The sequence below is a fragment of the Flavobacterium sp. genome (assembly GCF_040402955.1).
GTDB lineage: Bacteria > Bacteroidota > Bacteroidia > Flavobacteriales > Flavobacteriaceae > Flavobacterium.
This window is the reverse complement of sequence record NZ_JBBALQ010000003.1, coordinates 57672-115342: the sequence shown is the minus strand read 5'-3', so window position 1 is coordinate 115342 and position 57671 is coordinate 57672. Positions and strand designations below refer to the sequence as shown.

Annotated in this window: 55 protein-coding genes (2 of these 55 cut by a window edge); 21 read left to right on the top strand and 34 right to left on the bottom strand. The window is 30.8% G+C overall.

All coding sequences use genetic code 11. The annotated features are described in order from the left end of the window. From ABWP78_RS02810 to ABWP78_RS02785, 6 genes are all read right to left on the bottom strand, one after another. Positions 1-134, bottom strand: partial view of an ABC transporter ATP-binding protein gene (locus ABWP78_RS02810; protein WP_353168806.1) — the 5' portion only. Its footprint begins 1696 nt before the window's first position; 134 of the gene's 1830 nt are visible here — the first part of the coding sequence; the start codon lies at positions 132-134; its stop codon lies beyond the left edge, outside the window. Further along, the gene (locus ABWP78_RS02805; RefSeq protein WP_353168804.1) at positions 134-1861 is read right to left on the bottom strand and encodes a phospho-sugar mutase; all 1728 of its coding nucleotides are present in this window, start codon (positions 1859-1861) and stop codon (positions 134-136) included. The genes ABWP78_RS02810 and ABWP78_RS02805 overlap by 1 nt, the downstream gene beginning before the upstream one ends. Before the next feature lie 296 nt (positions 1862-2157). Continuing rightward, positions 2158-2652, bottom strand: a complete 495-nt coding sequence (locus ABWP78_RS02800; RefSeq protein ID WP_353168801.1) for an ORF6N domain-containing protein — start codon at positions 2650-2652, stop codon at positions 2158-2160. 164 nt (positions 2653-2816) lie between these two features. Continuing rightward, complete coding sequence (locus ABWP78_RS02795) at positions 2817-3758, bottom strand: glycosyltransferase family 2 protein (protein ID WP_353168798.1); 942 nt, start codon at positions 3756-3758, stop codon at positions 2817-2819. Next, positions 3759-4283: a DUF4199 family protein gene (locus ABWP78_RS02790; protein ID WP_353168796.1), complete on the bottom strand. Its 525-nt coding sequence runs from the start codon at positions 4281-4283 to the stop codon at positions 3759-3761. It abuts the gene before it with no gap. 53 nt (positions 4284-4336) lie between these two features. Beyond that, positions 4337-5020, bottom strand: coding sequence for a cell division ATP-binding protein FtsE (locus ABWP78_RS02785; protein ID WP_353168793.1), 684 nt, complete (start codon positions 5018-5020; stop codon positions 4337-4339). 149 nt (positions 5021-5169) lie between these two features. Between ABWP78_RS02785 and ABWP78_RS02780 the strand changes: the two genes are divergently transcribed. The 6 genes from ABWP78_RS02780 to ABWP78_RS02755 all read left to right on the top strand — a co-directional run bounded on the left by ABWP78_RS02780 (position 5170) and on the right by ABWP78_RS02755 (position 15148). Then, on the top strand, positions 5170-8181 hold the full coding sequence (locus ABWP78_RS02780) for a tetratricopeptide repeat protein (RefSeq protein ID WP_353168790.1): 3012 nt from the start codon (positions 5170-5172) through the stop codon (positions 8179-8181). Between the two features lie 173 nt (positions 8182-8354). After that, positions 8355-10145: a TonB-dependent receptor gene (locus ABWP78_RS02775; RefSeq protein ID WP_353168787.1), complete on the top strand. Its 1791-nt coding sequence runs from the start codon at positions 8355-8357 to the stop codon at positions 10143-10145. 117 nt (positions 10146-10262) lie between these two features. Next, a complete protein-coding gene (locus ABWP78_RS02770) occupies positions 10263-11315 on the top strand; it encodes a carboxypeptidase-like regulatory domain-containing protein (protein ID WP_353168785.1) in 1053 nt (350 codons plus the stop codon). 139 nt (positions 11316-11454) lie between these two features. After that, the gene (locus ABWP78_RS02765) at positions 11455-11907 is read left to right on the top strand and encodes a hypothetical protein (RefSeq protein WP_353168783.1); all 453 of its coding nucleotides are present in this window, start codon (positions 11455-11457) and stop codon (positions 11905-11907) included. 286 nt (positions 11908-12193) lie between these two features. After that, the gene (gene gyrB, locus ABWP78_RS02760; protein WP_353168781.1) at positions 12194-14137 is read left to right on the top strand and encodes a DNA topoisomerase (ATP-hydrolyzing) subunit B; all 1944 of its coding nucleotides are present in this window, start codon (positions 12194-12196) and stop codon (positions 14135-14137) included. Beyond that, positions 14138-15148 (top strand): DUF6588 family protein, encoded by a 1011-nt coding sequence (locus ABWP78_RS02755; protein WP_353168778.1) that lies wholly within the window; start codon positions 14138-14140, stop codon positions 15146-15148. A gap of 90 nt (positions 15149-15238) precedes the next feature. Here the strand turns inward: ABWP78_RS02755 and ABWP78_RS02750 are convergent, their stop codons facing one another. From ABWP78_RS02750 to ABWP78_RS02720, 7 genes are all read right to left on the bottom strand, one after another. After that, the gene (locus tag ABWP78_RS02750; protein ID WP_353168776.1) at positions 15239-15961 is read right to left on the bottom strand and encodes an LOG family protein; all 723 of its coding nucleotides are present in this window, start codon (positions 15959-15961) and stop codon (positions 15239-15241) included. A gap of 29 nt (positions 15962-15990) precedes the next feature. Continuing rightward, positions 15991-18822 (bottom strand): excinuclease ABC subunit UvrA, encoded by a 2832-nt coding sequence (uvrA, locus tag ABWP78_RS02745; RefSeq protein WP_353168774.1) that lies wholly within the window; start codon positions 18820-18822, stop codon positions 15991-15993. A gap of 79 nt (positions 18823-18901) precedes the next feature. Further along, entirely contained in the window at positions 18902-19231 is a 330-nt protein-coding gene (locus ABWP78_RS02740) for a DUF6787 family protein (protein WP_353168772.1), read from the bottom strand. A gap of 90 nt (positions 19232-19321) precedes the next feature. Beyond that, complete coding sequence (locus ABWP78_RS02735; RefSeq protein WP_353168770.1) at positions 19322-20278, bottom strand: D-2-hydroxyacid dehydrogenase; 957 nt, start codon at positions 20276-20278, stop codon at positions 19322-19324. Positions 20279-20367: 89 nt separating this feature from the next. Continuing rightward, positions 20368-21441 carry a 3-phosphoserine/phosphohydroxythreonine transaminase gene (serC, locus tag ABWP78_RS02730; RefSeq protein ID WP_353168768.1) on the bottom strand — a complete coding sequence of 358 codons (1074 nt, stop codon included), beginning with the start codon at positions 21439-21441 and terminating at the stop codon, positions 20368-20370. 106 nt (positions 21442-21547) lie between these two features. Then, positions 21548-21676: a hypothetical protein gene (locus ABWP78_RS02725; RefSeq protein ID WP_353077461.1), complete on the bottom strand. Its 129-nt coding sequence runs from the start codon at positions 21674-21676 to the stop codon at positions 21548-21550. Between the two features lies 1 nt (position 21677). Next, positions 21678-22736 (bottom strand): acyl-CoA reductase, encoded by a 1059-nt coding sequence (locus ABWP78_RS02720; RefSeq protein WP_353168765.1) that lies wholly within the window; start codon positions 22734-22736, stop codon positions 21678-21680. Between the two features lie 135 nt (positions 22737-22871). On the opposite strand from ABWP78_RS02720, the gene ABWP78_RS02715 reads away from it, so the two are divergent. Beyond that, positions 22872-23222 (top strand): 4Fe-4S binding protein, encoded by a 351-nt coding sequence (locus ABWP78_RS02715; protein WP_353077466.1) that lies wholly within the window; start codon positions 22872-22874, stop codon positions 23220-23222. Between the two features lie 40 nt (positions 23223-23262). Here the strand turns inward: ABWP78_RS02715 and ABWP78_RS02710 are convergent, their stop codons facing one another. After that, positions 23263-25755 carry a TonB-dependent receptor plug domain-containing protein gene (locus ABWP78_RS02710; RefSeq protein WP_353168763.1) on the bottom strand — a complete coding sequence of 831 codons (2493 nt, stop codon included), beginning with the start codon at positions 25753-25755 and terminating at the stop codon, positions 23263-23265. 144 nt (positions 25756-25899) lie between these two features. On the opposite strand from ABWP78_RS02710, the gene ychF reads away from it, so the two are divergent. The 6 genes from ychF (at position 25900) to ABWP78_RS02680 (ending at position 33682) form a co-directional block, all read left to right on the top strand. Beyond that, entirely contained in the window at positions 25900-26994 is a 1095-nt protein-coding gene (ychF, locus tag ABWP78_RS02705) for a redox-regulated ATPase YchF (RefSeq protein ID WP_353168761.1), read from the top strand. A gap of 237 nt (positions 26995-27231) precedes the next feature. Next, positions 27232-29088, top strand: coding sequence for a DNA topoisomerase IV subunit B (locus ABWP78_RS02700; protein WP_353168758.1), 1857 nt, complete (start codon positions 27232-27234; stop codon positions 29086-29088). A gap of 17 nt (positions 29089-29105) precedes the next feature. Further along, positions 29106-29291: a hypothetical protein gene (locus tag ABWP78_RS02695; RefSeq protein ID WP_353168756.1), complete on the top strand. Its 186-nt coding sequence runs from the start codon at positions 29106-29108 to the stop codon at positions 29289-29291. Positions 29292-29297: 6 nt separating this feature from the next. Further along, entirely contained in the window at positions 29298-30434 is a 1137-nt protein-coding gene (locus ABWP78_RS02690) for a PDDEXK nuclease domain-containing protein (protein ID WP_353168753.1), read from the top strand. A gap of 2 nt (positions 30435-30436) precedes the next feature. After that, positions 30437-30925 (top strand): hypothetical protein, encoded by a 489-nt coding sequence (locus ABWP78_RS02685; RefSeq protein WP_353168751.1) that lies wholly within the window; start codon positions 30437-30439, stop codon positions 30923-30925. A 24-nt stretch (positions 30926-30949) separates the two neighbouring features. Further along, positions 30950-33682 (top strand): DNA gyrase/topoisomerase IV subunit A, encoded by a 2733-nt coding sequence (locus tag ABWP78_RS02680; RefSeq protein ID WP_353168749.1) that lies wholly within the window; start codon positions 30950-30952, stop codon positions 33680-33682. A 53-nt stretch (positions 33683-33735) separates the two neighbouring features. On the opposite strand, the gene ABWP78_RS02675 is transcribed toward ABWP78_RS02680, so the two are convergent. From ABWP78_RS02675 to murQ, 4 genes are all read right to left on the bottom strand, one after another. Next, on the bottom strand, positions 33736-34593 hold the full coding sequence (locus ABWP78_RS02675) for a TerC family protein (RefSeq protein ID WP_353168747.1): 858 nt from the start codon (positions 34591-34593) through the stop codon (positions 33736-33738). Positions 34594-34659: 66 nt separating this feature from the next. Beyond that, positions 34660-35025, bottom strand: coding sequence for a DNA topoisomerase IV (locus ABWP78_RS02670; protein WP_353168745.1), 366 nt, complete (start codon positions 35023-35025; stop codon positions 34660-34662). A gap of 146 nt (positions 35026-35171) precedes the next feature. Continuing rightward, the gene (locus ABWP78_RS02665) at positions 35172-35393 is read right to left on the bottom strand and encodes a DUF6095 family protein (protein WP_353168743.1); all 222 of its coding nucleotides are present in this window, start codon (positions 35391-35393) and stop codon (positions 35172-35174) included. A gap of 7 nt (positions 35394-35400) precedes the next feature. Beyond that, positions 35401-36219 carry an N-acetylmuramic acid 6-phosphate etherase gene (murQ, locus tag ABWP78_RS02660; protein WP_353168740.1) on the bottom strand — a complete coding sequence of 273 codons (819 nt, stop codon included), beginning with the start codon at positions 36217-36219 and terminating at the stop codon, positions 35401-35403. A 107-nt stretch (positions 36220-36326) separates the two neighbouring features. Here murQ and ABWP78_RS02655 point away from each other — a divergent pair, with 107 nt between their 5' ends. Both ABWP78_RS02655 and ABWP78_RS02650 read left to right on the top strand, forming a co-directional pair. Continuing rightward, on the top strand, positions 36327-37421 hold the full coding sequence (locus ABWP78_RS02655; protein ID WP_353168738.1) for a glycosyltransferase: 1095 nt from the start codon (positions 36327-36329) through the stop codon (positions 37419-37421). Positions 37422-37427: 6 nt separating this feature from the next. Beyond that, the gene (locus ABWP78_RS02650) at positions 37428-37823 is read left to right on the top strand and encodes a sugar 3,4-ketoisomerase (protein ID WP_353168735.1); all 396 of its coding nucleotides are present in this window, start codon (positions 37428-37430) and stop codon (positions 37821-37823) included. A gap of 27 nt (positions 37824-37850) precedes the next feature. On the opposite strand, the gene ABWP78_RS02645 is transcribed toward ABWP78_RS02650, so the two are convergent. The 5 genes from ABWP78_RS02645 to ABWP78_RS02625 are packed head-to-tail and all read right to left on the bottom strand — an operon-like array spanning position 37851 to position 41868. Continuing rightward, positions 37851-38783, bottom strand: coding sequence for a glycosyltransferase family 2 protein (locus ABWP78_RS02645; RefSeq protein WP_353168733.1), 933 nt, complete (start codon positions 38781-38783; stop codon positions 37851-37853). A gap of 1 nt (position 38784) precedes the next feature. Next, entirely contained in the window at positions 38785-39885 is a 1101-nt protein-coding gene (locus tag ABWP78_RS02640) for a glycosyltransferase (protein ID WP_353168730.1), read from the bottom strand. Positions 39886-39895: 10 nt separating this feature from the next. Further along, positions 39896-40264 carry a sulfite exporter TauE/SafE family protein gene (locus ABWP78_RS02635; RefSeq protein ID WP_353168728.1) on the bottom strand — a complete coding sequence of 123 codons (369 nt, stop codon included), beginning with the start codon at positions 40262-40264 and terminating at the stop codon, positions 39896-39898. Positions 40265-40277: 13 nt separating this feature from the next. Beyond that, a complete protein-coding gene (locus ABWP78_RS02630) occupies positions 40278-41165 on the bottom strand; it encodes a lytic transglycosylase domain-containing protein (RefSeq protein WP_353168726.1) in 888 nt (295 codons plus the stop codon). 43 nt (positions 41166-41208) lie between these two features. Beyond that, positions 41209-41868, bottom strand: coding sequence for an alpha/beta hydrolase (locus ABWP78_RS02625; RefSeq protein ID WP_353168724.1), 660 nt, complete (start codon positions 41866-41868; stop codon positions 41209-41211). Between the two features lie 203 nt (positions 41869-42071). Between ABWP78_RS02625 and ABWP78_RS02620 the strand changes: the two genes are divergently transcribed. From ABWP78_RS02620 to ABWP78_RS02610, 3 genes are all read left to right on the top strand, one after another. Beyond that, on the top strand, positions 42072-42362 hold the full coding sequence (locus ABWP78_RS02620) for an N-acetyltransferase (protein ID WP_291241876.1): 291 nt from the start codon (positions 42072-42074) through the stop codon (positions 42360-42362). 248 nt (positions 42363-42610) lie between these two features. Further along, on the top strand, positions 42611-44710 hold the full coding sequence (ppk1, locus tag ABWP78_RS02615) for a polyphosphate kinase 1 (protein WP_353168721.1): 2100 nt from the start codon (positions 42611-42613) through the stop codon (positions 44708-44710). An 8-nt stretch (positions 44711-44718) separates the two neighbouring features. Next, entirely contained in the window at positions 44719-45609 is an 891-nt protein-coding gene (locus ABWP78_RS02610; RefSeq protein WP_353168719.1) for a Ppx/GppA phosphatase family protein, read from the top strand. 30 nt (positions 45610-45639) lie between these two features. Here the strand turns inward: ABWP78_RS02610 and ABWP78_RS02605 are convergent, their stop codons facing one another. The 3 genes from ABWP78_RS02605 to ABWP78_RS02595 form a co-directional block, all read right to left on the bottom strand. After that, the gene (locus ABWP78_RS02605) at positions 45640-45897 is read right to left on the bottom strand and encodes a DUF6952 family protein (RefSeq protein ID WP_353168716.1); all 258 of its coding nucleotides are present in this window, start codon (positions 45895-45897) and stop codon (positions 45640-45642) included. A gap of 85 nt (positions 45898-45982) precedes the next feature. Beyond that, on the bottom strand, positions 45983-46291 hold the full coding sequence (locus ABWP78_RS02600) for a thioredoxin family protein (protein ID WP_353168714.1): 309 nt from the start codon (positions 46289-46291) through the stop codon (positions 45983-45985). A 79-nt stretch (positions 46292-46370) separates the two neighbouring features. After that, positions 46371-47006, bottom strand: coding sequence for a peroxiredoxin (locus ABWP78_RS02595; RefSeq protein ID WP_353168711.1), 636 nt, complete (start codon positions 47004-47006; stop codon positions 46371-46373). Positions 47007-47189: 183 nt separating this feature from the next. Between ABWP78_RS02595 and ABWP78_RS02590 the strand changes: the two genes are divergently transcribed. Both ABWP78_RS02590 and ABWP78_RS02585 read left to right on the top strand, forming a co-directional pair. Beyond that, a complete protein-coding gene (locus ABWP78_RS02590) occupies positions 47190-48857 on the top strand; it encodes an amino acid permease (protein ID WP_353168709.1) in 1668 nt (555 codons plus the stop codon). Between the two features lie 16 nt (positions 48858-48873). After that, positions 48874-49539 carry a DUF2461 domain-containing protein gene (locus ABWP78_RS02585; protein ID WP_353168707.1) on the top strand — a complete coding sequence of 222 codons (666 nt, stop codon included), beginning with the start codon at positions 48874-48876 and terminating at the stop codon, positions 49537-49539. Positions 49540-49599: 60 nt separating this feature from the next. Here the strand turns inward: ABWP78_RS02585 and ABWP78_RS02580 are convergent, their stop codons facing one another. Next, a complete protein-coding gene (locus ABWP78_RS02580; RefSeq protein ID WP_353168704.1) occupies positions 49600-51765 on the bottom strand; it encodes an endonuclease MutS2 in 2166 nt (721 codons plus the stop codon). Between the two features lie 66 nt (positions 51766-51831). Here ABWP78_RS02580 and ung point away from each other — a divergent pair, with 66 nt between their 5' ends. Next, on the top strand, positions 51832-52503 hold the full coding sequence (ung, locus tag ABWP78_RS02575; RefSeq protein ID WP_353168702.1) for a uracil-DNA glycosylase: 672 nt from the start codon (positions 51832-51834) through the stop codon (positions 52501-52503). Here the strand turns inward: ung and ABWP78_RS02570 are convergent. The 7 genes from ABWP78_RS02570 to ABWP78_RS02540 all read right to left on the bottom strand — a co-directional run. Next, on the bottom strand, positions 52475-53443 hold the full coding sequence (locus ABWP78_RS02570) for a transglutaminase (RefSeq protein WP_353168700.1): 969 nt from the start codon (positions 53441-53443) through the stop codon (positions 52475-52477). The two genes, ung and ABWP78_RS02570, sit on opposite strands and share 29 nt — an antisense overlap. Positions 53444-53524: 81 nt before the next feature. After that, positions 53525-54376, bottom strand: a complete 852-nt coding sequence (locus tag ABWP78_RS02565) for a substrate-binding domain-containing protein (RefSeq protein ID WP_353168698.1) — start codon at positions 54374-54376, stop codon at positions 53525-53527. 57 nt (positions 54377-54433) lie between these two features. Further along, entirely contained in the window at positions 54434-55300 is an 867-nt protein-coding gene (locus ABWP78_RS02560) for a nucleoside phosphorylase (RefSeq protein ID WP_353168696.1), read from the bottom strand. Between the two features lie 27 nt (positions 55301-55327). Then, the gene (locus ABWP78_RS02555) at positions 55328-55660 is read right to left on the bottom strand and encodes a translation initiation factor (RefSeq protein WP_353168694.1); all 333 of its coding nucleotides are present in this window, start codon (positions 55658-55660) and stop codon (positions 55328-55330) included. A gap of 61 nt (positions 55661-55721) precedes the next feature. Next, positions 55722-56675, bottom strand: a complete 954-nt coding sequence (locus ABWP78_RS02550; protein ID WP_353168691.1) for an isopenicillin N synthase family dioxygenase — start codon at positions 56673-56675, stop codon at positions 55722-55724. 70 nt (positions 56676-56745) lie between these two features. Beyond that, positions 56746-57387, bottom strand: coding sequence for a DUF4159 domain-containing protein (locus ABWP78_RS02545; protein ID WP_353168689.1), 642 nt, complete (start codon positions 57385-57387; stop codon positions 56746-56748). After that, positions 57380-57671, bottom strand: the 3' end of a protein-coding gene (locus tag ABWP78_RS02540; RefSeq protein ID WP_353168687.1) for a 16S rRNA (uracil(1498)-N(3))-methyltransferase. 413 nt of this gene lie beyond the right edge of the window; 292 of the gene's 705 nt are visible here — the last part of the coding sequence; its start codon lies off the right edge, out of view; its stop codon occupies positions 57380-57382. Before ABWP78_RS02540 ends, ABWP78_RS02545 begins: the two co-directional genes overlap by 8 nt.

The following is a 57671-nucleotide window of genomic DNA, read 5'->3' as shown; positions in this document are numbered from 1 at the left end:
TTTAATATGGGAATTAAAGTTATCATTAACATAGATGAGAAAAACGCATAAAAAACGTTGAATACAACATTTAAAATGGCATTTCTTTTATACTTTAATGCAAAAGGTATTATTTTTTTTAAATTTTGATCCATTAGTTTAATTTCATTTCAGTGATTATATTCTGAATTTTGTTGTCTAAAAATGTATTGGCTTCTTGGAAATCAGTAGCATCTTCTAAAATGGCGTTGACGCTAAAATAGAATTTAATTTTCGGTTCGGTTCCACTTGGTCTGGCGCAAATTTTGGTGCCATCTTCTAAATAATAAATCAACACATTCGATTTTGGAATGTCTAAATTAAACGTTTCATTATTTATTAAATCACGAGCCGTTGTGTTTTGGTAATCTTCAATACAAACTACGCGTTGTCCGTTGATGGTTTCCATTGGATTGTCTCGTAAATTTATCATCATTTGGTTGATTTCTACCAAACCTTCTTTGCCTTTTTTGGTTAAAGATATTAAATGTTCTTTATAAAAACCGAAATCTAAGTATAAGTTAATCAGTTCTTTAAACAAACTACTTCCTGAAGCTTTGGCTTGTGCGGCAATTTCACAAACTAATAAACTCGCTGCAACGGCATCTTTATCTCTAACGGCATCACCCACCATATATCCGAAACTTTCTTCGCCACCACCAATAAATTTTTGATTTGGAAAGTCTTTAATAAATTTTGCAATCCATTTAAAGCCTGTTAATCCTACTTTACATTCAATTCCGTAAGCACTTGCTAAATCTAACATCATTGGTGTAGAAACAATTGTAGAACCAATAAATTCTGTTCCAGTAATTTTATCGGCACGTTTCCATTGTTCAAGTAAAAATGCTGTCATAACCACCATAGTTTGATTTCCGTTTAACAACATCATTTTACCATTTGTGTCTCTTACCGCTACGCCCAATCTATCCGAATCAGGATCCGTACCAATAACGATATCCGCATTTACTTCGTCTGCTAACGCTAAAGCCATAGCTAACGCTTCTGGTTCTTCTGGATTTGGCGATTTTACAGTTGGAAAGTTTCCATCTGGAATTTCTTGTGCTGCAACAATGTTTACATTCGTATAACCTGCTTTTGCTAAAACAGCAGGAATTGATTTTACAGATGTTCCGTGTAACGGTGTAAAAACAATATTTAAATTTTCTTTAGCTAATTTTGGGGTATTAAAACTGGCATTTTCAATGGTCGAATTAATAAAGGCTTCATCAACAGCTTCATCAATATATTCAATTAAACTTTCATTTGCTGAAAACAGAATATCACTATATTTTAATGCTTCAATTTCTGCGATAATTTCGCCATCTTGCGGAGGTACAATTTGTCCGCCATCTTGCCAATATACTTTGTATCCGTTGTATTCTGGTGGATTATGTGAAGCCGTTAATACAATTCCAGCGTGACAATTTAGGTGTTTTAAGGCAAATGATAATTCTGGAGTAGGGCGTAATTCAGAAAATAAATACACTTTTATATTATTTGCTGAAAAAATATCCGCTACTATTTTCGCTAATGTATCGCTATTTTTTCTACAGTCATAGGCTATTGCGACTTTTAAATCTTCATTTGGAAAGCATTTTTTTAAATAATTAGACAAGCCTTGTGTGTTTTTCCCCAAAGTATATTTGTTTATACGATTGTTTCCAACACCCATAACGCCGCGCATTCCACCTGTTCCAAATTCTAAATTTTTATAAAAAGCATCTTCTAAACCTTTTGGATCGGATGTCATTAATGCTTCAATTTCAGTTTGTGTATTTTGGTCGAAAGTAGGCGTAAGCCATTCGTTTACTTGATTTAATATGTTTTGGTCCATGTGCATTATTTTATTTTTTTTAAACCGCAGATTCGCAGATTTTTGTTTAAATTTTAATTCATTTTATTATTCACAATCTAAACCCAAACTTTTCATGCTGAAAGCATCTCTTATAAACATCGTTGAGACGCTTTCAGCGTGACAAATGTTGTGGGTAATTTATTTTTTAATACCGCAGATTCGCAGATTTTTGTTTATATTTTAATTTATTATTCACAATCTAAACCCAAACTTGTCATGCTGAAAGCATTTTTCGAAAACTATGTTTAGACGCTTTCAGCGTGACAAACGTTTTGGGTAATTTATTTTTTGTAACCAATTTTTGGTCGGTCTTCTTGTTCAATTTTTAATTCTTGTTTATCCATTAAATAATTCAAAATCTTATAAATTTCAGGAAATTGATTTTCAATTTCCTTTACTTTTGAAGTTATTTCTTCTAAATTTAGTAATGAATTTCTCAAAATTACAAAAGTTCGCATAATGGCAATATTTATTTTTATTGCTTTATCTGATTTTAAAACCCCTGAAAGCATTGCTACTCCTTGCTCTGTGAAAGCGAAAGGCAAATATCTCATTCCTCCATAACTTGAGGTCACAATTTGTGACCTCAAGTCGTCAAATTCAACTTTTGTCAATTCAAACATAAAATCTTCTGGGAATCTTTCAATGTTTCTTTTAACAGATTGTTTTAAAACTTTAGTTTCAATTTCATAAAGTGTTGCTAAATCATAATCTAACATCACTTTTTGATTTCGAATAATGTGAATCTTATTCGTAATAATCTCTAAATTGTTCATTTTGGCGTATATTTGAGTTATTCATTAATCTTGAGGTCACAAATTGTAATCTTTATTATTTTTTAAAACCGCAGATTCGCAGATTTTTATTTGAATTACTTAATTAATCTGTGAATCTGTGGTAATTTTTAATTGTTGGTATCACATTTTGTGATTCCATAGAATTATAATGTTTCCGAAATTTTATATCGTTCTTCGTTGCTTTTGGTGCGTAAAATAATTTCGCCTAAAAAACCGGCTAAAAATAATTGTGTTCCAATAATCATAGTGGTTAAGGCGATATAAAATTCGGGTCTGTTTGTAATTAAACGTGCTGTTTTGTTAATAAAAAGCTTGTCGATTCCTAAATATATTGCTAAAACAAATCCTATGAAAAACATCAAACTACCAAGTAATCCAAAGAAATGCATAGGACGTTTTCCAAATTTTGAAATAAACCAAATAGTAATTAAATCTAAAAACCCGTTGACAAATCTATCGATACCAAATTTCGAAGTTCCGTATTTTCTGGCTTGATGAATAACTACTTTTTCTCCAATTTTTGAAAATCCAGCATTTTTGGCTAAAACAGGAATGTATCGGTGCATTTCACCAGAAACTTCTATGTTTTTAATTACTACATTTTTGTAAGCTTTTAATCCGCAATTGAAATCGTTAAGTTGTACACCCGAAATTCTTCTTGCTGCCCAATTGAATAGTTTTGAGGGAATGTTTTTAAAAACTACAGAATCGTAGCGTTTTTTCTTCCAACCAGAAATTAAATCAAATCCTTGGTTCTGAACTAAATCGTATAATTCTGAAATTTCATCTGGACTATCTTGTAGATCCGCATCCATAGTAATAACAACATCACCTAACGCTTTTGCAAAACCAGCATGTAGGGCTTGACTTTTACCATAATTCCGTAAAAATTTAATTCCTTTTATGTTAGAATTGGTTTTTTGTAAGTCTAAAATAGTTTGCCAAGACGCGTCAGTACTACCATCATCTATAAACAATACTTCATAAGAAAAGTTATGACTCGTCATAACTTTCTCAATCCATTTTGATAATTCGTGTAACGATTCTTGTTCGTTTAATAAGGGAATTACTAATGATATATTCATTTATTCGTTTAATGGGTTTGTTTTTGATTTAAAAATGGCTGCTAGTATAAGGTTGAAGATCGAGCTAACAATTATAGAAAATATTGATGCAAAACCAATTTCTGCAATTGAAAAGTTATCTGTTGTTGCAACTTCTTTTAATTCACTTGATGATTTCCCCATTGCTTTATATAATTCTAACTTTGATAAATTTAAAAAAGTATTAAATTCATCCTTGTAACTAGATTCAACAATAAAATTTAAAAAGACATAATTAAATATTGAAGAAATTGAAATACCAATTAAAATACAAATAAACAGAGTTGTAAAACTCTCTTTGAAAGTAATTATTCCGTTCATTTGTTTTTTTGTATCGATAGATTGAAAAATTCTAACAATCCAATAAATTATTGAAATAACTACCCCAATTATCGGACTTTTATAACTTTCATTTCCTATAATATACAATAAAACTTGGGCTAACACTGCAATTATTCCAATAATCACTCCAAATTTAATTCCGTTTTTTTTAATAGCTTCGTTCATAATTTATAAGATTTAGGTTTTTTTATTTATTAGTATCTATTTTTAAAAATTTGTTACACTGCTTTTTGAACGACTTCATATACTTTTCCGTCTTCAAATTTTAAAGTTTTTGATGGATACTTCAATAATAAGGCATAGTCGTGTGTAGCAATTACTACTGTTTTTCCGTTGGCATTAATATTTCTTAAAACTTCCATAATTTCTATACTCGTTTGAGGATCTAAATTCCCTGAAGGTTCGTCGGCTAATATTAATTCAGGATCATTTAGTAAGGCTCTTGCAATGGCAACACGCTGTTGTTCGCCACCAGATAATTGGTGTGGCATTTTTGAAGCAAAATTTGCCATTCCAACCTTTTCCAAAACTTCATTAATTTGTGCATCCATTTCAGATTTGTCTTTCCAGCCAGTAGCTTTTAAAACAAACAATAAATTTTCTTTTATGCTTCGGTCAGATAATAATTTGAAATCCTGAAACACAATTCCTATTTTTCTTCTTAAAAACGGAATGTCTTTTTCTTTTAAAGTATTTAAATTATAATCAACAATGGTTCCTTCGCCTTCTTTTAATGGTAAATCGGCGTAAAGCACTTTCATTAAACTACTTTTTCCAGAACCCGTTTTTCCAATAAAATATAAAAATTCACCTTTTTGAACTTCTAAATTTATATCGGACAGTATTAAATTGTTTTCTTGGTATATAGAAACGTTTTTTAAAGATAAAATCGTTTGACTCATAATGATATAATTTATTCTGTAAAAATATAAACATTTCATCGCTAAACAAAATTATTCAACTAAATTATTATGATTGCAATATTTAAGATAATATTTGCGTTTATAATCATATCCTTTTGATATATTTGGAACTTAAAATGAATTCAATTATGAACGGTATTAAAACGCTTTTTTTAGCATTACTTTTTATTTCGCAAAGCAGTACAGCTCAGCAATCTGCCATATATTTAAATCAAAATCCAGAATATCATAAAGCTATTCAATTGTATAAAGAAAAGCAATTTCAAGCGGCTCAAATTTTATTTGAAAGAGTAAAAAATGTAGTTCAATCTGAAGAAATTATTTCTGATTGCGATTATTTTATTGCCAATTGTGCTATTAAAACCAATCAACAAGATGCGGATGCTTTAATGGAATCATTTATAGAAAATCATCCAACAAGTACGAAAAGAAATTTGGCTTATTTTGAAGTCGCACAATATTATTTTACTGAAGGAAATTATAAGCAATCATTAAAATGGTATGAAAATAGTTATGAACCTGAGTTAACGGATTCCGATGTAGATAAAGCTAATTTTCAAAGAGGTTATGCCAATTTTTCAATTAAAAAAAACAAAGATGCTTCAAATTATTTAAATAAAGTAATTCAGTCGACAGAATATGGAAATCAGGCCAAATATTATTTAGGATATTTAGCTTATCAAGGCGATAATTATAAAGAAGCTAACGAATTATTCGGACAAGTTGAAAATCAGGATAAGTACAAAGAAAAAATGGGGTACTTTCAAGCGGATATGAATTTTAAATTAGGAAACTTTCAGAAAGCAATTGATTTAGGCGAACCGCAATTGAAAAAATCATCGGCAATTGAAAAAAGTGAATTGTCTAAAATTATAGGAGAAAGTTATTTTAATTTAAAACAATATGATAAAGCAATTCCATATTTACAAGCCTATAAAGGAAAAAACGGCAAATGGAATCACACCGATTTTTACCAATTAGGATATGCTTTTTACCAACAGAAAAATTATGAAAGCGCCATTTTACAATTCAATAAAATTATTGAAGGCAATGATTTTTTAGCACAAAACGCCTATTATCATTTAGCAGAAAGTTATCTGAATACCAATAAAAAACAACAAGCGTTAAATGCTTTTAAAACCGCTTCGGAAATGGATTTTGATGCTAAAATTCAAGAAGATGCCGCATTAAATTATACTAAGTTGAGTTACGAAATTGGAAATCCATACGTCTCAACTCCTGAAGTTTTAAAATTTTTTTTAGAAAAATATCCGGCGAATCCTAATAATCAAGAGTTAAAAAATTTACTAATAAATTCATTCATCACTTCTAAAAATTATACAGAAGCTTTAATTTTATTAGAAAAAAATAAAACGCCTGAAAATAAATTGGCATACCAAAAAGTTACTTTTTACAGGGGGCTAGAAGTCTATACAGATGGAAAGTATCAAGAAGCTTACATTTTATTTAAAAAATCATTAACCGAAAATAAAGAGGCAAAAATTACTGCTCGTGCTACTTTTTGGAAAGCAGAATGTGAGTATAGTTTAGACCAATTTTCAGAAGCGGTTTTAACCTATAAACAATTTTTAAATGATGCGGCAGCTTCTGAAACTCCAGAAAGTAAAACTGCGGAATATAATTTGGCATACGCTTATTTTAAAATTAAAGAATATAAAAATGCCATTTCGTACTTTAATGCCTTTATTTTAAAAGGGAAAGACGATAAAGTTCGATTAACAAACGCTTATTTAAGAATGGCAGATTGCAATTATATTTCCTCAAAATATTGGCCAGCTATGGATGCTTATAACAAAGCAATTGAGTTAAAGTGTGTAGATTCTGATTATGCCGCATTTCAAAAAGGAATGAGTTACGGATTTGTAAATAAAAACGAAAAGAAAATTGAAGATTTAAACAAATTTGTTTCTACTTACAAAACCTCACAATTTATGGATGATGCGTTATATGAATTGGCCAATACCTATACAGTTGAAGAGCAAAATGATAAAGCAATTGCCACGTTTGATAATTTAATTAATCAACATAAAAACAGTGCTTATATAGCAAAATCGATTTTAAAGCAAGGCTTAATTTTTTATAATACAGATAAAGACGACGCCGCAATTACTAAGTTTAAAAAAGTAGTTGCAGAATTTCCAAATTCGCCAGAATCATTAGAAGCAGTTTCTACGGCAAAAAATATTTACAAAGCCAACGGAAATATTCCTGAATATGCAGCTTGGGTAAAAACACTTTCTTTTGTGGAAGTTTCCGATGCAGAATTGGATAACGACATGTACGAATCGGCAGAAAAAAAATATTTGACAAATAATGCCAAACAAGCCATATCTGGATTTACAAGTTATTTGACACAGTTTCCAAACGGATTACACGCTTTGAAAGTCCATTTTTACTTGGCTCAATTGTATTTTGCGGATGCATTAGAAAAAAATGCAATTCCGCATTACGAGTACGTAATTGCACAATCCAGAAACGAATTTACAGAGCAAGCTTTGGTTCGCTTATCCGAAATACATCTGAAAGAAAAAAATTGTGATGCAGCGATTGTAGTTTTAAAACAATTAGAAACAGATGCAGAATATCCGCAAAACATCACGTTTGCTCAAGCTAACTTAATGAAGTGTTATTATGAAAAACAAGATTTTACTAACTCTGAATTGTATTCAGATAAGGTTTTAAATAATCAAAAAATAGATGATAAGATTAAAAGTGATGCACAAATTATTATAGCACGTTCAGCAATAAAAACAAATAACGACGCAAAAGCAAAAGATGCTTATGCTAAATTACAAAAAATAGCAAAAGGCGAATTGGCAGCTGAAGCATTGTATTACGACGCTTATTTTAAGAATAAAGATCAAAAATTTGAAACATCAAATAAATCGGTTGAAAAATATTCGAGTACCTATTCAGGTTATAAATATTTTGGAGCAAAAAGTTTGGTTTTAATGGCAAAAAACTATTACGGATTAAACGATAGCTTTCAGGCTACTGAGATTTTACAAAGTATCATCGATAATTTTGCTGAATTTCCTGATGTAGTTTCAGAATGTCAAACAGAATTAGAAACCATAAAAGTAGCAGAAGCGAAGACGAATTCGTCAGTTACGAAGTAAGTTTAAGAGTTTATTGAGGTTTATAAGTTTAAAAGGTTTAGCGGAATGTTTTCATTAATAGTAAATTGAAAATTTTTCCATTATCTAAAATTAATATAGAAGTAAAATAATAAAATAATTTTTGCGAAGCTTAGCGATATCTCTGTGAAGCTTTGCGAAATAATTCAAAATATATGAAATCGAAGATTCACGAACACCAAAAAAACAAGACAAATTGCGTGAGTAAAAAGTTAATTTTTAGTATCATCGCCATTGCTGCCATTCAAATTAGTTTTTCTCAAAAGAAAGACGAAAACATTGGAAGTGAAGTGGTAAATATTGTAAAACCCTATACACCAACCATTTCGGATGCGTTTAAAGTAAAACAAACCCCAGCTGTGGAACAAGAAGTTGTAGAGCCAAAAATTCCTATAAAATTCCAAATTTTTTCATTTCCAGTAGCCTCAACATTTATTCCTTCTAAAGGAAAAGCCGCCGACGTAGATAAAGAAATTTTAGAAAAAGGATTTTCAAATTACGTTTCTTTAGGCGCGGGAACTTATGGTACAGCAAATGCTGAAGTATTTTTAACACATCAAATAAGTAAAACCGATTATATCGGAGGAATGTTACAGCATCTGTCATCTCAAGGTGGAATTGGTGGTGTAATTTTAGACAATAATTTTTATTCGAATGCATTGGACGCAACTTATGGTAGCAGAAACAAAAAAATAAGTTGGAATGCCGACTTAGGAATTAAAAATCAAGGAATTAATTGGTATGGTTTACCAAATTATTCGTTTTTTGATGCTTCAGTAGTGAATAAAATTGATGAAAAACAAGTATTTAATACCATTGCAATAGGTGGAAAAATCACAGCAAAAGACGGTTTTTTCAAACAAGCTTCTATACAATTTAAACGATTTTCGGATGCTTTTGGTTCGGCTGAAAATAGATTTTTTGTGAAACCAAATTTTGATTTTGAAATTATGGATAGTAAAATTCAGGCTTCTTTTGTAGTAGATTATGTTGGAGGGAATTTTAAGAAAGATTACAATAACGTAACCGAAATGAAATATAGCAATATGATTTTCGGAACAAAACCTAGTTTTTTATATCAACAAGATGATTTTTCATTACATTTAGGAGCAGGATTATTTTATACTACGAATAAATTTAATGGAGCTTCTGATGGAAAATTCTTCGTTTATCCAAATATAAAAGCTTCGTATCGTTTAGTCGGAGATTTAATGATTGCTTACGCAGGTGCAGAAGGAAATTTGCAGCAAAATTCGTACGCGGATTTGGTTGATGAAAACCCGTTTGTGTCGCCAACTTTATTTGTATCGCCAACGGATAATTCGTTTGATGTATATGTTGGAATGAAGGGAAAATTAGCCAATGCTGTCTCGTTCAACGTTCGTGGAGGAATGAATAATGAAAAAAATAAACCGTTTTTTGTTTCGAATATTTATGATGCAACAATTGTGGAAAAACAAGGTTATCATTACGGAAATTCATTTAATGTAGTGTACGATAATTTAAATACATTTAGTCTTTTCGGAGAAATTAAAGCCGATTTTTCAAAGAAAACTTCATTGGCTTTAAGCGGAACATATAATACTTTCAAAGTATCAAATTTGCAAGAAGCGTGGAATTTACCGCAATTAAAAGTTGAATCAACTCTGAGTATCGATTTAACAGAAAAATGGTATGGTGGTATGCAGTTGTTCTTCGTCGGAGAAAGAGTGGATTTTGTAACTGGTCAAGATAAAACAATCGTTATTCCAACTTTCAATCAACAAAAAGTAACCTTAGATAGTTATTTTGATTTGAATGCCCATGTAGGATATAAATTCAGTAAAAGATTAAATTTCTTTTTAAAAGGAAATAATTTAGCCAATCAACAATATAACAGATGGGCAAATTTCCCTGTACAAGGATTGCAGATTTTAGGTGGCGCTACTTATAAATTTGATTTCTAATAAATAACAGGTACATAGATTATACAGATTGAATGGATTTACACAAATTTTTTCGTAATTTTGACTTGCTTTGAGCATCTTACTTTTCGAAATAGAAATCATTAAAAAAACAAATAAGTGAATAAAATTTTAGTCATATTTTTGTTACCGCTATTTGTTTTTTCGCAAAACATTAAAGGAAAAATTACAGATGCTAATCAACAACCAATTGAAGGTGCCTCTGTTTATCTGGACGGAACTACTATTGGAACAGTTTCGGATGCGAAGGGTTTGTTTGAAATTACTTCAAAAAACAAATACAACACCTTGTTAATTGTTAAGTATTTGGGTTATGAAGATATTTATGTGTCAAATCCATATGAAAAAGAATTTTTCACCTTCGTTTTAGTTCCAAAACAAAATGAAATTGAAACGGTTTTAGTTGTTAAAGATGGCTTTACCAGAAAACAAAAATTACAACTCTTTAGAGAACAATTTTTAGGACTTACAAAATATGGAAAAGCGTGTAAAATTCTAAACGAAGATGCGATTGACTTTAATTACGATTTAAAAACCTTTATTTTCACTGCGTCTTGCTCAGAACCCATAAATGTGGAAAATCCATTATTGGGCTATCTTATTGATTTCGATCTGAAAGATTTTTATGTGAAATTTAATTTTAAAACCATTAAATCCTCAAATGTGGTTAAAAGTTTATTTTTAGGCACTGCAAAATATACAGAAAATAGTATTGATGAAAAAATTAAGAAAAACAGAAACGATGTTTATTTTGGTTCAGCAGTTGATTTTTTTAAGGGCATAATTGATAATTCTTGGTCTGAAAAAAAAATCATTTTATTTAAAGGAAAATTTAGCGTTAATCCAAATGATTACTTTAAAGTATTGAAAAAAGAGGATTTATATGAAGTTACAGTTACTTCAACAAATAAAGTATCATTGTCAATTAATGGTGTTAAAAAAACTAATTTTTATGCCGATTTTAATCTTTTGTATCGAAAAAAAAGACAATCACAAGTAATTTTTAAAACCGAAACTTTTTTTGTAGATAGCTTTGGAAATAACTCACATAAAGATCAAATTATTTTTGGTGGCGATATCGGACAACAAAAAGCAGGAAATACTTTACCTTTAGATTTTGAACCAGAGTTGGTTTTGGAGAAAAAGAATTGACTAGAATTCTTTCAAAAGAAAATTATCTTTCAGACACAATAACATTTATTAATAATGAACAAAAACGTATTAAGTTAGAAAAAATAAAAAAGTAAATCTATAAAAATCTGTCAAATCCGCGTACCCAATACTCTTATCAATGCCAAACTTCAAGCAAAAAATACTTTCTCATTATCAAATACTACTTCAAGATAAAATTGATATTTATCAAGATTTAATTCATTCTTTAACTGAAGATGCGCAAAATGATGCTAAATCTTCGGCAGGTGATAAGCACGAAACTACGCTTTCAAAATTACATATCGAACAAGAAAAAATAGCCAATAAATTAAAAGAAGCAATTGAACAACAAGCCATTTTATCAAAATTAGATATCGAACAACCTTCAAATAAAGCCATTTTAGGAAGTGTTGTTGTTACAAATCATTTGACAGTTTTTATCAGTACCGCTTTACCTAAAATCACAATTGATAATCGAGTTGTTTTTGCCATTTCTCCGCAATCTCCTTTAGGCATACAATTGATGCATAAACCTGTACAAACTGAATTTTTGGTAAATCAAGTGAAGTATAAAATTTTAGAAATTCTGTAAGCTTTTACTTTTTTCTCTCTCATTTAGGTGGATTATAGAAAAACACACATTTTTTAAAACCTTTTATTTTGCGTTTTAAGACGTTTTTTTATTTTTAACTGTTTTGTTAAGATTAAAAAAACTCAGAAACTTCATTTTTGACCCTTTTTAGCGCTTTTTAGAAAAGATTTCAGAAATTAACAATTGTTGATAACTTAAGGTGTTTTGCTGTTGTTATATCTTGGCTTTTTTTAATCCATTCGTTATATTTGTTTGTTATGAAAATGTTTATTTAAGGACAATTATTATGAGTGAAGAAAATAAAAAAGGTAGTTATTCAGCCGACAGTATTCAGGCATTAGAAGGAATGGAGCATGTAAGAATGCGTCCATCAATGTATATTGGAGATGTTGGGGTTAGAGGATTACATCATTTAGTTTATGAAGTTGTAGATAACTCTATTGATGAGGCAATGGGCGGCCATTGTGATACGATTCGAGTTGATATTAATGAAGATGGTTCTATTTCGGTAGAAGATAATGGACGTGGAATTCCAGTTGGGATTCACAAAAAAGAAGGCGTTTCGGCTTTAGAGGTTGTAATGACTAAAATTGGTGCTGGAGGGAAATTCGATAAAGATTCCTATAAAGTTTCTGGAGGACTTCACGGTGTTGGGGTTTCTGTAGTAAATGCATTGTCTAATCATTTAAGGGCTACCGTTCATAGTAGTGATGGGAAAGTGTACGAACAAGAATATGAAAAAGGAAAAGCACTTTATCCTGTTAAACAAATTGGAGAAACTACAAAAAGAGGTACAATTGTAACTTTTTATCCAGACCCATCTATTTTTACTCAAACAATAGAATATTCTTACGATACTTTATCGGCGCGTATGCGAGAATTGTCTTACCTTAATAAAGGAATTACAATCACTTTTACAGATAAAAGAGAGTTAGATAAGGATGGAAATTTTGTTTCTGAAATTTTTCATTCCGATGAAGGGTTAAAAGAATACATTCGTTATTTAGATGGAAACCGCGAGCCAATTATTGCGCACGTAATTTCTATGGATAATGAAAAAGGAGAAATTCCAGTTGAAGTGGCGTTAATTTACAACACAAGTTATACGGAAAATATTTTTTCTTACGTAAATAATATCAACACACACGAAGGAGGAACGCACTTGCAAGGTTTCAGAACGGGTTTAACAAGGTCGTTAAAGAAATATGCAGATGCTTCTGGAATGTTAGACAAATTGAAGTTTGATATTTCTGGAGACGACTTCCGTGAAGGATTAACAGCCATTATTTCTGTAAAAGTTGCCGAACCACAATTTGAAGGACAAACCAAAACCAAATTAGGAAACAGAGAAGTTGTTTCACCTGTAAGTCAAGCTGTTGGCGATATGATTGAAAACTATTTGGAAGAAAATCCAAATGATGCTCGTATCATCGTTCAAAAAGTTATTCTTGCAGCTCAAGCCCGACACGCTGCCAAAAAAGCTCGTGAAATGGTGCAACGTAAAACCGTTATGGGTGGTGGCGGATTGCCTGGAAAATTGTCAGATTGTTCTGAACAAGATCCTGAAAAATGTGAGATTTACTTAGTAGAGGGAGACTCTGCAGGTGGAACCGCAAAACAAGGTCGTGATAGATTTTTCCAAGCCATTTTACCATTAAGAGGTAAGATTTTGAATGTAGAAAAAGCCATGCAACATAAGGTTTTTGAAAACGAAGAGATTAGAAATATTTTCACTGCTTTAGGCGTTACCGTTGGAACAGAAGAAGATAGTAAAGCTTTAAATATAACAAAATTACGTTATCATAAAGTAGTGATTATGTGTGATGCTGATGTTGATGGTTCTCACATTTCTACGTTAATTCTTACGTTCTTCTTTAGATATATGAAAGAATTAATTGAAGGCGGACACGTATACATAGCTGCCCCGCCTTTATATCAGGTCAAAAAAGGAAACAAAAAACAATATGCTTGGAATGATGACCAACGAGATAGAATTTCTATGGAAATGGGCGGGAGTACAAGTATTCAGCGTTATAAAGGTTTAGGAGAGATGAATGCAGAACAATTATGGGAAACTACAATGAATCCTGAATTTAGAACTTTTCGTAAAATAACTATTGATAATTTAGGTGAAGCCGATAGAGTTTTCTCTATGTTAATGGGTGATGAAGTACCACCTCGTAGAGAATTTATTGAGAAAAATGCTGCTTACGCTAAAATTGATGCTTAATTGAAAAAGGTTAGTGTTTTATCAGGTCTTTTTGTTTTTGGATTTTTAAATTTTGGATTTTCACAAACTGCCACACAATTTCAACAAATAGGGTATCTTTTAGAAGATGCCCTTCTGTATTCCAAGCAATATTTGGTTCCTGCAACGGATGCTGCTGTGTATCAAGCATCATCAGCATGGATGAATTCGGCTAAGAAAAAAGAAAATTGGGAAGTTAATGTAGGGATTCATGGAAATATGTTTTTTGTTCCAAAATCGGATAGAAGTTTTACAATTGCAAATTCTGATTTTCAATTTTTACAGTTAGAAGGTACGCAAACAACAGCCGTAGTTCCAACAGCCATTGGAAATGATGACACCTATTATTTAGTAGGTGATTTAGACGGACAACAAGTTCGATTAAAAACACCAAAAGGAGTAAATCAAGAAACTATAAACTATCCTTACTTAGATATTTCAATTGCTTTGCCAAGTGGTACTGAGCTTACTGGACGTTTTTCTACTAAAACCAATTTAAAACGAGGTTATTATCAAGTGTATGGTGTTGGTTTAAAGCACAATATCAGTCAATATTTTCCGAGTTTAGAACCTAAAAATATTCATATTTCTGCCATGTCATTTTATTCTAAAGAAGACATTAGTTTTGATTTTTTAGATGTAAATACTTCGTTTGGAAATTTAGGTATTAATAATTTAAACGGAATTGTTGATACATTTCATTATCAATTAGCAGTATCTAAAGAAATTAATAAATTTGAAATATTAGGAAGCTTTATTGTCAATAGTAGTATGTTTAATTATATAGTTAGTGGAGAAAAAGGTGCTATTGAAGATATAATTCCAGCCCAACAAATAATAAACCAATTACTGGATACTATTGAAAAAAGAAAAACCAATTATATTGGCGAAATTGCTGTAAATTATAGCTTAAATAAATTTAACTTTCTAAGCGCCTTCTCTTTCGGAAAGTTTTTTAATTATAATTTAGGTATTTCGTATAAAATAAATTAAAAAAAGTCTCACCTTTTGTAGATGAGACTTTTTTATATTACTTCAACATTTAACTGAAGTTCTCGAAACTTGTAGCTGAGGTTATCGAAGCTAGAAGTTAGGTGATAATTCGTATTTTTTATAGAAATTATCTAAAGCTTCCACCACCTCATCTTCGTTATCTACTATTTTAAATAATTTTAAATCTTCAGGTGACGCATTCTTAAATTTGTCTATCATTACAGATTGAATCCAATCCATCAATCCCGTCCAGAATTCAGTTCCCACTAAAATAATTGGAAATTTAGCTATTTTTTTTGTTTGAATTAAAGTAATGGCTTCAAACATTTCATCTAAGGTTCCAAAACCACCGGGCATTACTACAAAACCTTGAGAATATTTTACAAACATTACTTTTCTCACGAAAAAGTAATCAAAATTTAAGTTTTTATCTCGGTCAATGTAAGGATTATAATGTTGTTCAAAAGGCAATTCTATATTTAAACCCACTGATGTTCCACCACCAAGATGTGCACCTTTGTTACCAGCTTCCATAATTCCAGGTCCACCACCTGTAATAACTCCGTAGCCCGCTTTTGAAATTTTATAAGCGATTTTTTCGGCAAGTAAATAATATTTATCTTCTGGTTTTGTTCTCGCAGAACCAAAAATAGATACACAGGGACCTATTCGTCCCATAGTTTCATATCCATTTACAAATTCCGACATAATTTTAAAAATAGCCCAAGAATCGTTTGCTCTTACTTCGTTCCAAGTTTTTTGTTTTAATTTGTCTTGAATTCTTTCTTCTTCATTTTGGTATATTCCACTCATATTTTCAATTTTTATTTTAAAAATGTAATCTAAGATAATTCTTTTTTCAAAAATTGTGCCGTATAACTTTTTTTATTTTTCATAATTTCTTCTGGTGTGCCTTTACATAATACTTCTCCGCCACCTTTCCCGCCTTCTAAGCCAATGTCAATAATGTAATCTGCTAGTTTTATTACATCTAAATTATGTTCAATAATTAAAACCGTATTTCCTTTGTCTACTAATTTATGAATCACATCCATTAAAATACGAATGTCTTCAAAATGCAAACCAGTAGTAGGTTCATCTAAAATATAAAAGGTATTTCCTGTATCTTTTTTAGATAATTCTCCAGCTAATTTAATTCGTTGTGCTTCACCACCAGAAAGTGTGGTACTTTGTTGACCTAATGTGATGTATCCCAAACCAACATCTTGAATGGTTTTTACTTTTCGATATATTTTTGGAATCATCTCAAAGAAATCTACGGCTTCATCAACCGTCATATTCAAAATATCTGAAATTGATTTTCCTTTAAAACGAATTTCTAAAGTTTCTCTGTTAAATCGTTTTCCTTGACATGTTTCGCATTCTACATACACATCGGGTAAAAAACTCATTTCAATAGTTCTTACTCCAGAACCTTCACAAGTTTCACATCTTCCGCCTTTTACATTAAAACTAAAACGTCCTGGTTTATACCCACGAATTTGCGCTTCAGATGTCAGCGTAAATAAACTTCTTATTTCCGAAAAAACATCGGTATAAGTTGCTGGATTGCTTCGCGGTGTTCTACCAATCGGACTTTGGTCAATGTCAATAACCTTATCTAAATGTTCTAATCCTTCAATTTTTTTATAAGGTTGAGGTTTTTTAACAGCGTTATAAAAATGTGCATTTAAAATAGGGTAGAGCGTTTCATTAATTAAGGTTGATTTTCCACTTCCAGAAACGCCAGAAACACAAATTAATTGCGCTAAAGGAATTTCTATAGAAACATTTTTTAGGTTATTTCCAGTCGCACCCGTTAGTTTTAAAAACTTTCCATTTCCTTTTCTTCGTGTTTTTGGCACTTCAATTTTCATTTTACCATTCAAATATTGCGCAGTAATTGTATTTTCTTTTAATAATTCAGCTGGTGTGCCTTGACTTATAATTTGTCCGCCATATTTCCCTGCTTTCGGTCCAATATCAATAACATGATCGGCTCGAACTATCATATCTTTGTCGTGTTCTACAACCAAAACCGAGTTGCCAATATCGCGTAAGCTTTCTAATGATTTTATTAATCTTTCGTTATCTCGTTGGTGCAATCCGATACTGGGTTCGTCTAAAATATATAAAACGCCAACCAATTGCGAACCAATTTGTGTTGCCAATCGAATACGTTGTGCTTCTCCACCAGAAAGGGTTTTGGAGCTTCTATTCAAGCATAAATAATCTAAACCAACATCTAGTAAAAAATTGATTCTAGCAGTAATTTCTTTTAAAATTTCGTGTGAGATGGTTTGTTGTTTGTCAGATAAATGATTCGGTAAATCTGAAAACCATTGTTGTAATTCTACAATATCCATTTGAACCAAATCGCCAATACTTTTTCCATTGATTTTAAAGTACAAAACTTCTTTACGTAAACGTGTGCCGTGACATTCCGAACATTCGTTTTCGTCCATAAATTCTTTTGCCCAACGTTTAATACTTGCCGATTCGGATTGTTCAAACTGATTTTTTATGAAATTTGATATGCCTTCAAAGTCAATTTTATAATCTTTAGTAATGCCCATCACTTTCGATACGACTGAAAATTTTTCATTTCCACCATATAAAATCATTTCCATAGCTTCCTTAGGAATGGTTTCTATGTTATCCGTAATCTTAAAGCCGTATTTTTCACCAATAAATTCTAATTGTTTAAAAATCCAAGTGCTTTTATATTCACCTAATGGTGCAAAACCACCTGATTTTATAGATAATTTTGGATTAGGAATAATTTTTTGCAAATTAATTTCATTTACAACTCCTAAACCATTACAGTTAGAGCAAGCCCCTTTTGGTGAATTGAATGAGAAATTATTAGGTTCTGGATTGGGATACGAAATACCAGATGTAGGACACATTAAACTTCTACTATAAAAACGAACTTCTTGCGCATCTTGTTCAATAACCATTAAAATATCATCTCCATGATGCATGGCTACTTTGATACTTTCGGTTAATCTTTTATCGGTGTCTTCGTCTTGTTTTACAGCCACTCTATCAATTACAATTTCAATATCGTGGGTTTTGTAACGATCTACTTTCATGCCGTATTCCAAATCTTTTATCACTCCGTTTACACGAACTTTTAAAAAACCTTGTTTGGCAATTTGCTCGAACAACTCTCTGTAATGTCCTTTTCGGGAACGAATTACGGGTGCTAAAATATTAATTCTTTTTCCGTCAAATTCTTGATAAATCAACGCTTTTATTTGATCATCTGAATAAGAAACCATTTTTTCGCCCGTGTTGTAACTGTATGCATCAGCGGCACGCGCAAATAATAATCTGAGAAAATCGTATATTTCTGTTATAGTACCAACGGTTGAACGTGGACTTTTATTGGTTGTTTTTTGCTCAATGGCAATCACTGGTGAAAGTCCGTCTATTTTATCTACATCAGGACGTTCTAAGCCACCTAAAAACTGACGCGCATAAGCAGAAAACGTTTCAATATACCTACGCTGACCTTCTGCATAAATAGTATCAAATGCAAGTGAAGACTTTCCAGAACCAGATAAACCCGTAATTACGACTAATTTTTCGCGAGGAATGGTAACGTCAATATTTTTTAAATTATGAGTACGAGCCCCAATAATTTCAATAGAATTTTCTGTGTGTTGCATACAATTTTTATCAAAACGCAAAATTACAATTTTTTACTTCAATTGTAAGACAGAAATAGGTTTTGTTTTTATTAAGTTTTTATTTTTTTAGGATTTTTTCTTCTACAAAATTGGCAATGAAACCTAATTTCATTTTATTCAACATTTTCTTTTCAAAGTTCCAGAAAAATGTAAATTGTCCAAACAGAAAACCAATAAAAACAAGTAATACTTGATAAAAAGGAAAAATTAAAACCAAACGTAAAATACGATACAGCCAATGTGGTTCAAAGGTTTCAGGAATTCCAATAAGCGTCAGGAAAGGTTTTGCTACTTGTAATGAGCTAAAACCTGTAATTGCAAAAACAATTAAAATGCTTGCTAATTGCCAGTTGCTTGAAATATTCCAACGTTTTTTTAACCTATTCATTTTTTTAAAATTTATCGGTATAAAGATAAAAAAAAGTCCAGAAAAATTGGGACTGATTTTTATTTTTGGTAAATGTAAGTGCTTTTTTAATTATTTATTTTTCAATAAACTAATAATTTGTTCCGCTAATTCAGTACCAATTCTGTCTTGCGCTTCTAAAGTAGCCGCACCAATATGTGGTGTTAATGAAATTTTTGGTTGCATTAATATTTGAATTTCTGGAGTGGGTTCGTTTTCAAATACATCTAAACCTGCAAATAATACTTTTCCGTTTTCGATTGCTTCAAGTAAAGCGACTTCATTAATCACGCCACCACGAGCACAATTTACAATTCCTACTTCGTTTTTCATTATTTCAAATTCGGCTTTGTCTAAAACATAACCGTCTTGTGCAGGTACGTGAAGGGTAATAAAATCAGAGTGTTTCAAAACATCTTCTAACGGTTCTGTAATAATATCAACATTTATAAATTGCCCATTATAAAAATCAACTCTAATTACAGCTTCGTTAATATATTTATCCACTGCAATTACTCTCATTCCAACACCTAAGGCTAATTTCGCAACCGCTTGACCAATTCTACCAAATCCAATAATACCAATAGTTTTTCCTCTTAATTCTAAACCGTTAGCATATGCTTTTTTTAATCCATCGAAATTGGTATCCCCTTCTAAAGGCATATTTCTATTCGCATCATGCAAAAAACGAACGCCAGAAAATAAATGTGCAAAAACCAATTCTGCCACACTTTCAGATGAAGATGCTGGCGTATTGATAACATGAATTCCTTTTGAACGTGCATATTCTACATCTATATTATCCATTCCAACTCCGCCACGACCAATAATTTTTAATCCTGGACAAGCATCAATAATGTCTTGTTTTACTTTTGTAGCACTTCTAACTAAAATAACTTGTACATCATTTGTGTTGATGTAATTGGCTACTTGTTCTTGTGCTACTTTTGTAGTGATGACTTCAAATCCTGCTTGTTCTAATGTAGTGATACCACTTTTTGAAATTCCGTCGTTTGCTAATACTTTCATATTTGAGTTTATATGTTTAAAAGTATATGAGTTTAAAAGTAAAACTCAACTATAATTTATATTCTATTTTTCTGAACACTAAATACTGATTACTCAATACTAACTTCTAATTCTTTCATTACGTCTACCAATACTTGAACGCTTTCCAATGGCAATGCATTGTACATAGAAGCACGATAGCCTCCAACAGATCGGTGTCCAGTTAAACCAGATATACCTGCTTCTTTCCACATCGCATCAAACTTTTCTGCTAAACTTTCGTCAGTTAAAACAAATGTAGCGTTCATAATACTTCTATCTTCAGTAGCAGCTGTTCCTTTAAATAATGGATTTCTGTCAATTTCTGAATATAATAAGGCTGCTTTTTCATTATTTATTTTTTCAATAGCTGTAATTCCACCTAAATTTTTCAGCCATTGTAAAGTTAATAACGAAGCGTAAACAGGAAATACCGGCGGCGTATTGTACATGCTTTCTGCTTTAATATGTTTTTCATAATCCAACATACTTGGTATATAACGACCTGTTCTTCCTAAGATTTCTTCTTTTATTACTACCAATGTAGTTCCAGCTGGTCCCATATTTTTTTGTGCTCCAGCATAAATGATATCAAATTTTGAAAAATCTAATGTTCTTGAAAAAATATCCGAACTCATATCGCAAACTACAGGCACATTTGTTTTTGGAAATGATTTCATTTGTGTTCCAAAAATGGTATTATTACTTGTACAGTGAAAATAGCTTGCGTCTGAAGGAATTTCTATGTTTTTTGGGATATAATTATAGTTGGCTTCTTTTGAAGAACCAACAACAATAGTTTCACCAAAATGTTTGGCTTCTTTTATAGCGTTGTTTGCCCAAGTTCCTGTATCTAAATAAGCTGCTTTTCCATCAACTTTCATTAAGTTGTAAGGAACCATTAAGAATTCTAAACTTGCACCACCAGCTAAAAATAACGCTTGATATCCTTTATTTTCTAAGCCTAAAAGCTCTAAAACTAAAGCTCGGGCATCATCCATAACAGCAACAAAGTCTTTACTTCTGTGTGAAATTTCTAATAATGATAAATCGGAATTATTAAAATTTAAAATGGCTTGAGCTGATTTTTCAAATACTTCTTGTGGCAAAATACAAGGACCTGCACTATAATTGTGTTTTTTCATGATGTTAGTTGTAGTTTGGTGCAAATTTCAGGTTTTTAGAAAAACTGCCCAAAATTAAATAATTGAAATCGTATCGACTTATTAACAATATCGATTTCGAAAAATATTATTTTTCTTTTTTTGATGCTTTTCGATTGGAGTTTACTTTTGCTTCCAAATTGAATTTGGGTTGGTGTTTGTGTACGTCTTTTTCTTTTTGTGTTTTAATTATCGTACTAATTTTAGAAACTGTCATTTTATAAATTAATTAGAAACCGCATTGTATCTACATTATCGGCATAATCCCATAAATTTGGTTTTTGAGTATTTCCAAAATAGACTGAATTTTCAATACTTCCATTTGCAACAACACATTGAATCATTTCTGCATCTTGTTTTAAACGAATTTTTACTTCATTTACATCTTCATAAAATTCATAAAACACAGAAGAAATAGGCGAGGCGTGACTGATATCTTCTTTAATGGTTAAAAATTCATTATCTAATAATTGAAAATTACTCATTAAAAAAACCGCTTTGTTATAGTCGTAATTATTGGCATATTTTTCATAATAAATTACATCTTTTTGAGCATACATTCCATTAAAAAACGCATCGAAATTATAATTTTTCGGAACAAAAATTTTAGAAACATTTCGGCAGCCTAACCCGAAATATCTAAATACATCTTCGCTTAATAACGTCATCTCTTCTGGCGTTTCCTCTCCGGTTAAAACTGCAATGGAATTTCTACTTTTTCTAATAATCGAAGGTTTATCTTTAAAGTAATATTCAAAATATCTTGCTGTATTGTTGCTACCAGTGGCAATAACGGCATCGTAATTTTCTAATTTATCTTCAACAAACGTTATTTTTTCATTAAATCGATTATCCAACGAAATTAAATATTTGGCTAAAAATTTAATTAAATAATCGTCTTTACTTGACGTTTTAACTAAGACATTATTTCCAGAAATTAAAACCGTTAAAAAATCGTGAAAACCTACTAATGGAATATTTCCTGCTAATATTAAACCCACATTTTTAGGTGCTTTATCAATAAAAGTATATGCAGAAAGCCATTGATTTATGTTGTTTTCAGTTAAAGCTTCTGCCCAACTTGAAATGCTAAAATGAACATTGTCAGGTGTAAACCAATTATTGTGAGATTGGGATAACGCAATTAAATCTACAAATGAATTATAAAAAACGTCATTATGTTTCAAGTGCTCATTTTGTTGATTATTGTTTAATGAAAACTGATTTAAAAATTTTCCTAATTCAACAAAATTATTTTTTATTTCAATTTGTAACATATGTAACTTGTTTATATTTAGTTTACGTTGTATTTTTGCACAAAATTAATATAATATGTCGAAAGTCTAACGTCTTAAAGTAAAAAGATTTGCGGCACTTGACATTATGACTTTTCAACATTAAGACAAAATAAAATGGCAATTATAATAACAGACGAATGTATTAATTGTGGGGCTTGTGAACCAGAATGTCCAAATACTGCAATATATGAAGGTGCGGATGATTGGCGTTGGAAAGACGGTACCAAACTTTCAGGAAAAATAATTTTACCAGACGGAACAGAAATCGATGCAGATGCGGCTCAAACGCCAGTTTCAGATGATTTATATTACATCGTTCCAGGAAAATGTACCGAATGTAAAGGATTCCACGACGAACCTCAATGTGCGGCTGTTTGTCCTGTTGATTGTTGTGTGCCAGATGATAATCACGTAGAAAGTGAAGAAACGCTTTTAAACAGACAAGCGTTTTTGCATAATGAATAAAAAAAAATCCTGAAATTTAATTTCAGGATTTTTTTTGTTTTTAGAATTTGAAACCAAGTCTGGTGTAGTAATAAGCTCCACCAAATCCCATTTGTACGGAATCCCAGTATCCACCAGCCTCAACCCAATCATCTTGTTGATCAGGATAAATGTTTAATAAATTATTTGCACCTACAGTAAGTTTAAATGATTTGTTTAATTTAAATCCTAAAGTTAAATCGGTAACAATTTTTACACCATAAGTATCAGTTGCTGCATTAATTTGGTTGTCAAAAGAACCGCCATAATCTGCAACATCTTCATATACTTGATAATCTAATAATTTTACTTCACTGAATCTAGTAAATGCTAAACCACCGTCAAACCAGCTGCGTCCATAATTTAAGTTTAATCCAAATTTGTTGGCTGGAGCAGATGCTAATAAGAAAGCTTTGTCTCTTTCACCAAAAAAAGTTTGTTCATCTAAACCATTGTTTTTTACATTAGTGATTTCCATATCGTTAATATTTCCAATTAACGCTGCTCCAAATCTATTTCCGTTTGTGTTTTTCTTCCAAGCTAAAACAACATCAATTCCTTTAGTTTTTGTGTCAACACCATTTGTAAAAAATTGTGCTGCATCAACATTTAATCCTAATGAAGATGCATCAAAATATCCTGTTAATACAATTCTATCTTTCACATTAATTAAATAACCATCAACTGTAGCCGTAAAGTTTCCAAAACTTCCTGTTAGACCTAAAGAGGCATTAACTGCTTTTTCTTCATTTAATTTTCCAATTCCAAATGCTTTTGTAACAGGACTTTCATTTCCAGACAATAAAACTTCTGTTGCACCAGAACTACTAAAGTTAGTAAAACTTGTATTGTAGTAAATTTGAGCTAAAGATGGAGCTCTAAATCCGGTACTTATAGAACCTCTTAAATTTATTTGATTTGTTAGTTTTAGTCTTGAAGCTAATTTTCCGTTTAAGGTACTTCCAAAATCGCTATAGTTTTCAAAACGAACTGCTGTACTAACCATAAATGATTTAGTAACATCTAATTCTGTATCTGCATAAAGTGAAAAGTTTGTACGAGTTTCATTAACTTCATTAGTAGGACTGTAACCTGGGAAACCTTGAGAACCTCCTGGTCGTGGATCTCCAGAATTTGGATCGGTAGGAATAGTTTGTGTTGTTGGGTCTGTCACTACATTTCCAAATATGTCATAAGTTGCATAGGAACCTATTTCTCCAGCAAAAATACTGAATTTCTCCAGTCTAAATTCTGAACCAAGTGCTAAATTAAAACCTTCTAAAACGGTTGAATAGTTTTTTGTGAAATCTAAATTTGTAGTATTTTGCAATAATTTATGTCCACCAGCATCAAATTCTGTAGGCGATGCAGCTCCTAAAGACGCATTTAATGTTCCTTTAATATTATAATGAAAAGAGTTATTACCCAATGAATTACTAATATCCATTTTCCATCCGTTATTAAACTTAGTTTTAATTCCAAAGGCTAATGAATTATCTAAAATAACAGAAGTAATTCTTGGAGTAAATCCTCCAGGATAAATTGACTCAACAACTCTTGCTCCATCATTTCTTGTAAAAGCATAGGCGTCAGTATCTCTAAAATTTGAACCTGCAAAAGCATAAAAATCTGTTTTTGTTGAAATTGGAACAGATAAATTAGCCATAAAATTTAAACCTCTAACAGCTGCTTCACCAAATCCTTTTCTAAAATCAAATCCAGGACGTAGTGTTTTTTCTTTATTTAAAAATTCTCCTGTAAAATTTACATAACCGCCTTTTTTACCTAAAGCAACACCATAATTTAAACCTACTTTTAAAGAGTTTCCGTCAAGATTTTTGTTTTTTCCAAATGTGTTTCCATTTCCGTTTTCATCTAATCTAAAACCTTTTGTATTTGCAGTTCCTAAAGGAAAATCGCCTTTAGCGTTGGTGTTAAAAGCACCATAAGTTACGGCTCCAGTTAATTCGTTAATATTGTCATTTAAAACGATATTAATTACACCAGCAATAGCGTCTGAGCCATATTGAGCAGCTGCGCCATCACGTAAAATTTCTATTCTTTTAATTGAAGATGCTGGAATCGCGTTTAAGTCTGTTCCAGTATTTCCTCGACCTCTAGTTCCAAATAAATTAATTAATGACGATTGGTGTCTTCTTTTTCCATTAATCAAAACTAAAGTCTGATCAGGTCCCATTCCTCTTAAAGATGCTGGATCAACGTGGTCTGCACCATCAGATCCAGATTGTTTATTTGCATTAAAAGATGGAGCGGCATATTGAAGTAATTCATTAATTTCAATTTTACCACTTTGAGTTGTAATACTTTTAATATCAATAACATCAATAGCAACGGCAGAATTTACTACTGTACGCTTTACGTTTCTTGATCCTACAATTTGAACTTCTTGTATTTCGTTTACTTTAGTAGAATCTGATGTCTTTTTTACAGGTACTTCTTGAGCTAAAGAAGAAGCGCACTGAATTAAAAACAAAAATAATGTTAATTTTTTCATATTAGTTAGGTTTTTTGTTAGTTAAGCAAATATATGTATTATTTTTCTTATTTATATTGTCAATATTTAATTTAAAATAATTGGGGTTAAAATTCTTTAAATATTTAATTTTATATTTGTAGACTTTTTAAAATAAAAAAAATAATGAAAGCAGGAATTGTAGGCTTACCAAACGTAGGAAAATCAACATTATTTAATTGTTTATCTAATGCAAAAGCGCAAAGTGCTAACTTTCCGTTTTGTACTATTGAACCAAATATAGGTGTAGTTAACGTACCTGATCCAAGAATTAATCGTTTAGAGGAATTAGTAAAACCAGAACGTGTACAAATGGCAACTGTTGATATTGTAGATATTGCAGGTTTAGTTAAAGGTGCAAGTAAAGGGGAAGGATTAGGAAATCAGTTTTTAGGAAATATTAGAGAATGTAATGCGATTATTCACGTTTTACGTTGTTTTGATAACGATAATATTGTTCACGTAGATGGAAATGTAAACCCAATCCGTGATAAAGAAACCATTGACATCGAATTGCAATTAAAAGATTTAGAAACGGTTGAAAAACGTTTAGAAAAAGCAAATAAAGGAGCTAAAACCGGTAATGCTGAGGCTAAAATAGAAAAAGGAATTTTAGATAGAATTAGAGAATCTTTATTGCAAGGAAAATCCGCAAGAACGGTTGAACCAAATGGAATTGAAGAAGCCGCTTTATTTGATGCCTTTCAGTTAATTACAGCTAAACCTGTTTTATATGTTTGTAACGTTGACGAAGCATCGGCAGTAATTGGAAACAAATATGTTGATTTAGTTAGAGAATTAGTAAAAGATGAAGATGCAGAAGTTATTATACTTTCTGTAGGTGCAGAAGCTGATATCACTGAATTAGAAAGCTACGAAGAACGTCAGGTTTTTTTAGAGGATATGGGATTATCTGAACCAGGTTCGGCGGTTTTAATTCGCGCGGCTTATAAATTATTGAATTTACAAACCTACTTTACAGCGGGTGTAAAAGAAGTTAGAGCTTGGACAATCCAAGTTGGCGATACGGCACCACAAGCAGCAGGTGTAATTCATTCTGATTTTGAAAAAGGATTTATTCGTGCAGAAGTAATTGCTTTTGAAGATTATTCAAATTTAGGAACAGAAGCAAAATGTAAAGAAGCTGGAAAATTAAGAGTTGAAGGAAAAGAATACATTGTAAAAGATGGTGATGTGATGCATTTCCGTTTTAATGTGTAATTATAGTTTATAGAATAAAGAATATAGAGAATAGAATATAGAAAAAACCGTTGCAGAAATGTAACGGTTTTTTATTGGCTTGTATTTAAGAAATCAAATTTAATTGCAGTTTTATGTCTACATTCTGTATTCTATTCTCTATATTCTAAAACTGAAAACTTCTTAATAACTTCTTTAAAAACCATTTTTATTTTTTAATGAAATCCTTTATCTTGCAAAAAATACAAATTCCGATTTATGCAAGAGCAACAAGATCAATATAACGAAGATAATATACGTTCACTCGACTGGAAAGAGCATATTCGTATGCGTCCTGGTATGTATATTGGTAAGTTAGGCGATGGTTCATCACCAGATGATGGTATTTATATTTTGTTAAAAGAAGTGCTCGACAATTGTATCGACGAATTTGTAATGGGCGCTGGAAAAATAATTGAAGTTACCTTAAAAGATAAAATGATGACGGTGCGCGATTACGGTCGTGGTATTCCTTTAGGAAAAGTGGTGGATGTTGTTTCTAAAATGAACACCGGTGGTAAATACGATTCTAAAGCGTTTAAAAAATCAGTAGGACTTAATGGAGTAGGAACAAAAGCAGTTAATGCGTTGTCAAATTACTTCCGAGTAGAATCAGTTCGTGATAATCAGCAAAAAGCGGCCGAATTTTCTGCAGGAAATTTAACGCTTGAAGAAGATGTTATAGAATCTACCAAACGAAAAGGTACAAAAGTGTCTTTCGTTGCTGATGAAGCTATTTTTAAAAATTACAAGTATCGTAACGAGTACATTATTAAAATGCTAAAAAATTATTGTTACCTAAATACAGGTTTAACAATATATTATAACGGCGAGAAATATTTTTCAGACAATGGTTTAAAAGATTTATTAGAAGAAACCATTGCAGAAGAAGATATGGTGTATCCAATTATTCACCTTTTAGGTGATGATATTGAAGTCGCCATCACGCACAGTAAAACCCAATATTCAGAAGAATATTATTCTTTTGTAAACGGACAAAACACCACGCAAGGTGGAACGCATTTAGGTGCATTCAGAGAAGCATTAGTAAAAACCATAAAAGAGTTTTATAACAAACCTTTTGAAGCGTCAGATATTCGTAAATCTATTGTTTCAGCAATTGTGGTTCGTGTAGAAGAACCTGTTTTTGAAAGTCAGACGAAAACCAAATTGGGTTCAACTGATATGGGTCCAAATGCCCCATCAGTTCGTACGTTTGTTAACGATTTTATGAAAACGAAGTTAGATAACTTTTTACATAAAAATCCAGAAGTTGCCGATGCTTTACTTCGCAAAATTCTTCAAGCCGAGCGCGAGCGTAAAGAATTATCAGGTATTCGAAAATTAGCGAAAGACAGAGCAAAGAAAGCCAACTTACACAACAAAAAATTACGCGATTGTAGAGTACATTTAACAGATTCTAAAAACCCAAGAAGTTTAGAAAGCACGCTTTTTATTACCGAGGGTGATTCGGCTTCTGGTTCGATTACTAAAAGTCGTGATGTCAATACACAAGCCGTATTTAGTTTACGTGGTAAGCCATTAAACTCGTTCGGAATGAGTAAGAAAATTGTGTACGAAAATGAGGAATTCAATTTATTGCAAGCAGCCTTAAATATTGAAGAAAGTATGGAAGATTTACGATACAATAATATCGTAATTGCTACCGATGCCGATGTCGATGGTATGCACATTCGTTTGTTGTTGATTACATTCTTTTTGCAGTTTTTTCCTGAAATGATAAAAGAAGGACATTTGTATATTTTACAAACACCATTATTCAGAATTCGAAATAAAAGAGAAACTATTTATTGCTATTCGGAAGAAGAACGAAAAGCGGCGATGGAAAAACTAAAACCAAAACCAGAAATTACCCGATTTAAAGGATTAGGAGAAATTTCGCCCGATGAGTTTAAAAATTTCATTGGTGAAACCATTCGTCTTGATCCTGTAATGTTGGATAAAGCTACGTCTATTGAGAAATTATTAGAATTCTATATGGGTAAAAACACACCCGACCGTCAAGAGTTTATAATAAACAACTTGAAGGTAGAATTGGATGTGGTGGAAGAGTAATTTGAAAAATATCAAATATGAAAAATATCAAATTTTATATAATTTCACTTTTAGTTGGCACATTATTTTGTACGATTCATTATTTTATAAAAGTTAATAATGACCATTTAGAATGTGAAACAATTATTTCGACTAAAGTTGATAAAAACGGAAACGAAATGGTTAAGAAATCACATTTATGTAAAGAAAAATATGCGTTTTAAATAATAATGACAAAACAAGTCCAAAACAAACTACTTTTTCTTCAAGTTGCCGAGTTATTGCAAAATGCCCGACAACAAGTTTTACGTACCGTAAATTCAACCATGACTTTTACTTATTTTGAAATAGGTAGAATGATTGTTGAGGAAGAACAAAACGGAAATGATAGAGCAGAATATGGAAAACAAGTTTTAAAAGGACTTTCAGAACAGTTGACAAGTGAGTTTGGTAAGGGATTTTCTATAGATATTTTAGAAAGAATAAGGAAGTTTTATTTGGTTTATTCAAAATCCGAGACATTGTTGCGGATATTGAACATACAAAATTCCGAGACACTGTTGCGGATTTCTGAAGATAAAAAATCGCAATCACTGATTACGGAATTGCAAAATGAAAAAACACAGACATTATCTATAGAATTTAAAAGTATGGATTCTGCTACATTAATTTCATTTTTCAAGTTAACTTGGTCACATTACACTTTTTTAATGCGAATTGACGATGAAAAAGAACGAAGCTTCTACGAAATTGAATCTAAAAAATACAATTGGAGTGTTCGAGAATTAAAAAGACAATATGATTCGGCATTATACACCAGATTGGCATTAAGCAGAGACAAAGAAGGTGTTTTAAAATTGTCTGAAGAAGGACAAATTATTGAAAAACCAAAAGACCTTATTAAAGATCCGTACATTTTAGAATTTTTAGGTTTACCCGAATTGCATCACTATTCAGAATCTCAATTAGAACAAGAAATAATTAACAAATTAGAACATTTTTTGTTAGAATTAGGTCACGGTTTTGCATTTGTCGCAAGACAACAACGAATTTCTTTCGATGACAAACATTTCTATATTGATTTGGTTTTTTACAACAGGGTTTTACGAAGTTTTGTTTTAATTGATTTAAAAATTGGCGAATTAAAACATCAAGATTTAGGACAAATGCAAATGTATGTAAATTATTATGACAGAGAAATGCGATTGGAAGGCGAAAATAAAACCATCGGATTAGTACTTTGTCAAAATAAAAGTGATTTTGTGGTTGAATATACATTGCCCGAAAACAACGAACAAATTTTTGCAAGTAAATACAAAACAATTTTACCAAGTAAAGAGGATTTAATAAAAATACTAAAAGGATGATGATGAGATTTTTTATAGTTATTTTGTTTTTAGGTTTATTTTCTTGTAAAAAAGAAAATGATTTCTTTGAGTCAATTGATAAAGTTAGATTGATTTCTTACACAACTAGAACGGGTTGGAATCCAAACGAAAAATTTGATTACAATAGCAAAAAAGAAATCATAATTCCAGATGATAAAATTATTGATGATGTAATTTTAAAAAAAGAAGATTTTAATTCTATTTTAAAAATTTTAAAAAACAATGAAGATACTTGTGATATAGCTGCTTGTTATGATCCAAGACATAAATTTCAATTTTATAAAAATGGTAAAGTTATAGCTTATTATGAAGTTTGTTTAGAATGTGGCGGTCATCAAAATTCTAAAAATTTGGATTTTTTACCACCATTTTGTGTGCAAAAAGGTGAAGAGCTAAAGCAAGTATTTATAAAAATGAAATTGAAAAATTCAGGTGAAGGAAGTTCAATTTTGGATAAATTAGAGAATTAAAATACTGAAATAAATTCAGCATAAATGAAAGACGAAGAAGAAAACATTAACCCAGAAGAGGAAAATACTGAACACAATTCAGAAGAAAATTCTATTGACGACAATCAAGAAGAAGAACTTTCTGAAGAAATTATTGAAGTAGACGCCAAACACTTCGAAGGACAACATTTTTACGAAAACGACGAAAATCCGGAAGACACCATTACCAAAGTAACAGGAATGTACAAAGATTGGTTTTTAGACTATGCTTCGTATGTAATTTTAGAGCGTGCTGTTCCTGCTATTGAAGATGGTTTCAAACCCGTACAGCGTCGTATTATGCACTCGCTTAAAGAGTTGGATGATGGTCGTTATAACAAAGTGGCAAATGTAGTTGGACATACGATGCAGTATCATCCTCACGGAGATGCGAGTATTGGTGATGCTATGGTGCAAATCGGGCAACGTGAATTGCTAATCGATTGTCAAGGAAACTGGGGAAATATTTTAACAGGCGATAGTGCGGCAGCTTCTCGTTACATTGAAGCGCGTTTGTCAAAATTTGCTTTAGAAGTATTGTATTCTCCAAAAATTACAGATTGGGGTGTTTCTTACGATGGTCGTAGAGCAGAACCAAACAATTTACCCGTTAAATTCCCATTATTATTAGCCTCTGGAGCCGAAGGAATTGCGGTTGGTTTATCAACAAAAGTGTTACCTCACAATTTTAATGAATTAATTGACGCTTCGATAAATATTTTAAAAGGAAAACCATTTACCATTTATCCCGATTTCCAAACAGCAGGAATCGCAGACGTTTCAAATTATAATGACGGAATGCGAGGTGGTAGAGTTCGAGTTCGTGCTAAAATTTCGCAATTAGACAAGCAAACGTTAGTGATTACTCAAATTCCATTTTCAACCAATACGTCAACCTTGATTGATAGTATTTTGAAAGCCAATGAAAAAGGAAAAATAAAAATTAAAAAGATTGAAGATAATACGGCTGCTGAGGTAGAAATATTAATTCATCTTTTCCCAGGCGTTTCGCCAGATAAATCTATTGATGCTTTGTATGCTTTTACGGCTTGTGAAACTTCTGTAGCGCCTTTAGGTTGTGTAATTGAAGATAATAAACCACTTTTTGTTGGTGTGTCTCATATGCTGAAAATTTCGACAGAAAGAACGGTTGTTTTACTTCGGAAAGAATTAGAAATTCAATTAGAAGAACTAAAAACAAAATGGCATTTTTCAACATTAGAAAAAATCTTCATTCGTGAAGAAATGTATATCGATTTCAAATTGTATTCGGACAGAGAAACACTTTACGAGTATTTATACAAACAATTTGAACCATTTAAAAAGTCGTTTGTTCGTGAAATTGTAGATGAAGATTTACAGAAATTAACGCAAATTCCAATGATTCGTATCACGCGTTTCGACTCGGATAAAGCGGATGATTTTATTGCAAAATTAGAAGACGAAATGAAAGAAGTACAACATCATTTAGACAATCTAATTGATTTTGCTATTGATTATTTCGCCAAACTAAAAGAAAAATACGGAAAAGGAAGAGAGCGTCAAACGGAATTAAGAAGTTTCGATACGATTGAAGCTACGAAAGTGGTGTTGCGTAACACGAAATTATACGTAAACAAAGAAGAAGGTTTCTTTGGAACAGGTTTAAAGAAAGACGAATATGTTGCCGATTGTTCCGATATTGATGATGTAATTGTGTTCCTGAGAGATGGAAGAATAATGATTGCCAAAGTGGACGATAAAAAGTTCGTAGGCAAAGACATTATTCATATTGCGGTTTTCGATAAAAACGACAAACGTACCATTTATAATATGATTTATCGTGATGGTAAAAATGGTTCTACATTTATTAAACGATTTAATGTCTCTGGAGTAACACGTGATAAATTTTACGATTTAACACAAGAAAAACCAGGTTCGCAAGTTTTGTATTTCTCTGCCAATCCAAATGGAGAAGCTGAGGTAGTTACGATTTTATTACGCCAAGTGGGAAGTATTAAGAAACTGAAATGGGATCAAGATTTTTCAAATATCGCAATCAAAGGCCGAGCAAGTAAAGGAAATACGGTTACAAAATATCCTATCAAGAAAATAGAATTAAAAGAAAAAGGAATTTCAACACTTCGTCCAAGAAAAATATGGTTTGATGATACGGTACACCGTTTGAACGTTGATGGAAGAGGTGAATTGTTGGGCGAATTTAAGCCTAATGATAGATTGCTTATTGCTAATCAATCGGGAAAAATTAAAACCATTATTCCAGAATTGACCACTCATTTTGATGAAGATATGATTGTGATGGAAAAATGGAATCCAAAAAAACCAATTTCTGCTATTTATTACGATGGTGAAAAAGACCGTTATTTTATCAAACGTTTCTTAATTGAAAATGAAAATAAGGAAGAAAATTTTATCACCGAACACGAAAAATCGCAATTAGAAATAATTTCAACAGATTGGTTGCCAATTGCCGAGATAGTTTACGCTAAAGTAAAAGGTGTACAAAAAGACAATCAGATTGTGAATTTAGACGAGTTTATTGCTGTTAAAGGAATTAAAGCACTTGGAAACCAGTTGACTACAGATAAAATAAAACAGATAAATATATTAGAATCATTACCTTATGAAGAAATTCTAGACGAACCAGAAGCTATGGTTTCTGAAGAGTCTAATTATGAAACAGAAGATTTTAATATTGAATCAGACGACGACGGACAAATAACGTTGAGTTTAGAGTAAATTTAGAACACAAACCTGACAAGATTTCGAAACTTGTCAGGTTTTTATATTACTTAATTCGTTACATCTGCATCTTTTAATTTTTCATCTATAATTTTATTATTGTATAAAACCACGGGTTTCTTGTTGTTTTTCTTCATTTTTAGGTTTAAAAACTCTACAAATAAAGAGAAGAAAATAGAGAAGTATAAATATCCTTTTGGAATGCTATGTACGGTTTCGCCACCAAAGAATTTAAAATTGGCTAAATGTGAACCTTCTGCTAATAGCATCACTCCAATTAATATTAAAAATGATAATCCTAAAATTTGAATAGTAGGGTGATTGTTTACAAATTTACTCACAGGTCCTGCAAAAATCATCATAATTATAATTGAAATAATAATTGCCATAATCATAATTTCTATGGCACCAGCTGGACCAAAACCTATTGGAGGCTCAGCAGCACTTACTAAACCAATAGCCGTTAAAATACTATCAAAAGAGAAAACAATATTTAATAAAGCAATTTGTAAAATAGCAGCTCCTAATGAGTTACTGGCTTTTCCATTAGTTCCTTCTTCTTCGCCTTCAAGTTTGTGATGTATTTCGGAAACGGATTTGTATAATAAAAATAAACCTCCACCAAAAATAATTAAACTTTGCCCAGAAATACCACCTGATAAAAATCCTAAATCAAAATCGTAGAATGATTTTTTTAAGCTCATAACCCAAGAAATTCCAAAAAGTAATACAATTCTGAAAGCCATTGCTAACAGCAATCCAATTCTTCTGGCTTTGGGTTGGTCTTTTTCTTTTAGTTTACCAGACACAATTGATAAAAAAACAATATTATCAATTCCGAGAATGATTTCTAAAAAAGTTAAGGTTAATAGGGCAATCCAAGCGTCTGGGTTGTTTAATATTTCCATATAGTTGTTATAAATTATTTGAATATTGGTTGTAAAAAAAACATGCCTTTTATTTTACGTAGAAAATTACAATTTAGTTACAGAACCAAATTGTTTTTTTGCATCGCCAACAAATGAATATTCAAAATTATATTTTAAGTCTTTGGTGTTTAATATTTTTACGTGAATAGCTTTTTTTTCTGCTCTATTTTTTGGTTTTACATTTTCTAAAATATATTCACAGTCATTTATCCAACGAATTGTGAAAGTGTCAATGATAGCATTGTAATTTTCAATTTGAATAGAATCATTTCTTTCAAATGTACTGCTTAGTTTTTTGCCATCAAAAGTGGTTTCTGAGGTAAATTTACCTGTTTTAAAGTCTTTACAAGTTCTTTCTTGATTGTAACAAGAAACAAGTGTTAATGCGAATAGTAATATTATTTTTTTCATTTTATGTTTTATATCAATTCTGATAATTATTGTGGAAAATTCTTTTTACTTTTGACTTTTGCCTTTTTTTTAATCAAATAAGTTATGTAAGGAAGTTTAAGCAATACGTAATATACTTTTTACTTTCGACTTTTTACTTTTCACTTTTACTTCTCAAACATACTTTTCATTATCGTATTTATGCCCTTAAACATTAAATAAACGGAAAAACCACAAATTAAAACGCCTAAAATCGCCACATAAATAAATAAAGGATGTTTTTGATTTTTAAAACTACTATTTAAAATAAACACACCTACAAAAAGTGTGGGCAGTGAACCTAATAATATACGAAGTCCTTTGTTTAATATTATTTTATTTACAGACATACTATTTTTATTTTTGGCTAGTATAATAATCAACAGCTTTTCTTACACTGCCATACTCTTGCAATAATTTGGCACCTATTTCATACGACACTGGAATTTCGTCCATTATCATTCGTATTCCTCTGTCAATTAGTTTATCGTTACTTAATTGCATATCTACCATTTTATTGCCCTTTACTTTGCCTAAAGCAATCATAGTGGACGTAGAAATCATATTTAATACTAATTTCTGCGCTGTTCCTGCTTTCATTCTGCTGCTACCAGTTACAAATTCAGGTCCTACAATTACATCAATAGGATATTTTGCTGTTTTCGAAAGCGGACTTCCCGCATTACAACTGATACTTCCGGTAACAATATTATTTTCATTACATTTTTGCAATCCGCCAATCACATACGGAGTCGTTCCAGAAGCAGCAATACCAATTACAACATCATTTTCATTAATTTTCCATGCTTGTAGGTCTTTCCAAGCTTGTTCTTTATCATCTTCAGCAAATTCAACGGCTTTTCTAATTGCGGTATCACCACCTGCAATAATTCCAATAACGGTATCAAAATCAACACCAAATGTTGGTGGACATTCACTTGCATCAACTACGCCTAATCTACCAGAAGTCCCAGCGCCAATATAGAATAATCGTCCACCTATTTTCATTTTAGCAATAATTTGTTCAATTAATACTTCAATATTTGGTAACGCTTTTTCAACTGCTAATGGAACTGTTTTGTCTTCTGTATTGATGTGAGTAAGCAATTCGTTTACAGACATTTTTTCTAAATGTTCGTATTTTGATGCCATCTCTGTAGTTTTAATAAATGTCATATATTTAGGCCTATTATTGTTGTTCAAATATACAAAGTATTTATAAATTTAAAGAATGACAACCATAGTTTATTGAATATTTTTATATTTGTTAAAAACTATAACTTTTGACTCTAAAATCTCACAGATTGAAAATTTGCTTGGTTACCGTAACGCTTTCTGATGGAGGTGCCGAACGCTGTGCAGTATTATTATCAAACTATTTTGAAAATCAAGACATAGAGGTTTATCACGTAGTGTTTTCAGGAAAAGTAGACTATAATTATTCTGGTAAATTATTTCATTTAGAGCATTTAAAAGATAAAAGAAATAGTTGGTGGAGTAGAAGTAAACGATTTTTTGCCTTGAAGCAATTTTTTGACTCCAATCATTTCGATTATGTAATTGACTTTCGAACCAAAGAGTATTTATTACAAGAAATGATTATTCACAATTTTGTGTTTCCAAAATTCATTCAAACCATACACAGTTATAAGCTTAAGTCGTATGTGCCAAAAAACAAATTTTTAGCGAAATTATTATATAGAAATTGTGAGCAATTTATTACTGTTTCGAAAGGAATTTATGAGAAAGTAAGTAGTAAATATAATTTTTTGCCTACAAAATTAATTTATAACCCTATTGATTTTGAGTTGATTTCAAAGCAATCAAAACAAGAAATAGCTGACGATTTTCAATATGTTTTATCTGCTGGAAGTATGAATAAAAACATTAAGCAGTTTAATAAATTAATTGAATGTTATGCTAATTCAATGTTACCTTCTAAAAATATTAAGTTGATTATTTTGGGCGAAGGCAAACTGAAAAACAAATGGATAAAATTAGCAGAACGTCTTGATTTACAAGATTTGGTTGTCTTTAAGGGTAATGTTAAAAATCCGTTTCGATATTATAAAAACGCATTATTTACAATTTCAACCAGTAAATATGAAGGTATGCCAATGGTTTTATTGGAATCTTTAGCTTGCGAAACCCCAGTAATTTCTTGGGATTATGCATCAGGACCTAATGAAATTATTAATAATAAAAGCAACGGATTGTTAGTTGAAAATCAACATCAAGAAAAACTTATTGAGGCAATGAATCTGTTCGTAACAGATAATAATTTATATTTACATTGTAAAGAAAACGCGGTATCAAGTGTGAAACACTTTAGTATAGAAAATATTGGTAACGAATGGTTAATTTTTTTTAAAAAATAAATGTAAATGAATTATAAAATCATAGATATTCCAAAAATAAACAACATAAAAGGAAATATTGGTGTTGTTGAAAATGATACGATTCCTTTTGATATAAAACGCGTATATTATTTGTTTGATGTGCCAAGTGGTGCAAAACGAGGAGGTCACGCACATAAAAAACTCAAACAAGTTATACTTGCTATTTCGGGAAGTTTTGATGTGGTTTTGAAGGATGGAAAATCGAAAGAAATTGTTACTTTAAACAAACCTGATAAAGGGTTGCTAATTGAAAATAACATTTGGCGCGAATTAGAAAATTTTTCTTCAGGTTCGGTTTGTTTGGTGTTGGCTTCAGAAGAATTTTCAGAAAACGATTATATTAGAAGTTATAAGGATTATTTGAGCTTTGTAAAAGAGTAATTATTTACTCCAGTATAACAAGAAATATCAATATGTACTTGTTTTTATACCTAACTTTAATAAAAACAACTTCAATTTATCAAGTATGTTTAAAATAAAACGGGGCATTTTTAGAAGAACATTTTGTTTCCAATTTAAGTTTCTTGAATCAATAGTTGCAATCATCTTTTTCCAACGCAAATCGTTATTTTTCTTTAAGCGTTTTCCTAAAACATATCGTTCAAAATCGAGATATTTTTTTAAATCCGAATTGTTTGTCGCCCAATTTTCATAACTATTAAAGTCAGGAATGGTTTTGTTAAGCAATGAACTCTGTGTAATTTGGTTTTGGGTTTGCATAAAATAACTCATTTGTACCGAGTTATCATACGCTAATTTAAAATTGTAATTGGCTCTGATGTTAAAATCTAAATCTTCAGAAAAACCAATATCTTCGTTATAATATCCAATTTTTTCAAACACTTCTTTATGAAAACATACAGAACCGTGTGTGTAAATTCCTTGCTTTACATTTATTTTGAAAAAATTAATATAACCTGTAAAATCTATCGGTAAAATTTCAGAACCATTGTGAGAATTTTTAATTACAGTACCCCAAATTTCTTCATAATTTGTCCCAAAAATTCGCGCTTCCGGAAAATTTTGAATTAATAGAAAGATCCTTTCTAAAAATGTAGGTTTCCATAAATCATCAGCATCCAAATAGGTGATGTAATTGCTATTGGAGTTTTTAATTCCAGAATTTCTTGCGGCAGCCAACCCAGCATTTTTTTTATGATGAATAATTTCAACCGTATCTGAAATATATTTAGAGGCAATTTCTACACTTTTATCAGAAGAACAATCGTTTACAATTACTAAATTAAAGTCCGTAAACGTTTGATTAAGAACACTTTTTATCGCGTTTTCAATATACTTTTCTTTATTATAAAGCGGAATTATTACGGTAAAAAATGCCATATTAGTCAGTTAAAATATATTGGAATACTTTTTTCCAGTTGTGTAAATCTTTACTTGTGTCAAAAGGCGAAGTATTTCCTTGAAACATAAGTTTTTCTTCTACAAATTCAGTAATTAGTTTTGCCAACTCAGTAGCATTATTTTCATCAAAAAACGATACCTTTTCATAATTCCCACAAGCTTCTTTGGCATAAGGTAAATTTGCTAAAAACATGGGTTTTTTGTATGCTTTTGCTTCAGAAATTGGTAAGCCCCAAGTTTCTATTTTTGATGGAAAAAGTAAACAATCCATAGCTTTATACATTGAAAGTAACTGACTTCTTTTTACTTTCCCATAAAAATGCACATTTTCTAAAAAACCATATTCTTTCACTAAAAATTGCGCGTATTTTTCTTTTGAATCTTTAATCGTTGTAAAATGAAATTGCGTCTGTTCTGAAATGTTTTTAGGCAATAATTTCATGGCTTCTAAAATAACTTCATGATTTTTATAACTTCTTGGAAAACTTGGATAAAAAAAGTGAATTTTATTTGGTTCAAATGGAAAAAAATCAGTCGAAATTTCTTCTATATATTCTGGAATTGCCACTTTAATATTTGTAATTTTAAAACGCTTTTCAAATACTTTTTTTATCCAATGTTGTTGAACAAAAACCGTGTGGTTTTTAGAAATGTTTATTTTAAATAGGAAATCATATAAAACGGAAAAAACACCAATCTTATAATCAAATTTCCAATCTTTCCAGGTGGGTTTAAAAAGTGTTGTAGGGTGATGGCAATACACAAATTGTTTTTTAGCTACTACATTGGGTGTCGTATCATGTAATGAAAACCAAATGTCAGGTTGTAATTGTTTAGATAGTTTTTTAAAATAAAAATATTCGTAATATAAACGAAACCACCAAGATTTTTTTGAAAGAGGTATTTCAATAACAGTAATATTTGAAAATTGAAATTTAGAGGCATCATGAACCAAAGCGATAATTTCAACTTCTTCATTCTTAACAAAATTAGAAAGTTCTTGTAACGCATTATGAAGGATAGTGAAAATACCACCTTCAACCATGTTAATACCTGAAATTACAATTTTTTTTCTTTTCAAGGCAATTAAATTATTTATCCAAAAGCATTTTTCCTGCAATGGCTAATAACACTACAGCAAAAATTTTCTTCAACATTTTTTGATCTAATGTTAAGGCAAGTTTGCTTCCAAATATACTTCCAATAACAAAAAAACCAGCAATTATAGCAGCATATTTTATATTAATCTGACCTTCTTTATAATATGTAAAAACAGCTACTGCGGTTACTGGAACTGCTAATACGGCCAGACTTGTACCTTGTGCTTGGTGCTGATTAAATCCGAAAAACATCACTAATAAAGGCACCATAATTATGCCGCCACCAACGCCAACCAATCCGCTTAGTACTCCTGCTAAAATTCCAATAAGAATTAAAGACAATATTATTTGTAGGGTCATTTTACTTTTCATTTTATTTATTATATCCTTCCAGTGGAATTTCAATTTCGTATATTTTTTTTGTTGGATTATCTAATTTTTTATCACGCAACCATTGGTTATGTGTTTTTAAAATTTTATAGTTAATCCCTTGACGTATAGCAAATGTAGACAAATTTGTGATAGTAGAGTCAACCATTATTTTTTTTGTATTAATTTTTGGGTATAGGGCTTCTTTTGGAATTAAATAACCATATTTTTCTGGATTTTTCATGATTTCTTTCAAAGCTAAAATTCTAAAGATATAGCGAGCTGTTTCGTCGGTTAACCATAAATTATAATAATCTGAAGTTTGTTGAAAATCAATGTGATTTTGTAAACCTGTTATACCGCCATTGTAAGATGCGGCAGCTACTGTCCAATTTCCAAATTTGTTTTTGGCTTTAATTAAATATTCACAAGCAGCTTGCGTAGATTTTTCAATATGATAACGTTCGTCTACTTGGTCTGTTATTTCTAATTTGCTTTCCTTCGCAGTTCCGGGCATAAATTGCCAAACACCTTTTGCACCAGATGGAGAAATTACATTAATTAAGCCGCTCTCAATAACTGCCAAATATTTAAAATCATCTGGAACATTATATTTTGCAAGTATAGGTTCAATAATTGGAAACACTTTATTTGCTCTTTTAATAAGAATGGCTGTTGAAGCATTTAAATTAATATTCACTAACATTTCTCTGTCCAAACGTTCTTTTACATCTGCTTGATCAGTAGGTACTTTCTCACCACAAAAATCCATATCAGTAGGATATTCTACATGATTTTTTTTTGGCACGTTTTGGTATGAAGTAGCATAAATTAAAAATCCACAAATAATAAACAAAGGGATTAAAATTAGTGTTTTATATAAGTTTTTCATTTATAAAGAGGTTATTTGACAGTTTTAATAACAACAAAGATATTCATTTTAGGATGAGTTTGGGCAAATTTTCATTTAACCATTTATACTTATTTACAATCATAATATGTGTACCACCTTTTACAACAATACAATTTTTAATATTAGAAATTGGAAATACCATATCTTCATCACCGTGGATGTGAATTACTTTTTCATCAGGAATGCTTCTTTGCCAAAGTAATACATTTTCAATTGCCCAATCCAAATATTTTGTTTGTTTCATAAATAAATAGCGGTTATATAATTTTACGCGTTTTGCCAATAACCCCCTGCCTTTTATATATCTTGATAAATAATTTACTTGACTTAAAAGACTGGTAGGAAGTGCTTTGTATAATTTTGTAGCCTTGGCTAATTTCATATGAATTGGCAATTCCTGGTTGCTTTTTACACTTGAAATAATAATAACTTTTTGGGTTTTAATGATTTCAGACATTTCTTGTACCATTATTCCGCCAAATGAAACACCTATTAACACACAATTTTCATGTGTAATTCCTTTGCACATTCTTTTAGCATAATTCTCTATGGTTTCATGATGTAGAGGTAAAATCCACTCTAAATAATGCATTTCAAACTGTTCTTTGGGTAATTTTATATTTTCAAATATTTCTATACTTGCTGCTAAACCCGGAACAAAGTAAACGTGTGTTTTCGACATTAGTTTGATGATTTTGTGCCTTAAAATTATAATTTTAATTTTAAATGGGTTTCTTTTTTAGATAGAAAAATAAAAATTTAACAAATAATTTTCTATTGTTATGATTTTCATTTGTTTACTACTTGATTTGTCTTTATTTTTTTGTAAATTTGCAGACATTTTAACAAACAATTAAGATTTGTTAGTATTTAAAACCCAGATTTATGCTAGTTGAGGAAATTAAAGACAATGAATTATTAAGACAATTTGAAACGAAAACCGCTTGCGGACTTTTAACGATTGAATATGCCATTCAGGAGCGAAAAATATTTTTAACGAAGCTTTGCGCGAATGAAAACGAACAAGAAGAAAAAGTAAATCAATTTATAACTTCTGTTTTAGATATTGCTGAAGAACGAAAGTTTAAAGTAGTGCCAACCAACACAAAAATTGTTTCTTTTTTTAGAAAAAATAAAAAATTTCAACAATTATTACCTCCAGGTATTAAAATATAATTTCAGAATTAAAACTATACTTACAGCATTAAAACTCGTTTTGATGCTGTTTTTGTTTTAGAATTTTCTTCAAAAAACTGAAAATTACGGATTGAATAAATGTTATATTTTCATCAAATTTTGTTAAATATCATTGAAAACAATACCTTTATACCTAAATTTGGTAGTACATATTTTTAGTTTAAATTAATTGTAAAACCATTATTTTAGACACTATTACGTCTAAATAAACAGAACAAACAAAAAGAATGAATCCATACATTGATAGAGAAAAGAGCTGGTTAGCATTTAACGCAAGAGTGTTGCAAGAAGCCGCAGACGAAAATGTGCCGTTATTAGACAGATTAAGATTTTTAGGTATTTTTTCAAATAATTTAGATGAGTTTTTTCGTGTTCGTTATGCTGCAATTCGCAGAATGACATTAGAAAAAATTGATACTAAACCAATGTTAGGCGATATTTCTGCAGAACAATTATTGAAAGATATTACAGAAATTGTAATTGAACATCAATCAGAAAGTTTACGAATTTTAAATGACATCGAAAAAAAACTTGAAAAACAAGGAATTTATATTATTAATGAAATGCAAATTAATAAAGATCAAGAAACCTTTATTAAAGACTTTTTTACACAAAAAGTAAGTCCTGAATTAGTTACCATTATGTTAAATGATTTGGTTGAATTTCCTTTAATTAAAGATACTTCAGGATATTTAGCAGTAAAATTAGTAATGAATAAAAACAAATCTGGATTAATTTCTCAATTATTAAACGATAAAGAAATTAGATATGCCATTGTTGAAATTCCAAAAACAATTAACAGATTTGTAGTTTTACCTTCTACTTCAGATAAACAATATATTATTTTATTAGACGATGTAATTCGATATAGTTTAGATCATATTTTTAATATTTTTGATTATGAAAGTATTGATGCACATATGATAAAAATAACTCGAGATGCCCAATTGGAATTCGATTCGGACTTGAGTAAAAGTTTAATTGAAAAAATATCATACAGTGTTAAAGAACGAAGAGTAGGCGAGCCCGTTCGTTTTGTTTATGACCAAGCAATTGAAAAAGACACGTTAGAATTTTTTCTAAACAGAATGAAAATTGATAGTTCCGATTCTATTATTCCTGGTGGAAGATATCATAATAGAAGAGATTATATGGATTTTCCAAATCTTGGTCGATACGATTTGCTGTACAAACAAAACGTGCCGTTACCCGTTCAAGGTTTAAGTTTGGATGGAAGTATGTTGCAAAGTATTAAAGATAAAGATTATTTGTTACACGCCCCTTATCAATCTTTCTCTTATGTCATTAGATTTTTAAGAGAAGCGGCTTTGGATCCTAAAGTGCAATCTATAAAAATTACTTTGTATCGTTTGTCTAAAAATTCACAAATAGTAAGTTCGCTTATTAATGCTGCTAAAAACGGAAAGAAAGTTACGGTACAAATTGAATTACAAGCCCGTTTTGACGAAGCAAGTAATATTTCCTACGCCGAACAAATGCAAGAAGAAGGCATTAACTTAATTTTTGGTGTAAAAGGACTAAAAGTACATAGCAAAATTTGTTTAGTAGAACGTTTGGAAGACGATGAAATTAAGAAATACGGATTTGTTTCTACAGGAAATTTTAGTGAAGCATCAGCTAAAATTTATACTGATGTTACTTTATTTACTAGTGATTCAAAAATTTTGAAAGATATGTCTAAAGTTTTTGAGTTTTTTGAAGTGAATTATAGAGTACATCGTTACAAACATTTAATTGTTTCGCCACATTATACCCGTTCTCGTTTTGTTAAATTGATTGATAGAGAAATAAAAAATGCTTCAGAAGGCAAGCCAGCTTGCATTAATTTGAAAATGAATAGTTTATCAGATTATAAAATGATAGACAAATTATACGATGCTAGCAATGTTGGGGTTAAGATTAAATTGATAATAAGAGGTATTTGTTGTTTAGTGCCGGGTTTAAAAAATTATAGTGAAAACATTGAAGCAATTAGTATTGTCGATAACTATTTAGAACACACACGTGTGTTTATTTTTGGAAATAATAATAATCCTGAAGTGTATATTTCATCAGCTGATTTTATGACCAGAAATATTGATGCTCGAGTTGAAGTAACTTGTCCTATTTATGATGAAGAAATTAAACAAGACTTAATTGATACTTTTGAAATTGGTTGGAAAGCAAACGTAAAAGCACGTTTACATTCAGATAAATTTGAAAATTTATACAGAAAACGTGGTGAAGATAAAGTATTTAGAGCCCAGCAAGAAATGTACAAACACTATCAGAACAAACTGGAAGTAATACTTCCAGAAATTATATAAAAACATTAATGATTCAAATAAAAAAATATGCTGCAATAGATATTGGTTCCAATGCGATGCGATTGTTAATTACTAATATTATTGAGCAAAAAGGTAAAGAAGTACAATTTAATAAAAGTGCCTTAATTCGTGTACCTATTCGTTTGGGTCAAGATGCTTTTACAGTAGGTGAAATTTCAGATGAAAATATCGACAGAATGATTGATGCAATACACGCATTTAAATTATTAATGAAAGTATATAAAGTCGAAAAATTTATGGCTTGTGCCACTTCTGCTATGCGTGAAGCCTATAATGGTAAAGAAGTTGCTGCTCTAATAAAGAAAAAAACCGACATAAAAATTGATATTATTGATGGCAAAAATGAAGCCGCAATTATTGCTTCATCTGACTTACATCATTTTATAAATACAAATGAAAATTATCTTTATGTAGATGTAGGCGGAGGAAGTACCGAATTTTCTTTGTTTTCTGATGGAAAAATGTTGGTTTCAAAATCATTCAAAAATGGTACGGTTCGTATGCTGAATAATATGGTAAACGAAGTAGTTTGGCAAGAAATTGAAAAATGGATTAAAACTCATACGGAAGGCTTAGATAATATAATTATGATTGGTTCCGGTGGTAATATCAATAAGGCATTTAAATTGTCGGGTAAAACACAAGATAAACCTTTGACATACAAGTATTTAAAATCGCAATTTGACCACATAAACGCATTAACATACGAACAAAGAATTTCCGAATTAGGTTTAAATACCGACCGTGCCGACGTAATTATTCCAGCTCTTTCTATATATTTATGTGCAATGAGATGGAGTGGTGCCAACCATATTTACGTTCCAAAAATTGGATTGGCTGACGGCATAGTAAAAGCTATGTATCACGAAAGAATTTAAATAAAAAAAACGCTCAAATAGAGCGTTTTTTTATTTATCAATAGCACCTAAAACCCGTTTCATAAAATCATTTAGAGCCGTTTTTTTATCTTTTCCGTCTTTAATCATTTTATTTACTTCAATGGCTCCATACATATTTGAAATTAACTCACCAATAACATCTAATTCTTCATCTTTTAAAGATTCTAATTCAGTTAAATGTTCTAAAACAGCTATTGTTTCAAGTATATAATCGGCATCATTTTCTTCAACAAATTGTGTCAAGTGTTTTATTACAGGTAATTTCATATTTTTAGATTGTTAGATTGTTAGAGTTTAGACATTTTAGATTTGTAGACTTTCTAATTTTATAAGAAGTCTAACTCGTTTCAATTTATAGTACTTCAGCTACTAATTCCGCCAAAACTTCCGCTTTATTAGTTTGTGTTTGATTTACTAAAACACCATTTTTGAATGCAGCAAATGTTGGTAAATTATCCACATTAGCTAATTTTCTTGATTCTGTAAACTGTTCGGCATCTACCAATAAAAATGGAATGCTTTCATTTTCTGAAGCCATTTTTTTAAATTTTGGTTTCATTATACGACAATTACCACACCAAGATGCAGAAAATTGTACCAATACTACTTCATTATTAGCTACAATTTCAGCTAAATTATCTTTTTCGATTTCTTGAAACATAACTTCTTAATTTTTATTAGACAATATGTCAATGTGCCAATTATTCTCTAATTGACACATTGATTATTGAAATATTATTTTAGTGTGAAGCTAAATAACTTGCTGTACTATTTCTGTCAGCACTCATAGCATCTTTTCCTTCTTCCCAGTTTGCAGGACAAACCTCACCTTTAGTTTGTACGTGTGTGTAGGCATCAACTAAACGTAAATATTCGTTTACATTTCTACCTAATGGCATATCGTTTACACTTTCGTGGAAAATTTTACCAGTTTCGTCTATTAAGTAAGTGGCACGGAAAGTAACATTTGATCCAGTCAATAAATAATCACCAGTTTCTTCGTTAAATTCATCTGCTACATCTAAAATATCTAAAGCGTTTGCTAAATTACGAGTTGTATCTGCTAATAAAGGATAGGTAACACCTTCAATACCGCCATTATTTTTGGCTGTGTTTAACCAAGCAAAGTGTACTTCGTTTGTATCGCAAGAAGCACCAATTACTATTGTATTTCTTTTTTCAAATTCTGGTAAAGCCGCCTGAAAAGCGTGTAATTCAGTTGGACAAACAAATGTAAAATCTTTTGGGTACCAAAATAAAATTACTTTTTTGTTGTTTTTTGTTGCTTCTTCTAAAACGTTAATTCTTAAGTTGTCGCCCATATCTGAGATTGCGTCAACGGTAATGTTTGGGAATTGTTTTCCTACTAATGCCATAATTATTTATTTTTAATTAATTTTCTAATGCAAATTTACGGCATTTTTACAACTAAACAATATGTTTTGATTATATAAATTTATTTAATAATAGATTTTGATTATCAATTTTTCATATCAATAACTCAAAACAATTACAATTTTAATTCTATATTTGCTTTGCTAACCAAAATACTTAATAAAATGAAAATTTTCAGAAAGAAATCAATTACAACAATATTGAAACAAGGCGGAGATGGTGATCATTCAGGTTTAAATAAAGTATTGTCAGTAAAAGATTTAACTTTTTTTGGAATAGCAGCTATTATTGGTGGAGGGACGTTTAGTGCTATCGGAAACGCGTGTTTTTCAGGCGGACCTGCCGTAGTACTTTTGTATATTATGTGTGCCTTTGCTTGTGGTTTTACAGCAATGTGTTACGCCGAATTTGCTTCTCGTGTGCCTGTTTCTGGTAGTGCATACACGTATGCTTACGTTTCTTTTGGAGAACTTTTTGCTTGGATAATTGGTTGGGCATTAATTATGGAGTATTCTATAGGTAATATTTATATTGCTTTTTCTTGGAGCGGTTATTTCACTAATTTATTAGAAAGTTTTGGAATTCATTTGCCAGAATGGTTAACAATTAACTATAAATCAGCACACGCCGCTTTTATAGCAAGTAAAGGCGACGAAGGATTAGCAGCGTGGAAAAACGCACCTATGTTAGGCAATTTGAAAGTAATTTTCGATTTACCAGCGGTGGTTATTAATATTTTAATTACCTATTTGGTCTACAGAGGCACAAAAGAATCTAAAAACTTTAGCAATGCTATGGTATATATAAAATTAGCAATAATTGTTTTAGTAATAATTGTAGGTGCTTTTTATGTAGATATTGATAATTGGACGCCTTTTATGCCAAATGGTTTTAGCGGAGTAATGGGCGGCGTTTCTGCTGTTTTCTTTGCTTATATTGGGTTTGATGCGGTTTCTACTTTAGCAGAAGAAAGTAAAAATCCACAACGCGATTTACCAAAAGGTATGATTTATTCTTTAGTAATTTGTACCGTAGTTTTTATAGTTTTAGCGCTTGTTATCACGGGTATGGTGTCTTATGAATTGTTAGGCGTAAGTGATCCATTAGCTGAAATATTTGCTTTAAAAGGCGTAAAATGGATGTTGTTTGTGGTTTCAATTGCTGCTGTTGTAGCTATGACAAGTGTGTTATTGGTATTTCAAATGGGACAACCAAGAATTTGGATGACGATGAGTCGTGATGGTTTAATGCCAAAACGTTTTTCAAAAATTCATCCAAAATACAAAACACCGAGTTTTGCTACTCTTGTTACGGGTTTAGTTGTTGGAATTCCAATCTTTTTTACTGATGAAAATTTTGTATTAGATTTTACAAGTATTGGAACTTTATTTGCTTTCGTATTAGTTTGTGGTGGCGTTTTAATGCTTTCTCCACAAAGTGAAGCCGAAATCGCAGAACGTGAAACCAAAGGAAAATTCAGAATTCCGTATGTGAATTCAAAGTTCATTTTTCCAGTATTAGTTGCTATTGCTACTATTTTAATCGTTAAATATGTACCGGATTTCTTTACTAATCTTTTCGATTTTTCTATTGATAAATTAGCTACAAATATTCCAATGTTGGTTTTTATACTTGTTTGTATAGTAATGACAATTTTATCGTTCACTAAAAACTTATCTTTAATTCCATTATTAGGGTTAATTTCTTGTAGTTATTTATTAACAGGAATGGCGGTTTCTAATTGGATGTGGTTTGGCGTTTGGTTGGTTATCGGATTGGTAATTTATTTTGCCTTCAGTTATAAAAACAGTAAACTAAACGATTCAATTTAATTTATAACGCCAACTTATGTTAACAAAATCAACTTTTGAATTTTTAGAGTTACTAAGCAAAAACAATAACCGCGATTGGTTTACCGAAAATAAAAAACGCTTTGAAACCGAAAATAATTTGGCAAAAGCTTTTTTTACAGAAGTCTTTACCGATTTAGAAAAGATAGATAGTTTAGAAAAAATGCAAGTGTTTAGAATTTATAGAGATGTGCGTTTTTCAAAAAATAAACTACCTTATAAAAATCATTTTTCTGTTGGATTTTCCAGAACTAAACCAATGCTTCGAGGTGGAATGTATTTACATATTGAAAACGAAGCAAGTTTTATAGGTGGCGGATTTTGGGAACCTAGCAACGAAGATTTATTGCGATTTAGAAAAGAATTAGAATTGGATGCTTCTGATTTAAGAGAAATTATCGCTGATGCAACTTTCAAAAAAATGTTTGGAACTTTGGAAGGTGAAGAGTTAAAAACCGCTCCAAAAAACTTTGACAAAACACATCCAAATATTGATTTAATTAGAAAAAAACAATATTTATTAACCAGAAAATTTTCAAACAAAGAAGTGATGTCACCAAATTTTAAAGAAGAAGTAATCGCCACTTTTGCAGCGATGCGACCTTTTTTCAATTATATGAGCGATGTGTTAACGACTGATTTAAATGGCGAGAGTTTATATTAATTTACCAACAGGTAAATTAATTCAAATATTGGCGCATTGACTAATTGTCAAATTGACACATTAACTAGGTTGTACGTATTCTAAACTTTCTAAATTAGTTTTTGAAATAAAAACACCATAGTTCACTGAAACTTTATTTTTTTCAATTTTTTCGATAGTTCCAATCGCTTTTCCGTCTTTCATACGAACTCTATCGCCAACTTTTAAAACTACAACAGGCTTTTCAGGAACCAATTTGGCTTTAATTTTATTTTCTTTTTTCTCGGTACGAATTTCTTCTACCTTAACGTTTACTTCAGCAATCACTTGTTTTACAACAACTTCTTTGATTTTTTTCTCTTTAGCTGATATTTTTTTACGTTTCGAATTTTCAATTTCAACTACTTTTAAAAATTCGCCAATTAATGTCTTTTTGTCTTTATTATTAAAATATTTTTCAGCAATATCATCAATTTTTTGTCCCATATAAATCAAACGCTGATTGGCGTCGTACAATTCCTGATAGCGTTCTAGTTTGTCCTGAATTTTAACATTTATGGTTTCCATTTTCTTGCTTTCCTCACGTGCTTTTGTTTCTTCTTCTTTTAAGGAAACAGACGTTTTCTCCATTTTCGAGCGTTCTTTTTGTAAAGTGGCAATAGTTTTATCAAATCGTACTTTTGTATTTTCAATTTTCTTTTTCGCACGATTAATTAATCCGTAAGGAATCCCATTTTTCTGAGCTACTTCAAAGGTAAACGAACTTCCTGGCTGTCCTAAATGTAATTTATACATCGGTTCCAATGATTTTTCATCAAATAACATATTGGCATTGCTGGCAAAAGGCAATTCGCTGGCTAATATTTTTAAATTGGTATAATGCGTCGTAATAATACCGTACGCTTCTCTGTCGTAAAATTCTTCTAAGAAAATTTCTGCTAAAGCACCACCCAATTCTGGATCAGAACCTGTACCAAATTCATCAATTAAAAACAAGGTTTTATCGTTACATTTTTTTAAGAAATAGTTCATATTCTTTAAACGATAACTGTATGTACTTAAATGATTCTCAATAGATTGGTTGTCACCAATATCGGTTAAAATTCTATCGAATAAAAACGTTTCACTACGTTCGTGAACTGGAATTAGCATACCGCATTGCAACATCAATTGCAATAAACCTATTGTTTTTAAGGAGATGGTTTTTCCACCAGCATTGGGACCTGAAATCACAATAATTCTATTTGTACTTTCTAATTCAATGGATTGAGGAAATGTGGGTTTGTTCTCTGCTTTATTATTTAAAAGCAAAATAGGATGGAAGGCTTCTCTAAAAAACAATCGCTTTTCTTCATTTATTTTGGGAAGTATTCCGTTAATTCGGTTGGCATATTTTGCTTTTGCAGCAATCACATCCATATCAGAAAGAAAATCCTGATACTGAGAAATTAAAGCTGCATAAGGACGAATGGTAGCGGAAAGCATACGTAATATGCGCATAATTTCTTCACGCTCTTCAAACTCTAAAACATTCAATTCTCGAGAATATTTTAACGTGGTTTCTGGTTCAATGTAGGCGATACTTCCAGTCTTTGAATTCCCTAAAATAGAACCTTTTACTTTTTTTCGATACATCGCTTGAACCGCCAAAACCCTACGATTATCAACAACGGTTTCCTTTATATCATCTAAATAGCCTAATGAATTGAAGTGCGATAAGGCCAATCCAAAACTTTGGTTGATTTTTCCTCGAACCACATTAATGCTTCGTCTAATATTCACTAAATCGGGCGACGCATCATCTTTAATTTCTCCAAATTTATTTACAATTTCTTCAATAGATTTTGTGATATATGGTGTAAATTCAATTTGAGTAGATTTTTTGAATAATTCTGGATAATAATCTGAAAATTTCTTTAAAAATTTTAAATACTCATTGGTAGATTTACTTAAATCTAATATTTTTTTAATAGCGACTAACTCCAAGAAACTATCTTCGATTGCTAATAGTTTTAAATCTGATGTAACCGTTTCAAAACCGTGATTTGGCAAAGCATTGTTATTACTAAAAGAAGCTACATATTCGTTGGTATAGGACAATTCTGCAAACAAAATTTCTTTGCTTTTAAATGGCTGAATCTGAAGCGCTTTTTCCATTCCAATTTCTGTATTGCAACGGTCAGAAATGGTTTGTAAAATAGTATGAAACTCTAAATCTTTTAGTGTTTTTTCAGTTATTGAAATCATTTTGAAATTCTATGATGATTGCAAAGTTACAAAAGATAAAGTTTTATATTTGTAAAAACTATAAATATGCTCTATGACAATATTGTTTTATCTTGGAAATCATTTTTCAATGATGAGATTCAAAAAGATTATTTTCAAAAACTAATGCAAGAAGTTGAAGATGAATATGAAACTTCTATTTGTTTTCCGCCAAAAGATTTAATTTTTAATGCATTTGAAAAATGTAATTTGAATGATTTAAAAGTTGTTATTATTGGTCAAGATCCATATCACGGAGATGGCGAAGCAAATGGCTTATGTTTTTCCGTAAATGATGGTATTAACATTCCACCTTCTTTAAAGAATATTTTCGCAGAAATTAATTCCGATTTTGATTCTATATTTTTACCAACAAACGGCAATTTAGAGCGTTGGGCACAACAAGGAATTTTACTTTTAAATGCCAGTTTAACAGTAAGAAAAGACGAAGCAAATAGTCACAAACACTTAAAGTGGAATATTTTTACAGATAGTTTAATTAATTATATATTAAATAATTGCGAAAATATTGTTTTTTTACTTTGGGGAAGTTTTGCACAAAAAAAAGGAATTAAAATTAACAGGGATAAACACCTTGTTTTGGAATGTGGACATCCATCGCCATTAAGTGCCAACAGAGGATTTTGGTTTGGAAATAAACATTTTAGTCAAACCAATTCGTATTTAAAATCTATTGGAAAAAACCAGATTGATTGGTAAGTTCAGGTTGTTGTAAATCTAAAATACTTAACACTTCTTCTCCTAAAAAGGGACCTCCAGGATAATGGGCGGTATAATCTAAATTTAACCAAATTTTTCCTTTTTCATAACGATGAAAATAAATTGTTTTTCCTTTTGAAATATCTTTAAAAATCTCATTACTAATTAGATACATGGCATTTTCTAGTTCTTTTTCAGTTCCTAATAAAACTTCTGGATACATGTGTTTTCCTGTATGAATTAGTCGCATACTTCCTCCAATAGATTTAATTGCGGCGCACATCAAAATGGCATGGTCATCACAATCACCTGAAAAATATAATAAACTTTCGCTTCCACTTGCAAAATATTCTTGTCCTTTCGGGTCGTTTACATAATTCCATCGGGAATTTATTTCTTTAAAAACTGCAAAATATTGAATCAGTTTTCGATTAATCGGATAATTAGGTGTGTCTTTAAAATGTGAATTAACAGCAAAAAGCGCAAAATTTCTGACTTTAGAACTGGAAAAATCAACACTTTCATACACGCGAGTTTTATTTGGAAATGGCTTTAATGTTTTTGATTCTAAATAGGTTTCTTCTTTTTGCATTTCATCACTTAAAAAAGCGATTTTATATGCTGTTAAAACTTGAAATAAAGAATAGTTTCCTTGTACAGAAGCAATCGAAAAAATGAGAAAATAAATTAAAATTGAATAGATGATCTTTTTACGTAACCATTTTAAAATCAGAATAAAGACAGTTATAAGAAATATAAAAACTGAAATTTTATCGTAGGGTATTTCTGCATCAAAATAATAAATATTTTTTCTAAAATAAATAAAAACAGGAATGCTAATTAAAAAAGATAAAATAAAGAATATAACATTTTCTCTAAGCCTATTTGCAATAAGCCAAGCGGATATTTTATCAAAAAAAGATTTTAGAAAAAATGTCATTTTTGTAATTCGTAAATTCGATTTTGTTTTGTATTCAAAAGTAGTTAAAAATGCGGTATCAAAATAAATTGATTCTTCTTTTTATATGTTTTTAACAAGTTGATGGAATGGTACTTTATTAGAAATAATACCTAAATCAAATAGTTTATTTTGAACGATTTGATAGGTTTTTTCATCTAAATTTTTTTGACTCCACTGGGTTTGTTGCAACCATTGTTGGATATCTTCTAATTTTTGATGATATCTTGTAGCAAGCGTTCTATCGATGCTTGGAATGTATTTGAATTCTTCTGTTGTGGTGTTAATTATTTTTAAAATTAAAGCAATTACAGCTTTGTTTTCCGCTAAAAATTCGTTTCTAACAGCTATTAAAAAACAAGGCCAAGGGGAGGGACATTCGCCCACACGTTTAAAAGTGCCATTGTCAACTAAAGGTTTTGTGGTAAATTTTTCCCACATAAAATAATCTGATTTCCCTTCAGAAAGACTTGCAACGGCACCATCTAAATTATTTACAATCTCAAAAGGTATATTTTTTGTATTCCAATTATTTTTTTCGGCATTTACAAAACACATTAAATGTGAACCAGAACCCATTCTGCTTATGGCGGAAACTTTATGTTCTAAATCAGCAACCGTAGTATATTCGGCTTTTCCATCTACATGAATTCCCCAAATTAAGGGTGATTTCACGAAAACTTGCACAATTGAACTGTGCGGATTTTCAGTTAGTTCTTTAATAATTCCTTCCGTTAAAATAATGGCAATATCCGTTTCATTATTTCGAAGCATTTGACACATTTTTCCTGTTCCTTCAGGTACCTCTGTCCATTGCAAATCGATTCCAGCTTCATTGAATTCACCATTTTCAATGCACATGTGCCATGGTAAATTAAAATGTTCGGGAACGCCAACTATTTTTACTTCTTTCATGTTTTGGGTATGGGGTTTTGGATGATGGGTTTAAGGGTTTATTTAATTTGGGCTGTTTTATCCTACCAATTTATCCAATGTATAAGCAATCAAGTCATTCACCGTTTTTTCTGGGTTCGAACTAAATTCGCCTACCGCTCTGTTTGCAATAATTGCATTTAATGACAAACAATTATGGCCTAATAATTTGCCTAAACCATATATTGCAGACGTTTCCATTTCTAAATTCGTCATGCGAGTACCGTTATAGTTGAACGTATCCATTTTATGATTTAATTTAGGATCCTGAATATTTAATCGGACTACACGACCTTGAGGTCCGTAAAATCCGCCAACAGTTCCAGTAAATCCTTTATAAAATTTTTCTGAATAGATTTTGTTCTCTAAGATTGCATCACACGATACCACAGTTGGTCTACCTTTTCTATTATCCCAATTGGTATGTAAAATAAAAGCATCTTCTAATTCCGAATCAGAATGTTCTTCAATTAAATAGGAGCGAAGCATGTTATCCAAACCAATTGCGTATTTACTCATTACCCAACTATCCACAGGGATATCAGCTTGTAACGAGCCAGAAGTTCCAATTCGAACGATATTTAATGCGGTATGGTTTGGTTTAAGTTCTCTTGTGTTTAAATCAATATTAACTAAGGCATCTAATTCATTCATGACTATATCAATATTGTCAGGACCTATTCCAGTTGATTGCACCGTAATACGTTTTCCTTTGTAAATACCTGTTTCGGTTTTAAATTCTCTTTTTTGTGTTGAAAATTCGACAGTTTCAAAGTGTTTCGTAATTTTTGATACACGTTCTGGATCGCCTACAAAAATAATATCAGCAGCAATATGTTCTGGCTTCAAATTTAAGTGATATACACTTCCGTCTGGATTTAATATTAATTCTGATGATTTTATCATGATTTTTTGTTTAAACTTGAAACAAATCTAACCTCCAACACGTTTGGTTTTAAAGCCTTTGTCTTGAAGCATTTTCATTATTTTATCTCTGTAATCGCCTTGAAGGATAATCGCACCGTCTTTAAAACTTCCACCCACACTTAATTTTGTTTTGATTTCTTTAGCAAGAACTTTAAAATCTTCGTCCGTTCCTTCGTAGCCTTCAATGATAGTGGTGGCTTTTCCTTTTCGTTTTTCATATTTACAAATCATAGGTTCTTTTTGAACATACAATTCATGTGGCATAACCTCTGTTTCTTCTGGTTCATTTGAAGGGACATGGTTTGGAAATAAGTTTTTTAGTTGGTCTTGTAAATCCATTTTTTTTTACGCAGATTAAACCGTATAGCAATAGCGAAACGTTAATTAAAACTGGTTTTTTTTATTTCTTAATCAATCCTAATTCTACCAAACGTTCGTGCAAAAATTCGCCAGCAGTAATGTTTTCAAAAAATTTTGGATTTTTTTCATCAACACATTCTGGTAAACAATCTAATTTCATATCACTTACCGGATGCATGAAAAAAGGAATGGAATATCGTGAAGTTCCCCATGATTCTCTTGGTGGATTTACCACTTGATGAATCGTAGATTTTAATCGGTTATTGGTATGACGTGCTAACATGTCTCCAACATTTATCATTAATTCATCCGGTTGTGCCATAGCATCAATCCATTGCCCATCGTGGTTTTGAACCTGAAGTCCTTTTCCTTGAGCACCCATTAATAAAGTAATCAGATTGATATCTCCATGCGCAGCAGCACGAACAGCACCATCTTTAGGCTCATCAGTAATTGGTGGATAATGTATTGGTCTTAATATGCTATTGCCTTCAGAAATGTAAGCATCAAAATAAAATTCATCCAATCCTATAAATAACGCCAAAGCGCGAAGTACGTATATTCCTGTTTTTTCTAACATTTGATACGCTTCTTTACCTGTGTCATTAAAATTAGGTAATTCTGAAACCGTTACATTTTCAGGGTATTCATTAGCGTATTTTGAATCCGAATCTACATATTGTCCAAAATGCCAAAATTCTTTTAAATCTCCAGCAGAACGACCTTTTGCATGTTCTTTTCCAAACGACACATAACCTCTTTGGCCTCCGATTCTTGGAATTTCATATTTTTCTTTTGCTTCAACAGGTAGAGTAAAGAAATTTCTAACTTCACTGTACAAATTTTCAACTAATTTGTCATCTAAAAAATGACCTTTTAACGCTACGAAACCAATTTCTTCGTAGGCTTTTCCGATTTCATCTACAAATTTTTGTTTACGTGTCGGGTCTTCCGACAGGAAATCACGTAAGTCTACACTAGGAATTTTTTGCATAATAAAAAGTTATTTGTTTTACGATTCAGATATTGAACAGAATTCTGGCTCTTACAAATATAAAAAAAAATTAGTTAGAAAACACATAATTTAGAATATTTGCGCCCATTTTTAAAGCTTTTTCTCTAACGTTTATTGGGTCGTTGTGCACTTCTTGATTTTCCCAACCGTCACCCAAATCACATTCAAAAGTGTATAAAAGCGCCAATCTATTTTCAATAAAAATACCAAACGCTTGCGGTTGTTTGTTGTCGTGTTCATGAATTTTTGGCAATCCGTTTGGAAAAGAATAAGGTGTTTGAAAAATAGGATGTGCTTTTGGGATTTCAACTAAAGCAGTATTTGGGAAGAGTTTTTTAATTTCTTTTCTAATATACTCGTCCATTCCGTAATTGTCATCAATGTGTAAAAAACCACCTGAATTTAAATAATTTTGAAGATTTTGAACATCGTTACTGCTGAAAACTACATTTCCGTGACCTGTCATGTGAACAAAAGGATACAAGTACAATTCAGCACTTCCAACATCAACGGAATTAACTTTAGGATTTAATTTAGTGTTGATATTTTGATTACAAAACTTCACTAAATTAGGTAAAGATGTAGGATTGGCATACCAATCGCCACCGCCAGAATATTTTAAAACAGCAATTTCTTGGGAAAATCCCAAGTTCCAAACTAGTAAAATTCCAAAAGTTATTAGTTTATTCATTTTGAATTACAATTGTATGACAAGCTACTAAAGCTGCAGTTTCCGTTCTTAATCTTGTGTTCCCCAAAGTTACAGGAATAAATTCATTTTCAATAGCCATTTTAATTTCTTTTGTAGAAAAATCACCTTCAGGTCCAATTAAAATTGTAACTTTTTCTTCTTTTTTAATTTCTTTACCAAAAGATTTTTTATCTGATTCTTCACAATGGGCAATAAATTTTTGACCTGAATGATTTTTTTTAAGAAATTCAGATAAAGTAATGGCTTCGTTTATTTTGGGTAAA

What these genes read in the sequence shown, in the direction of transcription:
- ABWP78_RS02805 (WP_353168804.1), bottom strand. Translation starts at nt 1,861, where the DNA reads ATGCACATGGACCAAAACATATTAAATCAAGTAAACGAATGGCTTACG.
- ABWP78_RS02800 (WP_353168801.1), bottom strand. Translation starts at nt 2,652, where the DNA reads ATGAACAATTTAGAGATTATTACGAATAAGATTCACATTATTCGAAAT.
- ABWP78_RS02795 (WP_353168798.1), bottom strand. Translation starts at nt 3,758, where the DNA reads ATGAATATATCATTAGTAATTCCCTTATTAAACGAACAAGAATCGTTA.
- ABWP78_RS02790 (WP_353168796.1), bottom strand. Translation starts at nt 4,283, where the DNA reads ATGAACGAAGCTATTAAAAAAAACGGAATTAAATTTGGAGTGATTATT.
- ABWP78_RS02785 (WP_353168793.1), bottom strand. Translation starts at nt 5,020, where the DNA reads ATGAGTCAAACGATTTTATCTTTAAAAAACGTTTCTATATACCAAGAA.
- ABWP78_RS02780 (WP_353168790.1), top strand. Translation starts at nt 5,170, where the DNA reads ATGAACGGTATTAAAACGCTTTTTTTAGCATTACTTTTTATTTCGCAA.
- ABWP78_RS02775 (WP_353168787.1), top strand. Translation starts at nt 8,355, where the DNA reads ATGAAATCGAAGATTCACGAACACCAAAAAAACAAGACAAATTGCGTG.
- ABWP78_RS02765 (WP_353168783.1), top strand. Translation starts at nt 11,455, where the DNA reads ATGCCAAACTTCAAGCAAAAAATACTTTCTCATTATCAAATACTACTT.
- gyrB (WP_353168781.1), top strand. Translation starts at nt 12,194, where the DNA reads ATGAGTGAAGAAAATAAAAAAGGTAGTTATTCAGCCGACAGTATTCAG.
- ABWP78_RS02750 (WP_353168776.1), bottom strand. Translation starts at nt 15,961, where the DNA reads ATGAGTGGAATATACCAAAATGAAGAAGAAAGAATTCAAGACAAATTA.
- uvrA (WP_353168774.1), bottom strand. Translation starts at nt 18,822, where the DNA reads ATGCAACACACAGAAAATTCTATTGAAATTATTGGGGCTCGTACTCAT.
- ABWP78_RS02740 (WP_353168772.1), bottom strand. Translation starts at nt 19,231, where the DNA reads ATGAATAGGTTAAAAAAACGTTGGAATATTTCAAGCAACTGGCAATTA.
- ABWP78_RS02735 (WP_353168770.1), bottom strand. Translation starts at nt 20,278, where the DNA reads ATGAAAGTATTAGCAAACGACGGAATTTCAAAAAGTGGTATCACTACA.
- serC (WP_353168768.1), bottom strand. Translation starts at nt 21,441, where the DNA reads ATGAAAAAACACAATTATAGTGCAGGTCCTTGTATTTTGCCACAAGAA.
- ABWP78_RS02725 (WP_353077461.1), bottom strand. Translation starts at nt 21,676, where the DNA reads ATGACAGTTTCTAAAATTAGTACGATAATTAAAACACAAAAAGAAAAA.
- ABWP78_RS02720 (WP_353168765.1), bottom strand. Translation starts at nt 22,736, where the DNA reads ATGTTACAAATTGAAATAAAAAATAATTTTGTTGAATTAGGAAAATTT.
- ABWP78_RS02715 (WP_353077466.1), top strand. Translation starts at nt 22,872, where the DNA reads ATGGCAATTATAATAACAGACGAATGTATTAATTGTGGGGCTTGTGAA.
- ABWP78_RS02710 (WP_353168763.1), bottom strand. Translation starts at nt 25,755, where the DNA reads ATGAAAAAATTAACATTATTTTTGTTTTTAATTCAGTGCGCTTCTTCT.
- ychF (WP_353168761.1), top strand. Translation starts at nt 25,900, where the DNA reads ATGAAAGCAGGAATTGTAGGCTTACCAAACGTAGGAAAATCAACATTA.
- ABWP78_RS02700 (WP_353168758.1), top strand. Translation starts at nt 27,232, where the DNA reads ATGCAAGAGCAACAAGATCAATATAACGAAGATAATATACGTTCACTC.
- ABWP78_RS02695 (WP_353168756.1), top strand. Translation starts at nt 29,106, where the DNA reads ATGAAAAATATCAAATTTTATATAATTTCACTTTTAGTTGGCACATTA.
- ABWP78_RS02690 (WP_353168753.1), top strand. Translation starts at nt 29,298, where the DNA reads ATGACAAAACAAGTCCAAAACAAACTACTTTTTCTTCAAGTTGCCGAG.
- ABWP78_RS02685 (WP_353168751.1), top strand. Translation starts at nt 30,437, where the DNA reads ATGAGATTTTTTATAGTTATTTTGTTTTTAGGTTTATTTTCTTGTAAA.
- ABWP78_RS02680 (WP_353168749.1), top strand. Translation starts at nt 30,950, where the DNA reads ATGAAAGACGAAGAAGAAAACATTAACCCAGAAGAGGAAAATACTGAA.
- ABWP78_RS02675 (WP_353168747.1), bottom strand. Translation starts at nt 34,593, where the DNA reads ATGGAAATATTAAACAACCCAGACGCTTGGATTGCCCTATTAACCTTA.
- ABWP78_RS02670 (WP_353168745.1), bottom strand. Translation starts at nt 35,025, where the DNA reads ATGAAAAAAATAATATTACTATTCGCATTAACACTTGTTTCTTGTTAC.
- ABWP78_RS02665 (WP_353168743.1), bottom strand. Translation starts at nt 35,393, where the DNA reads ATGTCTGTAAATAAAATAATATTAAACAAAGGACTTCGTATATTATTA.
- murQ (WP_353168740.1), bottom strand. Translation starts at nt 36,219, where the DNA reads ATGACATTTATTAAAACTACAGAGATGGCATCAAAATACGAACATTTA.
- ABWP78_RS02650 (WP_353168735.1), top strand. Translation starts at nt 37,428, where the DNA reads ATGAATTATAAAATCATAGATATTCCAAAAATAAACAACATAAAAGGA.
- ABWP78_RS02645 (WP_353168733.1), bottom strand. Translation starts at nt 38,783, where the DNA reads ATGGCATTTTTTACCGTAATAATTCCGCTTTATAATAAAGAAAAGTAT.
- ABWP78_RS02635 (WP_353168728.1), bottom strand. Translation starts at nt 40,264, where the DNA reads ATGACCCTACAAATAATATTGTCTTTAATTCTTATTGGAATTTTAGCA.
- ABWP78_RS02630 (WP_353168726.1), bottom strand. Translation starts at nt 41,165, where the DNA reads ATGAAAAACTTATATAAAACACTAATTTTAATCCCTTTGTTTATTATT.
- ABWP78_RS02625 (WP_353168724.1), bottom strand. Translation starts at nt 41,868, where the DNA reads ATGTCGAAAACACACGTTTACTTTGTTCCGGGTTTAGCAGCAAGTATA.
- ABWP78_RS02620 (WP_291241876.1), top strand. Translation starts at nt 42,072, where the DNA reads ATGCTAGTTGAGGAAATTAAAGACAATGAATTATTAAGACAATTTGAA.
- ppk1 (WP_353168721.1), top strand. Translation starts at nt 42,611, where the DNA reads ATGAATCCATACATTGATAGAGAAAAGAGCTGGTTAGCATTTAACGCA.
- ABWP78_RS02610 (WP_353168719.1), top strand. Translation starts at nt 44,719, where the DNA reads ATGATTCAAATAAAAAAATATGCTGCAATAGATATTGGTTCCAATGCG.
- ABWP78_RS02605 (WP_353168716.1), bottom strand. Translation starts at nt 45,897, where the DNA reads ATGAAATTACCTGTAATAAAACACTTGACACAATTTGTTGAAGAAAAT.
- ABWP78_RS02600 (WP_353168714.1), bottom strand. Translation starts at nt 46,291, where the DNA reads ATGTTTCAAGAAATCGAAAAAGATAATTTAGCTGAAATTGTAGCTAAT.
- ABWP78_RS02595 (WP_353168711.1), bottom strand. Translation starts at nt 47,006, where the DNA reads ATGGCATTAGTAGGAAAACAATTCCCAAACATTACCGTTGACGCAATC.
- ABWP78_RS02590 (WP_353168709.1), top strand. Translation starts at nt 47,190, where the DNA reads ATGAAAATTTTCAGAAAGAAATCAATTACAACAATATTGAAACAAGGC.
- ABWP78_RS02585 (WP_353168707.1), top strand. Translation starts at nt 48,874, where the DNA reads ATGTTAACAAAATCAACTTTTGAATTTTTAGAGTTACTAAGCAAAAAC.
- ABWP78_RS02580 (WP_353168704.1), bottom strand. Translation starts at nt 51,765, where the DNA reads ATGATTTCAATAACTGAAAAAACACTAAAAGATTTAGAGTTTCATACT.
- ung (WP_353168702.1), top strand. Translation starts at nt 51,832, where the DNA reads ATGCTCTATGACAATATTGTTTTATCTTGGAAATCATTTTTCAATGAT.
- ABWP78_RS02570 (WP_353168700.1), bottom strand. Translation starts at nt 53,443, where the DNA reads ATGACATTTTTTCTAAAATCTTTTTTTGATAAAATATCCGCTTGGCTT.
- ABWP78_RS02565 (WP_353168698.1), bottom strand. Translation starts at nt 54,376, where the DNA reads ATGAAAGAAGTAAAAATAGTTGGCGTTCCCGAACATTTTAATTTACCA.
- ABWP78_RS02560 (WP_353168696.1), bottom strand. Translation starts at nt 55,300, where the DNA reads ATGATAAAATCATCAGAATTAATATTAAATCCAGACGGAAGTGTATAT.
- ABWP78_RS02555 (WP_353168694.1), bottom strand. Translation starts at nt 55,660, where the DNA reads ATGGATTTACAAGACCAACTAAAAAACTTATTTCCAAACCATGTCCCT.
- ABWP78_RS02550 (WP_353168691.1), bottom strand. Translation starts at nt 56,675, where the DNA reads ATGCAAAAAATTCCTAGTGTAGACTTACGTGATTTCCTGTCGGAAGAC.
- ABWP78_RS02545 (WP_353168689.1), bottom strand. Translation starts at nt 57,387, where the DNA reads ATGAATAAACTAATAACTTTTGGAATTTTACTAGTTTGGAACTTGGGA.